This window comes from Herbaspirillum chlorophenolicum (assembly GCF_001189955.1).
Classification (GTDB): Bacteria; Pseudomonadota; Gammaproteobacteria; order Burkholderiales; family Burkholderiaceae_D; genus Herbaspirillum; species Herbaspirillum chlorophenolicum.
Window position 1 is genome coordinate 1 of the sequence record NZ_LFLT01000008.1, and the last position, 56,440, is coordinate 56,440.

Consider the following 56,440-nt stretch of genomic DNA (forward strand, 5'->3'; position numbering starts at 1 on the left):
GGCGAGATCGTGAACAGGTTCTTATGCGTCGCCCGGGAAGCTGCCGTCGACGTAGTACCAGCGCGGTGTGCCTTGCGCATCCGGCCGGCGCACGAAGTTGCTGATCTCGTGCATGCGATGGGCCTTGCCGCCGACCTTGAAGCGGGCCACGAATTCGACCGTGGCTTCGTCCGTGCCGGCGGTGTGTGTCTGTTTCTTGATATCCAGGCCGATCCAGTTGACGTCGGTTTCACTAGTCAGCTCTTCCTCCGGCAAGGTGTCGGGGAACCAGGTCGTGCGCAGGTAGGCTTCATTGCGCAGCGCATAGGCGCTGTAGCGCGAGCGCATGAGCAGTTCGGCCGTGGCGGGGATCTCCGCGCCCGAGATGAAGCGGCCGCAGCAGGTGGCGAAGGCGCCTTTGCCGCAGGGGCAGGGGCCGCCTGCGGCCTTGTCGTTCTTGCCGCCCATCAGATCTTCCCGTTTTTCAGGAAGGCTTCCAGTTGCGTGAAGCGGTCGAAGCCCCAGAACGGTTCGCCGTCCACGATCACGAAGGGCGAGCCGAATACGCCCTTCTGCATGGCGTCTTCGGTGGCCTGGCGCAGCTTGTCCTTGATTTCCTGCGTACCGAGCGCGGCTTCCAGCGCGGCATGGTCGATGCCGAGGTCGCCGGCGATGCGCAGCACGCTGGCAGGTACGCTGATGTCGATGTCTTCGGTGAAGTAGGCGCTGTAGATGGTCTGGATGAAATCGACGGCCTTTGCCGGCTGCTGCTCCTGCACCCACAGCGCGGCGCGCGCGGCGACCTGGGTGCCGATGGGGAAGTTGCCCGGTTCCTTGAAGAAGATGTTGTGGAAGCGGGCGGTGCGTCCCATGTCGTGGCGCGAGTACTCGCCCTTGACCGGAATGGTGACCAGCGAGTTGGTGCCGATGTTCTTGAAGATCGGTCCCAGCAGGATGGGATGCCAGTTGACCTGGCGGCCGTATTTCGCCGCCAGCTTGCCGATCTCGACGGCGCCGAAGTAGCCGTAGGGCGAGCTGAAGTCGAAGTAGAAGTCGATGGGGTTGCTCATGATGTGGGTATCGGGAAAAGGGTTAGAGGGTATCGGCAAACAGTTCGCGGCCGATCAGCATGCGGCGGATTTCGCTGGTGCCGGCGCCGATTTCGTAGAGCTTGGCGTCGCGCCACAGGCGGCCCACCGGGTATTCGTTGATGTAGCCGTTGCCGCCCAGCGCCTGGATCGCCTCGCCGGCCATCCAGGTGGCCTTTTCGGCCGAGTACAGGATGGCGCCGGCGGCGTCCTTGCGCAGCGCGCGCACCTGCTCCGGCGAGGCGGCGCGGTCGCAGGCTTGGCCCACTGCATAGACGTAGGCCTTGCAGGCCATCATGGTGGAATACATGTCGGCCAGCTTGCCCTGCATCAGCTGGAATTCGCCGATGGCCTGGCCGAACTGCTTGCGGTCGTGCACGTAAGGTACCACCGCGTCCATGCAAGCCTGCATGATGCCCAGCGGACCGCCGGAAAGCACGGTGCGTTCGAAGTCCAGGCCCGACATCAATACGTTGACGCCACGGCCGATGCCGCCCAGCACGTTTTCTTCCGGCACTTCGCAATCCTGGAACACCAGTTCGCCGGTGTGCGAGCCGCGCATGCCCAGCTTGTCGAGCTTTTGCGCGACCGAGAATCCCTTGAAGCCCTTTTCCACCAGGAAGGCCGTCATGCCGCGCGCGCCGGCTTCCAGGTCGGTCTTGGCGTACACCACCATGACGTCGGCGTCCGGCCCGTTGGTGATCCACATCTTGCTGCCGTTGAGCACGTAGCGGTCCCCCTTCTTGTCGGCGCGCAGCTTCATGCTGACCACATCCGATCCGGCATTGGGTTCCGACATCGCCAGCGCGCCGATGAAATCGCCGGAGATCAGCTTGGGCAAGTATTTCCGTTTCTGCGCATCGTTGCCGTTGCGCTTGATCTGGTTCACGCACAGGTTGGAGTGGGCACCGTACGACAGGCCGATCGAGGCCGATGCGCGCGAGATTTCTTCCATCGCGACGATGTGCGCCAGGTAGCCCATGTTGGCGCCGCCGTATTCTTCGCTGGCGGTGATGCCGAGCACACCCAGGTCGCCCAGCTTCTTCCACAGGTCCATCGGGAACTGGTCGCTGCGGTCGACCTCGGCGGCGCGCGGGGCGATTTCGGCGGCGGCAAAGGTGGCTACGGCTGCGCGCAGCGCATCGATGTCTTCGCCGTGGTTGAAGCTTAGTCCTGGCAGGTCGGGCATGCTTGTCTCCTCATTATCGGTAGTCGTTTTCAATGCCGGATCTGTGCCGGCCTGGTTGACGTTAACGTCAATTTTTCTGTGTTCCGGTGCGCTTCGATATATTCAGGCGGCCTTGCGGCGGGATTTCGGCGTACCAGTTCTTTTACTCTCGTCTTCCAGCAGCGCACGGCATTCATCTTCATGCGCGGCGATTTCGGCCAGCGTCAGTTCCAGGTCCTCGCGCTGGCGTTCCAGCTTGTCGCGGTGCTGTTGCAGCACGCCCAGGAAACGCTGCAATTGCGGCTCGGTATCCTTGGGCGACTCGTACATGTCGATCAGGTCCTTGATCTCCGAGAGCGTGAAGCCGAGGCGCTTGCCGCGCAGCGTCAGCTTGAGCCGCGTGCGTTCGCGCGCCGGGTAGACGCGGTTGCGGCCGCCTGCGCCTTCGCGTTTGGGATTGAGGATTCCATGATCCTCGTAGAAACGGATTGCCCTCGGGGTGATCCCGAATTCTTCCGCCAGTTCGCTGATGGTGTAGGTGGGCATGGTGGCTCGGTCTGCGTCGAACGGGAATATTGGTTAAGCTGGTTGGGGCATATTCGTTTGCCTCAATTCCGTCTCTTTGCACGGAACGGATACGGCATCGACATTCCCGGAACTGGAACTTTACGTTAACGTAAAGTATATTGTGCTCCGTCGTCCAGCGGAAAATGCAGGGGATATGACGGCAGGGCTGTTTCGTTGTCAGTACGGCAATGGCTTGCCGTCCCATGTTCCACTTTCTTTTGTTTCATCTTGTCAGGTATTTCATGAATGCTCTTGAATCCCAGCTCGACTACGCCTTCGGCGACGCCATGCCGGAAACCGGCCGCACCATGGAGGTTGCGCCGGGTGTGCGCTGGTTGCGCATGGGTTTGCCCTTTGCGCTGAACCACATCAACCTGTGGCTGCTGGAGGATGAAGTCGAAACGCCGCAGGGCCTGCAGCGCGGCTGGACCGTGGTCGATTGCGGCATCGCCACCGATTCGACGAAGCAAGCATGGGAAACCATCTTCGCCGACGAACTGAATGGCTTGCCGATCCTGCGCGTGCTGGTCACGCATTGCCACCCGGACCATGTCGGCCTGGCCGATTGGCTGTGCCGGCGCTGGCAGGCGCCGCTGCTGATGAGCGCGGGCGATTATGCGTTTGCGCGTGTCATGTCGGCGGCCTTGCCGGGCGCCGAAGGTACGGCGGCGACGCCGCATTTCCAGCGCCACGGCCTGGCCGATCCGGAGACGATCGCAACGCTGCAGGGGCGCAACAATTACTATTCGGAACTGGTGCCGGTAGTGCCATACGCCTATGTGCGGCTGCAGGACGGACACACCGTGCGCATCGGCGGGCGCGATTGGGAGATCATCACCGGCTTCGGCCATTCGCCGGAACATGTATCGCTGTACTGCGGTGAACTGAATGCGCTGATTTCCGGCGACATGGTGCTGCCGCGCATCTCGACCAATGTCTCGGTGTTTGCGATCGAACCCGAATCCAATCCGGTGCAGCAATTCCTCGACTCACTGAAGAAGTATGCGCATTTGCCGGCCGATGCCTTGGTGCTTCCTTCGCACGGCAAGCCGTTTCGCGGCTTGCACACTCGCATCGCCCAGCTTGACGAGCACCATCGCCTGCGGCTGGCCGAAGTCCTGGAAGCCTGCGCCACGCCCCAGACCGGCGTGGATATCCTGCCGGTACTGTTCAAGCGCGCGCTGGATACGCACCAGCTTTCGTTCGCATTGGGCGAGGCGGTGGCCCATTTGCACAAGCTCTGGTACGACGGCGCACTGAAGCGGCAACTGGGCGAGGACGGGGTCTACCGTTTCGTCGCCGTATAGCCCGCATCGAATGCGCAGGCAATAAAAAACGCCGGACATGTCCGGCGTTTTTGCGTGAAGCGGAAACGGGCGCCTGGTCTTAACCGTTGGCCGCGCTTTTCTTCATTTCGCGCTCTTCCTTCTGCAGCTTGGTCTTGATGCGGTTGCGCTTGAGCGGCGACAGGTATTCGACGAAGACCTTGCCCTTGAGGTGGTCCATCTCATGCTGGATGCACACGGCCAGCAAGTCGTCGGCTTCCACTTCGAACGGCTTGCCGTCGGCGTCGAAGGCTCGCACTTTCACGCGCGCCGGACGTTCAACGCCGTCATAGATGCCGGGCACCGACAGGCAGCCTTCATCGTAGACGCGCTTTTCCTCGCTGGCCCATAGCACTTCCGGATTGATGAATACGCGCAGTTCATGGCCATCGTCGGAAACGTCGATGGTGATCACTTGTTCGTGCACGTCGACCTGTGTCGCGGCCAGGCCGACGCCCGGCGCGGCGTACATGGTTTCGGCCATGTCGGCGACCAGCTTCTTGATGCGCTCGTCGAATACGGTGACGGGGCTGGCTACCTTATGCAGGCGCGGATCGGGGTAACGGAGGATATTGAGCAGGGCCATACGCGGAAATCTCGGCAATCGACTTGTACATCGTTGCTCGCCATTTTGCGAGCAACGGGAAAATTTTTATCGGGAATATCTTTTAAATAAGGCCGGATTACGCCGCTTCAAGCGCGGCAGCGGCAGAATCCCAGCCTTCTTCGGCGGGATTGGCATCCGGCAAATCCGGGCGGCATGCCGGTTCCGGCTGTTATCGCCGCATGCCTTGCAGGCAACGGCCAGCTTTATTTTGATCTTCCCGAAACGATGAAAAAGTTTAGCACAGGCCCGCTGTTTTCCGGCGGATGGGCACTTGGAGGCGCTGTTTTGGCACTGGCGCCGTCGCTGTCTGTTGCTTCTTCGCTGCTGCCGGAATACGTCTTGCCGCCGCGGCCCCGCGTGCTGGCGCCGTTGCCACAGGCTCAACGGGTGGGGGATGACAGCAGGCGGCCGCTGGCGATGGTGCTGGATCCTGATGCCGGCCCGTTTGCCAAGGTAACAGGGCCTGCGGCAGCGCGCGATGCCACGCAGTTATTCGTGGCCGGCCAGGCCGTGCGCATTGCCCTTGTTGGCGCGTCCCATGAAGGGTTCGTTTCGATCTACCGTCTTGGCCCGGTGCTTCGCTCTTCCGATGGCGGCACGGCACTGGGACGAATGGCCTTCCGGATCGGCGGCGCTCGCATCGTCCGTCGCGATACGAATGGCAAAGGGGGCGAAGCGGTCATTACCAGCAGCAGCCGGGAGATCGTCGCGGGGGACATTGTCCTGGATGCGCAGACATGGCCGCAGGAGAAGCAAGGGGCCGTGCAGGCTGTTGCCGCACGCGTAGTCATGCAGTCCGGTGCGGAGCGCATGCGCTTGGCGGCCGTAGACCAGGTCGTGGGGCTGGACCGTGGCGCGGCGGATGGCGTGCATGCCGGCATGTGCTTGCGCGTGGCGGGATGCGGGCGCCGCGGCGATATCGCCGGTCGCGTCCTGCACGCCGGCGGCCGGGCGTCGGTGGCGCAGCTTGTACGCGGTACCGCTCCGCTGGAAGGGGGCGATGAAGTTTGCATCGCGGCCTGTCCCGATTGATTTCCGATTCAACGTCTGTGTGAACGATATGCATGATTTTCCTCTTCCCCCGCATCCTCCCGAGGTTGGGAATCCGGCCAGTCTGGACGCATGGTTGCGGCTGACGCTGACCGACGGCGTCGGCAGCGAAACCGGCCGACGGCTGCTGGGTGCTTTCGGCCTGCCGGGCCTTGTGCTGCGTGCCGAGCGGGCGGCATTGGATACACTGGTCACGCCGCGTATTGCCAATGCGTTGTGCAAGCCGCTCACCGCAGCCGCGCGCGCCCACATCGACGCCACGCTCGCCTGGGCCGAGGCGCCGGGCAATGCGATCGTGACGCTGGCCGATGCGCACTATCCGCGCGCCTTGCTCAATATTCCCGATCCGCCGCTGCTGCTTTACGTGAAGGGCAACATCGCGCTGCTGGAGGCCAACGCGCTGGCGGTGGTCGGCAGCCGCAATGCCACCGTGCAGGGGCTGGCGCATGCCGAGCGTTTCTCGGAACAATTGAGCCATGCGGGACTGGCCATCGTCTCCGGCCTGGCGCTGGGTATCGACGCCGCAGCGCATACCGGTGGCTTGCGCGGGCCGGGTTCGACGGTGGCGGTGATTGGCACCGGCATCGACATCGACTATCCGCAACGTAACCGCGCATTGGCGCAACGCATTGCGCAAGAGGGCTGTATCGTCAGCGAGTATCCGCTCGACATGCCGCCATTGGCGGCCAACTTCCCGCGCCGCAACCGCCTGATTTCAGGCCTGGCGCGGGCTGTACTGGTGGTGGAAGCGGCAGCGCAGTCGGGTTCGTTGATCACCGCGCGCATGGCAGCCGAGCAGGGGCGCGATGTGTTCGCGATTCCGGGCTCGATCCATTCGCCGTTGGCCAAGGGGTGCCATCAACTCATCCGCTAGGGTGCCAAGCTGGTCGAGACCACGCAAGATATCCTGGAGGAGATGCCACCCTTGTTCGCAGCACAAGGAAATGTTTCGCAAGGGCGGCAACATGCCGGATCGGAGAGCTTGCGCGGCGCCGGGGATGACGATGCGCCAGCAGCCATTGTCATGCAGGCAATGGGCCACGATCCGGTCGATACGGATACCCTCGGAGCGCGCTGCAAACTGGATGCGGCGCGGCTCTCGGGCATCTTGCTGGAGCTTGAGCTGGCGGGGCGTATCGAGGTATTGCCGGGCGCGCGCTATCGTCGTCTTGAGTGAGCAAATTTATGCAGCAGGGTCAGAAAAATCCTGCCATACTGGGGATGCCGACTTGTGTATTCACACCCTTCGCGATAGAGTAGACCTATGTTCGATGTCCTTGTTTACTTGTACGAAACCTACTATCGCCCCGATGCCTGCCCCGAACCGGAGGCGCTGGTGAAGAAGTTGTCCGCGATAGGTTTTGAAGAAGATGAAATTTCCCAGGCGCTCGGCTGGCTGACCGACCTTGAAGTCGCCAACCACGAGTTCGCCGATTCCTACCCCCGGCAAACCTCCTTTTCCTTCGGCACGCGCATCTACGCACGCCAGGAGACCGACGTCCTCGGCACCGATGCTGTTGGTTTTATCCAGTTCCTGGAGTCGGCCAAGATGCTCGACGGCATGCAACGCGAGATTGTCATCGAACGCGCGCTGGCAGCCGGCGAAGTGCCGATCACGCTGGAAAAGCTCAAGGTCATCGTGCTCATGGTGCTCTGGAGTCAGGGCAAGGAACCGGATGGCCTGATGTTCGAAGAGCTTTTCCTCGACGAGGAAGACAGCGAACCGCGCCTGTTGCATTGATGCATTGCGTTGGCGGCAAGGCAATATTGCAGGCCGCCCGCAAGACTCCCCTATTCAAAACCTTGCAAATCCGCTCTCGTGCAAGTCATTCAGGCAAGCCATCAGGCTTGCCGTTTTATTTGCATCACGCTTATCATTCCCCCGCATCAGGCCAATATTGGCTACTATATAAATATTCGTTGTCCAAAAGCAATCAAAGGAGCGGCGCGCAGACTGCGCCGCTCACACGAACAAGATTTCCTGTGCTTTGGGCAACATGGCGTTGTTTAAGGAACATCCGGCCCCAGATTGGCGTCGTCATTCCTGATAATGCCAGCAACCGACCTCTCTTTTGAGACCCATACCTATGAGCAAGACCCTCATCATTGCCGAGAAGCCCTCTGTCGCGAACGACATCGCGAAGACGCTCGGTGGCTTTACCAAGCACGATGAGTATTTCGAATCCGATGAATACGTCCTGTCGTCGGCAGTCGGCCACCTGCTTGAAATCGCGGTGCCCGAAGAGTACGACGTCAAGCGCGGCAAATGGAGCTTCGCCCACCTGCCGATGATCCCGCCGCACTTTGCGCTCAACCCGATCGCCAAGACCGAGTCGCGCCTGAAGGTGCTGTCCAAGCTGATCAAGCGCAAGGATGTGACCACCCTGATCAACGCATGTGACGCGGGCCGCGAGGGTGAGCTGATCTTCCGCCTGATTGCGCAATACACCAAGGCCAAGCAGCCGGTGAAGCGCCTGTGGCTGCAGTCGATGACGCCGGGCGCAATCCGCGACGGCTTCAAGCAGTTGCGCGACGATGAAGAAATGATGCCGCTGGCCAACGCCGCCCGCTGCCGCAGCGAGGCCGACTGGCTGATCGGCATCAACGGCACGCGCGCCATGACCGCCTTCAACTCCAAGGAAGGCGGCTTCTACCTGACCACCGTGGGCCGCGTGCAGACGCCGACCCTGTCGATCGTGGTCGAGCGCGAAGAGAAGATCAAGAAATTCGTTTCGCGCGACTATTGGGAAGTGCACGCCGAATTCGTCTGCGCCGCCGGCATCTACAAGGGCCGCTGGCTGGACAAGGCGCACAAGAAGGACGAAGCCGATCCCGAGAAGCGGCCGGAACGCCTGTGGGCGAAGGCGGCGGCGGATTCCATCGTGGCGGCCTGCCGCGACAAGGTCGGCACGGTCACCGAGGAATCCAAGCCGACCACGCAAATGGCCCCCGGCCTGTTCGACCTGACCAGCCTGCAGCGCGAGGCCAACTCGCGCTTCGGCTTCTCGGCCAAGAACACGCTGGGCCTGGCGCAGGCGCTGTATGAAAAGCACAAGGTGCTGACCTATCCGCGTACCGATTCGCGCCACCTGCCGGAAGATTACCTCGCCACCGTCAAGGACACGATGGAGGCGCTCTCGGAGAATAACAATTACCACCAGTTCTCCAAGCAGATCCTCAAGCAAGGCTGGGTCAAGCCCAACAAGCGCATCTTCGACAACACCAAGATCAGCGACCACTTCGCCATCATCCCGACCACCCAGGTGCCCAAGAACCTGTCGGAGCCGGAACAGAAACTGTATGACCTGGTGACGCGCCGCTTCATGGCGGTGTTCTTCCCGGCGGCAGAGTTCCAGGTGACCACGCGCTTCACCGAAGTGTCGGGCCACCAGTTCAAGAGCGAAGGCAAGGTCATGATCAATCCCGGCTGGCTGGCCATCTACGGCAAGCAAGTCGAGGAAGACGACAAGGACAAGGACGGCAGCGGCAACCTGGTTGCCGTGGCGCCGGGCGAGAAGGTCAAGACCGACAAGGTGGTGGCCAACGGTTTGGCGACCAAGCCGCCCGCGCGCTACACCGAAGCCACGCTGCTGTCGGCCATGGAAGGCGCCGGCAAGCTGGTCGATTCCGACGAGCTGCGCGAAGCGATGGCAGGCAAGGGGCTGGGCACGCCAGCCACGCGCGCGGCCATCATCGAAGGCCTGCTGAACGAAAAGTACCTGCTGCGCGAAGGCCGCGAAATGATGCCGACCGCCAAGGCCTTCCAACTGATGACGCTGTTGCACGGCCTGGGTGTGGATGAACTGACCGAACCCGAACTGACCGGCGAGTGGGAACACAAGCTGGCGCAGATGGAGCGCGGCAAGATCAGCCGCGAGGAATTCATGCGCGAGATCGCGCAGATGACCCAGATCATCGTCAAGCGCGCCAAGGAATACGACAACGACACCATTCCGGGCGACTATGCGACGCTGCAGACGCCTTGCCCGAATTGCGGCGGCGTGGTCAAGGAAAACTACCGGCGTTTTGCCTGCACCAAGTGCGAGTTCTCGATGACCAAGGTACCCGGCGGGCGCCAGTTCGAAATCGCCGAAGTGGAAGAGCTGCTGAAGAACCGCACCATCGGTCCGCTGCAAGGCTTCCGTTCCAAGATGGGCCGGCCGTTCGCCGCCATCCTGAAGATTTCGCGCGACGAGGAAATCAAGAACTACAAGCTGGAGTTCGACTTCGGCCAGAATGACGGCGAAGGCGAGGGCGGCGAGCCGGTCGATTTCAGCGAGCAGACGCCGCTGGGCGCTTGCCCCAAGTGCGCGTCCGGCGTCTACGAAATGGGCCTGGCCTACGTCTGCGAAAAGACCGTGGCCAAGCCCAAGGCCTGCGACTTCCGCAGCAGCCGCATCATCCTGCAGCAGGAGATCCTGCCCGAGCAGATGGCCAAGCTCCTGAACGAAGGCAAGACCGACCTGCTGCCGGGCTTCATCTCGCAGCGTACGCGCCGGCCGTTCAAGGCCTTCCTGGTGCGCGGCAAGGACGGCAAGATCAGCTTCGAGTTCGAGGAGCGCAAGGCCAAGGCCCCCGCCAAGGGCAAGGCGGCTGCAGCAGAAGCAGACGATGGCGCCGATGAGGCAACGGCCAAGCCGGTGAAGAAGGCTGTGGCTACCAAGGCTACGGCTGCGAAGAAGCCCGCTGCGGCGAAGAAACCGCCTCTGAAGAAGGCGACGCCGAAGAAAGCCGCCAGCGCGTAATCGTCAGGCTGTTCAAAGAGAAAACCCTCGCGATGTGAATGGCGAGGGTTTTTTCTTTTGTGGTGCAAACGATGCCGGGTTCCTGCGTCGTTATAGGCCGTAGCGCATCCGCTTACTTGTACACCACCGTCAACGGCGCATGGTCGGAGAAGCGCTGTTCCTTGTAGATCGCGGCGCTCTTTGCCGTGGAGGCGATGCCCTTGGTCGCCACGTGATAGTCGATGCGCCACCCCACGTTATTGGCCCAGGCCTGGCCACGGTTGCTCCACCAGGTGTAGGCGTCGCCGGTGGTTTCCGGATGCAGCAGGCGGTAGACATCGACCAGCCCCAGCTTGTCGAAGATGTGGGTCATCCAGGCGCGTTCTTCCGGCAGGAAGCCCGAATTCTTCTGGTTGTTCTTCCAGTTCTTCAGGTCGATTTCCTTGTGGGCGATGTTCCAGTCCCCGCAGATGACGATCTCGCGGCCACTCTTTTCCAGCGCCATCAGGTGCGGCAGGAACACTTCCATGAAGCGGAACTTGGCCTGCTGGCGTTCATCGCTGGATGAGCCGGACGGGGCGTACAGCGAAATCACGGTGAGGTCGCCGAAGTCGCATTCGACATAGCGTCCTTCGTCGTCGAATTCGGTATTGCCGAAGCCGATGCGCACCGAGTCCGGCTCGCGCTTGCTGTAGACGCCCACGCCCGAATAGCCCTTTTTCTGGGCATAGTGGAAATGGCCGACATAGCCTTCGGGGGCCAGGAACTGTTCGGTCATGTCGGCTGCCTGGGCCTTCAATTCCTGGACGCAGACGAAATCGGGCGACTCCTTCTGCAGCCATTCGAAGAAACCCTTCTTGGCCGCGGAGCGGATGCCGTTGAGGTTGGCGGAGACGATTGTTGGCATGTTCTGATCCTGCAAAGTAAGGTCGGTAGCATAACCGATAGGGCGTTTCATTTAAAATGTCGGTCAGATTTTGCTGCGCGCCGGAATTGCCAATTGGAAAACATCAGGCGCGCCAGCCTTCGACTTCACTTTTCCCCGGGAATGTATTTTGAGCAATTTGAGACAGGAATTCATTGAATTCGCCGTGTCGGCCGGCGTGCTGCGCTTTGGCGAATTCGTCACCAAGGCAGGCCGTACCTCGCCTTATTTCTTCAACGCCGGCCTGTTTTCCGAAGGCGCGACCCTGGCCCAGGTGGCGCGCTTCTATGCGCAGACCCTGGCCGACGCCGGCATCGAATACGACATGCTGTTCGGCCCCGCCTACAAGGGCATCACCCTGGCCTCGGCGACTGCGGTCGCACTGGCCGGCATGGGCCGCAATGTGCCGTTCGCCTTCAACCGCAAGGAAGCCAAGGACCACGGCGAAGGCGGCACCATCGTCGGCGCCAAGCTGCAGGGCAAGGTCGTGATCATCGACGACGTGATTTCTGCCGGTACCTCGGTGCGCGAGTCGGTGGACATGATTCGCGCTGCAGGCGCCACGCCGTGCGCAGTGCTGATCGCACTCGACCGTATGGAACGTTCCGGCAAGGATGACGCACTGTCCGAGCTCTCGGCGGTGCAGGAAGTGGCGCGGGAATACGGCATGCCGGTCATCTCCATCGGCAACTTGAACGACCTGTTCGAGTACATCTCCAACGGTGGCGATGCGCGGTTGACGCAGCACAAGGATGCTGTGGCGGCGTATCGCACGCGCTACGGCGTCTGACCGGATCGGCCTGGCGGGTTCAGGCAAGCGCTCCAAATGGAAACGGCTGCATCGGATGATGCAGCCGTTTTTTCTTGGGCGTGCCGCTGGCGGCGGAATTTTAGAGCGGGCGGATGGCGCCGCCCACGTTATGCCGCTGCAGCCGGTCATCCAGCTCGCCGAGCTGGGCCGCCACCGCGTTCTCGGTCTGCTCCACGCGCAGGCCGATGTCCTTTTGCAGGGTCTCCAGCCGCTGCGCCAGCAAAGCCTGTTGCTCGGTCTGGCGCTGGTTCAGTTGCTCCAGTTCGCTCTTCAGATAGCCGCGCAGGTCGGTGAAGCGCGAATGCTCGGCCTGGTCAGCCAGGTCGCGTTGCGTTTCCAGTTGCTTGGTCAGGCGCCGGCTCTCCAGCAATATGCTGGTTTGCAGCGCCAGGATGTAGAGCAGGAAAAAGGCCGTCAGCACCACCGTCACGCCCAGCATGACCAGGCCCAGCGGCGCCTGGAAATCGGTGTAGATCAGCGACAGCGTGGTCGGCGCCACGAAGGCGGTCCAGTTGACGGCGGCGAAGATGGCGACCAGCGCCAGCAGAACGATGAGGAAAATAGTCCGGAATCTCATTGCAGCCTCCTGTTTTGGGTTTGTTTGCAGGCACGCAATTGCGAGTGTAGCAGGCGGAATTGCGATCGCGACCAACCTTGCCAGACAGGCAAGATGAACCGATTGGACTGCGAGGGGAGGAGGGATGTTCCTTCGGAGGCAACGAATGTTGCCAATCCGAACATATTTTTAGTTGCCGGTCATCCCGGAGAAAGCCGGGATCAGCGGTTTTCTCCGGAATGACGGGAATGGATGACCGGACCGGCAATATCAGCGCGGCACGTCGCCTTCCACCGTGGTGCGGTACAACGTGCGGCGCAAGTGCTGGGGCGTGATGGCGGCGTAATGCTGGGTGCTGCGGTTGTCCCAGAACACCATGTCGTGCGGCTGCCAGCGATGGGTATAGACGTTCTCCGTCCGCGTGATGTGGGCATGCAGTTCCTTGAGCAGTGCGTCGCTCTCGTCGCGTGGAATGCCGACGATATGCGAAGTGAAGCCTTCGCTGACGAACAGGATCTTGCGCCCGCTTTCGGGATGCGTGGTAACCACCGGATGCTCGACCGGTGGCACTTCGTCTATCTGCTTTTGCGTCAGCTCGGCGCGCCACGGCGAGAGTTTGCGCAGACGCTCGTAGCGGTAGACGTAGGAGTGCACCGCGCGCTTTCCTTCCAGCAGCTTTTTGGTTGCGGCCGGCAGCGTATCCCAGGCGTCGGCGGTATTGGCGTACAGCGTGTCGCCGCGCTCGGCGGGCAGTTCCTGCGAATGCAGCAGCGCACCCAGGCTGGGTTTGGGCATGTAGGAAAGATCCGAATGCCAGTCGGCGCCGGCATCGACCAGGCCGATCGGTTTGCCGTCTTCCACCACGTTGGAGACGATCAGGATTTCGGGATGGTTCTTCAGGTGGAAGCGGTTGAGCACATGCACCTGCAGCGGGCCGAAGCGGCGGCTGAATTCAATATGCTGTTCGGGCGTGATGCGCTGGTCGCGGAAGACCACCACGCCATGTTCGACGAAGGCGCTGCGGATGCGCGCCAGTTCGGCGTCGGAGACGTCGTGGTTCAGATCCAGGCCGATGATCTCGGCCCCCAACGGTCCACCGAATGGACGAATCTCGACCTGCTGGTGCGCACGCGGCGCGCTTTCCAAAGTGGCAACTGACATGCCCGCTCCTCCATGATCGGCAATGGCTGCAGGCTGCGACATGATCGCTCAGGCAGCTCCGGCAGCAAAAAACACTTATTACAACGCCTGCCGGACGAGGGGACAAGGAACAAGAACGCATATCGATATGCGTGCAGCGTTGCCGGCGACAGCCGCTGTGGCCGGCGGCGCTACAATAGCGCCGATGAAACAGACCGCTTCCGACTCCTCTGCCGACGCCAGCCAGCGCCCCGCACGTCCGCTGCCGCCGCGCCCTGCGGTGGTGGCGCTGTTGCCCGAGGAGGCGGCGGCACGCAAGCAGGACAAGGAAAGGCGCGATGCGCAGGTTCGCGGCGTGGAGTCCATTGCCGCGATGCGCGCGGCCATCCGCCAGGCCAGCGCCCGTCTGCCGGTGCTGGCCGACATCCCGCGCCTGGGTCCGATGAAGACGGCGGCGTTCCGTCAGCGGGCCGCCGCTGGCCTACCCTTCATCATGACCGGCATGGCTACGAGCTGGCCGCTATCCACACTGACGGTGGCCACGCTGCGCGCCCGTTTCGGCGCACTGGCGGTACGGGCGCGCGTAGGTGACTACATCAATACCGCCTTCGCCCCGGACCGGGCCATGCAGGACATGCGGCTGCTGGACTACCTGGACCAGGTGGAGCGCGACCCCGGCGACCTGCCGCCCTACCTCGGCAACCTGGAATTGCGTGAACTCAATGCGCTGTGCCACTGGCCCAACTTCTTCGACAAGATGGGACCGCCGCGCTTCTGGATCGGCCCGGCCGGCACCGTGACGCCACTGCATTGCGACTATGACGACAATGTCTTCACGCAGATCTGGGGCAGTAAGCGCATCTGGCTGGCGCCGCCGCATCACGATCAATATCTCTATCCACGCGAGGCCAATGCCATCCTGTTCGGCTCGCCCTTCGATCCGGACCATCCCGACCTGGAACGCTTTCCGCTGGCGTGCCAGGCCGCGCTGGTGGACTGTGTGATGCAACCGGGCGAGATGCTGTACCTGCCGGCAGGCTGGTATCACCAGGTCAGCTCGCTGAGCTTCTCGCTGTCATGCAATCGCTGGGCGCGTGGGCGGCCGCTGGTGCTGGGGACGTGACAGTGCTAGCGGCGGCTGCGTAGCGATGCGCGCTGCAGCCGCGCCACCGCCCGCACCAGTTCATCGGGCGACATCGAGGCAAATCCCAGCCGCAATCCATTGATGGATTCTCCCTGCGGCGAGAACTGGCTGCCGCTGCGCACGAACAAGCCCTCGCCGATCGCCTGCCGGGCCAGGGCATCGACATCGATGTCGTCGCAGAAGGTCACCCACAGTGCCAGTCCGCCCTCGGGAACGCGGGTGGAGATGCGGTCGCCGAAGCTGCGTTGCAGGCAGTCCAGCAATACTTCCTGGCGCTGGCGATAGTGCTTGCTGCTGCGCCGGACATGACGTCGCAGTTCGCCATCGGCAATGAGCTCGGCCAGCATCTTCTGCAGGATGGCATCGCCGTGGGTGGCCAGCAGGTACTGGTTGCTCTCCAGGGTGGCAACCAGGTTCTCGGGGCCGACCACGAAGCCGCAGCGAAAGCTCGACCCCAGCAGCTTGGAGAGCGAACCGACATAGATCACATGGCGCTGCCGCGGATCGCTGGCAAGCGGCGCGTAGGGGCGCCCTGTGAAATGGTATTCGTGGTCATAGTCTTCCTCGATGATGGAAAAGCCATGCCGGGCCGCCAGGGCCAGCAGCTTTTCCCGGCGGTCGGCGCGCAGGCTCACCGTGCTGGGGAACTGGTGGTGCGGCGTGAGGTAGATGAAGCGGATGGGGCGATGCCGGCACAGGGTGTCGACCTGTTCCACCTGGCAGCCATGGGCATCGATATCCACCACTTCCACGCGCGCGCCCAGCGCCTGGAAGATGGCCCAGGCCGGCGGATAGCTGAGTCGCTCCACCACTACCGTATCGCCCGGCCGTATCAGTGCGGCGGCCGCCAGGTGCAGGGCCATCTGCGTGCCCTGGGTCAGGCAGATGTTGGAGGGCGACACCGCCAGCGCGCGCGTGGCGCCCAGCATCGCGGCCAGGGCCACGCGCAATTGACTGGCCGACTCCAGGTTGCCATAGCGCACGCGGCCATTGCGCAAGCCCTCGCGAAGGGCACGGCGATAGTGGCGGTGCAGGATGGCTTGAGGCAGCAGGCGGTGGTCCGGCGAGCCATTGTCGAAGTACATCATGCAATGGTCCCGCATTGCACCCTGCGGCGGCAGCTCGTTGAAATACGCCGGCAGGGACAGTGCCTGCAATGGTGGCGCAAACAGGCGATCCTGCCGCCCGGCGAGCGTGTCGCTTGCATGGACCGCGCCACGATCAAAGGCGCTGCTGACAAAGGTGCCGCTGCGCTCGCGGCTGACCAGCCAGCCTTTGATGGCTGCTTCCTCATAGGCCACGATGACGGTCTTGCGGTTTACGCCCAGCATGGCGGCCATCTCGCGGGTTCCCGGCAGTGCCGTGCCGGGATGCAGGCGGCCATCGCCGATGGCGCGCGCCAGGCCGGACACGATGTCGCGGTAAGAGATGCCCGCACCGGCATTGCCCAGGTCGAGCAGCAGGCGCCAGTGTCTGATCTGGACCATGTGAAATTCTCAAAACTGGAGGTATTGGAGGGTCCTATTCTAGCTGCACAATCCGTTCATCGGTGACAGGCCGTTGCGGCATATGGACAAGGGAGAAACGTATGCAGGAGCACTACAGGATAGCGATCGCCAATGATGTGCACGGCTTTACCAGCGGTGGCGGGCTGCTGCTCGACGCGGCGCTGGAACAGGGCATCTCTCTGCCCTTTTCCTGCCGGCGCGGCGAGTGCGGATGCTGTCGCGTGCGGGTGCTGGAAGGCCGCCATCGGCGCCAGCCCTACCAGGCCTTGGGCACGCCCTATCCGCTGGGCGAGGACGAGATGCTGCTGTGCCAGAGCCATGCCTGCAGCGATATGCGCATCGAGGTCCCTGGATGGCCGCTGCCGGCGCAGGCCTTGCGCTTCGAAGCCGAGGTGCTGGAGAAGCATCCCTTGAGCGCCAGCGTGACCTGTCTGGTGCTGCGTCCTTGCGGAGGCCAACAGCCATCGGTGCGACCGGGGCAGTACCTGCGCTTCTATCTCGACGATGGCAGCAGCCGCTGCTTCTCGGTGGCCAACCTGCCCGAGCTGGAGGATGGCCGGCTTGAATTCCATATCCGGCAGGTGCGTGACGGCCATTTTTCCGGGCGCATGCTCTCGCGCCTGCAGGCTGGCGACCGGCTGGCGCTGGAAGGCGGCTTCGGTGCCTGCACCTGGCAAGCCGCAGCAGCAGACAAAGCCCGGGAGTTGGTGTTGCTGGCCACCGGTACCGGCTATGCCGGCATCAAGCCTATCCTGCTGGCGGCACTGGCGGATGTACAAGCCGCGCCGGACCTGCGCGTGACGCTTTACTGGGGCAATGCCGAGGCGGACGATTTCTACGATGCCGCCTTCCTGGATGCACTGGCTGCCCGTGAGCCGCGCCTGCGCTGGATCGCCGCCAACGGCGCTTCGGGTGAACAGGTGCAGGAGCTGGCTGCTGCCGGTGGCCATCAGTGGCCCTCTACCCAACTGGTCGCCTGTGGCAATCCGGCAATGATCGCCGCGCTGCATGAGGCTTGCACGCATTGGGGCGTGTCGCCTCAACAGCTGGTGACCGAGGCCTTCGTCCCATCCGGCGCCAGCGTGGCGCCGATGGCGCTGGGCAGCCTGGACCCGGTATTCGAGCGGGTGGGGCCGCGCTATGCGCTGGAAGGCATGCTCACCGCGCGTGCCCAATCCATCCGCGCCGTGGCGCAGATCGCCGGCAAGCTCAGGGTCGGCATGTCTACCGCCGAGGCAGTGGAAATGGCAGACCGGCACCTGCACGACATGGGGGCGTCACACACCTGGCATCCGACCTACATCCGCTTCGGCGACGACACGGTGCGCACGCCGCGCCAGGGCGTGCAGCGCGATCGCACCCTGCGCGAGAGCGACATCGTGGTGGTCGACATCGGCCCGGTCTGGGACGGTTGCGAAGGTGACTTCGGGGACACCTTCGTCTTCGGCAACGAAGCCTTGCACCGTGCCTGCGCCCAGGCCGCGCGCGACGTTTTCGATGCCACCCGGGCTGCATGGGAAACCGGGCTGAGCGGTCGCCAGCTGTACGACTTTGCACAGGCCGAGGCCTTGCGCGGTGGCTGGCAGCTGGAACGCAACCTGGCCGGACATCGCGTCTCCGATTTCCCGCATGCGCTGTTCGGCCCGGCCAAGCTGGCCGAGATGGATATCACTCCGAGCCATGCGCTGTGGGTGCTGGAGATCCAGCTGCGTCATCCCAGCTATCCGGTGGGAGCCTTCTACGAAGACCTCCTGATCGGCTTGCCGGGGCAGTAGTCCTATACGGTTTGTCATAGCGAGAGACGAAAAAAAACCGCATCCACGGATGCGGTTTTCTTCTTGTCGCTGCGGCCCGATCCCGGGCAGCAGCGGCTACGATCAACCCGCCAGCTTCTTGCGCAGCAGTTCGGTCAGCTGCGCCGGGTTGGCCTTGCCGCGGGTGGCCTTCATGGCCTGGCCGATCAGGGCGTTGATGGCCTGCTCCTTGCCGGCGCGGAACTCGGCTACCGACTTCTCGTTGGCCGCCAGCACCTGGTCGACGATGGTTTCCAGCGCGCCGCTGTCGGAGATCTGCTTCAGGCCCTTGGCTTCGATGATGTCGTCGGCCAGGCTGTCCTTGCCGGACTTGGCTTCCCACATGCCGCCGAAGACTTCCTTGGCGATCTTGTTGGAGATGGTGCCATCGGCGATGCGCTTGAGCAGCAGCGCGAATTGCGTAGCGCTGACGGGCGCATCGACGATGTCGGTGTCTTCGCGGTTCAGTGTCGAGGCGACGTCGCCCATGAGCCAGTTGGCGGCAGGCTTGGCCTGATCCTTGCCGGCTGCGGCGACTACCGCTTCGAAATAAGCGGCCATCGCCTTCGATTGCGTCAGCACGGCGGCGTCGTATTCCGGCAGCGCGTAGTCGCTGACGAAACGTTCGCGCATCGCGGCGGGCAATTCCGGCATGGTAGCCCGGACGCGCTCAATCCACTCTTGTGCGATGGCCAGCGGCGGCAGGTCGGGGTCGGGGAAGTAGCGGTAGTCCTGCGCGTCTTCCTTGCTGCGCATGGAGCGGGTTTCCTTCTTGTCCGGATCGTAGAGGCGAGTCTCTTGAACGACAGTGCCGCCGTCTTCGATCAGTTCGATCTGGCGGCGCACTTCGTAGTTGATCGCGTCTTCCATGAAGCGGAACGAGTTCAGGTTCTTGATCTCGCAGCGGGTGCCGTATTCCTTCTGGCCGACCGGGCGCACCGAGACGTTGGCGTCGCAGCGGAACGAGCCTTCCTGCATGTTGCCGTCGCAGATGCCCAGCCACATCACCAGCGAGTGCAGCGCCTTGGCGTAGGCCACCGCTTCGGCAGCGCTGCGCATGTCGGGCTCGGTGACAATTTCCAGGAGCGGCGTGCCGGCACGGTTCAAGTCGATGCCGGACATGCCCTGGTAGTCTTCATGCAGCGATTTGCCGGCGTCTTCTTCCAGGTGCGCGCGCGTCAGTTGCAGGGTCTTGATCTCGCTCTTGCCGTCCTTCTCCAGCACATAGGAGATCTTGCCGCCTTGCACCACCGGGATTTCGTACTGGCTGATCTGGTAGCCCTTGGGCAGGTCGGGGTAGAAATAGTTTTTACGGGCGAACACCGAACGCGGCGCGATGGTGGCGCCGATGGCCAGGCCGAACTGGATGGCGCGCTCGACCGCGCCCTTGTTCAATACCGGCAGCACGCCCGGCAGCGCCAGGTCGACCGGGCTGGCCTGGGTGTTGGGTTCGGCGCCGAACTGGGTCGAGCTGCCGCTGAAGATCTTGGATTGGGTCGAAAGCTGCGTGTGCGTTTCGAGGCCGATGACGACTTCCCACTGCATGATGTTGTCCTTGCGAATTCTTTGTTGATGAGCGGCTTACGCGGGTTCGCGCAGGTGCCAGTCGGTCGCTTGCTGGAACTGGTGCGCTACGTTCAGCAGGCGGGCTTCGTCGAAATATTTGCCGATGATCTGCAGGCCGACCGGACGCTTGCCGTTCTTCTCGCCCTGGCCGAAACCGCAGGGGATCGACATGCCCGGCAAGCCGGCCAGGCTGGTCGACAGCGTGAAGATGTCGGCCAGGTAGTTGGCGACCGGGTCGTCGGTCTTGTCGCCCAGATCCCAGGCCACCGTCGGCGCGACCGGGCCCATGATCACGTCGCACTGGCGGTTATCTCCCTCTAGCGCGCTCTGGAAGTCCTGCGCGATCAGGCGGCGGATCTTCTGCGCCTGCAGGTAGTAGGCGTCGTAGTAGCCGTGCGACAGCACGTAGGAGCCGACCAGGATGCGGCGCTTGACTTCGTCGCCGAAGCCTTCCGCGCGCGACTTCTTGTACATGTCGGCCAGGTCCTTGTAGTCCGCGGCGCGGTGGCCGTAGCGCACGCCATCGAAGCGCGACAGGTTGGACGATGCCTCGGCCGGAGCGATCACGTAGTACACGGGAATCGACAGCTCGGTCTTGGGCAGCGAAATGTCCACCAGTGTGGCGCCCAGCTTCTCGAATTCGGCCAGCGCCGCCCGCACGGCCTGCTCAACATCGGCGGCCAGGCCGGCGCCGAAGAATTCCTTGGGCACGCCGATGCGCAGGCCCTTGAGCGTGTTGTTGAGCGCGCAATTGAAATTTTCCCGCGGCCGCTGCATGCTGGTCGAGTCGCGCTCGTCGAAGCCGGTCATGGCGTTGAGCAGCAGGCCGCAGTCTTCTGCAGTCTTGGCGATCGGGCCGCCCTGGTCGAGCGAGGAGGCGAAGGCGATCATGCCGAAGCGCGACACGCTGCCGTAGGTCGGCTTGATGCCGGTCACGCCGCACAGCGAAGCCGGTTGGCGGATCGAGCCGCCGGTGTCGGTGGCAGTGGCCGCCGGCGCCAGGCGCGCGGCGACTGCTGCGGCCGAGCCGCCAGAGGAGCCGCCCGGTACGGCAGTCTTGTCCCAGGGGTTCTTGACCGGGCCGTAGTGGGAGTTCTCATTGCCGGAACCCATCGCGAATTCGTCGCAGTTCAGCTTGCCCAGCGTGACCGTGCCGGCTGCGTTGAACTGTTCCACCACGGTTGCGTCGAAGGGGCTCACGTAGTTTTCCAGCATCTTCGAACCGGCGGTGGTGCGCCAGCCGCGGGTGACGAAGATGTCCTTGTGCGCGATCGGGATGCCGGTCAGGGGGCCGGCGTCATTGCCGGCCAGCCGTGCGTCGGCGGCCTTGGCCTGGGCCAGGGTCAGTTCGCGGTCGACGTGCAGGAAGGCGTTGAGGTCGCTGGCTTCGATGCGGTCGAGGAACAGCGTCGCCAGTTCGGCGGCGGAAATCTTGCGCGACTGTAGTTGCGCGGACAGTTCTTTGAGGGTGAGCTTGTGCATGTTTGATCGTTTCGCTGCGTATCTGCGTATTCGTATGGAGCGCCGCGCCCCTGGGGGCGCAAGTGGGCGGCGGCCTTATTCGATGACCTTGGGTACCAGGTAGAGGCCGTCCTGGGTAGCGGGGGCCGGCTGCTGGTAGTCTTCGCGGCGGTTGGGCTCGGTCACCTTATCCTCGCGCAGGCGCAGCGCCAGTGCCGGCTCGATGGCGGCGATCGGGTGCGAGAGCGGTTCCACGCCGCTGGTGTCGACGGCCTTCATTTGCTCCACCAGGGCAAAGATGCCGTTGAGCTTGTCCAGCGTTTGTTCGGCCTGGGCGTCGGTCAGCTCCAGGCGGGACAGGTTGGCGATGCGTTTGACGTCGGAAAGGGCTAGAGACATGGTCGAAAAGGCGCGCCGTCGCGCGTTGCATGATGTTGAGTTGGGGTTGGCACGAACTGGCGGCCGGCGGCGCGGACAGTAAGCTGGAAGGCAAGCGGTTTTCCGGTTCGCCGGTGCGATCGGAAAGCCTTCTTGCCGGGCGCGTCTCCGGCGGCAGCGGTTTTACAGTCGAAAAGACGGGAAATCCTTGCCAAATGCCCGCCAAATGGCCTTATCGGACTGGAATTTTTGGCGGTCGTGCCTGCTGGTTTCCAATGAATTATAAGGTAGAATGTCAGATTAATGCCTTGCCGGCGCCGGTTTTTCGTGTCGCCGCGGTCATGAACGGACACTCCCCTATCAAAAAAGTTAGGCGCCCCGCGCGGGCGCATCAGGACAATTCATGTTTGGATTTTTACGTAGTTATTTCTCGAACGACCTGGCGATCGACCTGGGCACCGCGAACACGCTGATTTACGTGCGCGGCCAGGGCATCGTGCTGGACGAGCCGTCGGTCGTGGCGATCCGCCAGCAGGGCGGCCCCAACGGCAAGAAGACGATCCAGGCAGTCGGCAAGGAAGCCAAGCAGATGCTGGGCAAGGTTCCCGGCAACATCGAGGCGATCCGCCCGATGAAGGACGGCGTGATCGCCGACTTCACCGTCACCGAGCAGATGCTGAAGCAATTCATCCGCATGGTGCACGACTCCAAGCTGTTCCGCCCCTCCCCGCGCATCATCATCTGCGTGCCCTGCGGCTCCACCCAGGTGGAACGCCGCGCCATCCGCGAATCGGCACTGGGCGCGGGCGCTTCGCAGGTCTACCTGATCGAGGAGCCGATGGCCGCCGCGATCGGTTCCGGCCTGCCGGTCTCCGACGCCACCGGTTCGATGGTGGTCGACATCGGCGGCGGCACCACCGAAGTGGGCATCATCTCGCTGGGCGGCATGGTCTACAAGGGTTCGGTGCGCGTGGGCGGTGACAAGTTCGATGAAGCCATCGTCAACTACATCCGCCGCAACTACGGCATGCTGATCGGCGAACAGACCGCCGAAGCGATCAAGAAAGCCATCGGTTCCGCCTTCCCGGGTTCCGAAGTCAAGGAAATGGAAGTCAAGGGCCGCAACCTGTCCGAAGGCATCCCGCGCTCCTTCACCATCTCCAGCAATGAAATCCTGGAAGCGCTGACCGACCCGCTGAACAACATCGTGTCGGCCGTCAAGAACGCGCTGGAACAGACCCCGCCGGAACTGGGCGCCGACATCGCCGAAAAGGGCATGATGCTGACCGGCGGCGGCGCGCTGCTGCGCGATCTGGACCGCCTGCTGATGGAAGAGACCGGCCTGCCGGTGATCGTCGCCGAAGACCCGCTGACCTGCGTGGTGCGCGGCTCCGGCATGGCACTGGACCGCATGGACAAGCTGGGTTCGATCTTCTCGTCCGAGTAAGTTCAGGCCACCGGCAGGTGGCATTGCCATCAGCCGGTGGTGCCATGCATGGCATTATTTGCTGACGGCTTTAGAAAATACGTTTCTGCTGATGGCGCCGGCGCAAGTATCGAAATCCATTGCCAGAAATTTCCCGTTCTTGTCGAAACCAAGTGCCAGAGGTTCCTTTTTGCCGAAAGTCACTTGGTACCGAAGGCATTCACCCTGGTTAGGCAGGGGTACGATTTCTTCCGGTTGTCCCAGTTTGGCCAGCGTATGGCTCTTGCTGGGAGCGTCACCCAGGAGAGCATGCAGTTTGTCGCCATCCTTCATCATGGCGTAAGACTCGTAGTAAGAGCATCCGCTAAGAGGGGCGATTGCAGTCAGGGCGACGCTCAAAAGAATTACTGTTTTTTTCACGAACTTCTCCTATGTTCCGGCAAATTGCACCAAAGCAGAATTGTTTTGGCGTCGCGTTTAGGGGGAAGGTCGGGCTGATTGTTCCTGCAGGTGGCTAATTTCGCGAGTATTTCGCTTGTAAGTAGAATTTGTTCGAGATTACGGAAATGAAGGGTTCGGATTACCCGCTTCAATCAAGAGGAGGGGCGGGCTCGACCTGACGCATTATGGAAATCCCACCACTCTTCAAGCAGGGCGCCTCCGCCCGCCTGCGCGTTACCGTGTTCGCGCTGCTGTCGCTCGTGATGCTGGTGGTCGATGCCCGCATGCATGTGCTGGGGACGATCCGCCAGGGCATCGGTACCGTGCTCTACCCTTTCCAAAGGGTGGCGATGATGCCGCGCGACGCCGCTGCCAGCGTGGCCGACTATTTTTCCGCCCTGACCGTCCTGGAGAAGGAAAACCGGGGCTTGCAGCAACAGCAGATCGTCAATTCCCAGTTGATGCAGCAGGCGCGCCAGCTGGCCGCCGAGAACGTGCAGCTGCGCAAGCTGCTCAATATGCAGCAGAAGGTGCCGGTCAAGTCGCTGGTGGGCGAGATCCTGTACGACGCCCGCGATCCCTTCACCCGCAAGATCATCCTCAACCGCGGCTCCCAGCAGGGCGTGGCGCCAGGCCAGCCGGTGATCGACGATGTCGGTATCGTCGGCCAGGTCACGCGCGTGTTTCCATTCACTTCCGAGGTCACGCTGCTGACCGACAAGGACCAGGCCATTCCCGTGCAGGTGCTGCGCAACGGCTTGCGCAGCGTGGCTTACGGGCGCGGCCAGACCGGCGTGCTGGACTTGCGCTTCATGCCGGCCAACGCCGATATCCAGAAGGGCGATACCTTGGTGACGTCCGGCATCGACGGCGTCTATCCGCCCGGCCTGTCGGTGGCCACCGTGGCGCTGGTGGAAACCCGCTCGGCCGACTCCTTCGCGCGTATCGTCTGCCAGCCGCTGGCCGGTATCGACCGCCATCGCCAGCTGCTGATCCTGCTGGTTGAACAGAATTTGCCGCCGCGCCCCGAGCCGGAAGCCGTCGATGAGAAATCCGCCAAGCTGTTCAAGCGCCGCTTGCGCGACAGCACGCGCGATTCCAGCGGCGACGACGCCAACGCCACGCCCAAGGAGAACGTCTCCGAAGAGCGCAAGGGCGCAGCCAACGTGATACCGCCGGCTGCCGCACCTGCTGCGGCCCCCGCTCCAGCCAAGCCTGCCGGCAAGGAAAACGCACGATGAACGATCCGCATTACATCCTGTTGCCGGCCAATCCGCTGTTCATTGCGTTCAGCCTGGTCGTGGCCTTTCTGCTTAACCTGATGCCCTGGGGGCAAATGGTCGGCGTGCCTGATTTCGTGGCGCTGGCGCTGGTGTTCTGGAATATCCACCAGCCGCGCAAGGTCGGCATCAGCGTGGCTTTCCTGATGGGCCTGCTGATGGATGTCAACCAGGCCACGCTGTTGGGTGAAAACGCCCTGGCCTACACGCTGCTGTCGTACTTCGCGATCATGATCCACCGCCGCGTGCTGTGGTTCCCGCTGCGCACCCAGGCGCTGCACGTGCTGCCGCTGCTGCTGCTGGCGCAGGCGGTGCAGCTGGTGATCCAGCTGCTGGTGACCGGCAAGTTTCCGCACTGGTTTTACTTCAGCGAGAGCTTTATCTCGGCCGTCTTGTGGCCGGTGGTGAGCTGGTTGCTGCTGGCGCCGCAGCGCCGCGCGATCAACCGCGACGAGAACCGTCCTATCTGACGGTCTGAAACAGATCATCACAGGCTCCAGGCAGCATGACCGAATTCAAGAACACCGCGCACGAACTGAAGCTGTTCAGGCTGCGCCTGCTCGCCGTGAGCGTGCTGGTGCTGATCTGCTTCAGCTTGCTGCTGGCGCGGTTCCTGTGGCTGCAGGTGGTGCGCCATGACGCCTACGCCGCGCAAGCCGAGGAAAACCGCATCTCGGTGGTGCCCATCGTCCCTAACCGCGGCCTGATCATGGACCGCAACGGCGTGGTGCTGGCGCGCAACTACTCCGCCTACACGCTGGAAATCACCCCTTCCAAGATCAAGACCAACATCGACGACCTGATCGACGAGCTGGGGACGCTGGTGGAAATCCAGCAGCGCGACCGGCGCCGCTTCCGCCGCCTGCAGGAAGAATCCAGGAACTTCGAGAGCGTCCCCATCCGCACCCGCCTCACCGACGAGGAGGTCGCGAAATTCACCGCCCAGCGTTATCGTTTCCCCGGCGTGGAAGTGCAGGCGCGCCTGTTCCGCCAATATCCCTACGGCAAGACCGCGGCCCACGTGATCGGCTACATCGGCCGCATCAGCCAACGCGACGCCGAGCGCATCGCCGACTCCGACGACGAGGCCAATTACAACGGCACCGACTACATCGGCAAGGAAGGCCTGGAAAAGAGCTACGAGAGCCAGCTGCACGGCACCACCGGCTATGAGGAGGTCGAGATTTCGGCCAGCGGCCGCGCGGTGCGCTCGCTCTCGCGCACGCCCGCCACGCCCGGCAAGAACCTGATCCTGTCGATCGACATCGAGCTGCAAAAGGTAGTAGAAGAAGCCTTTGGCGACCAGAAGGGCGCGCTGGTGGCGATCAATCCGGCCACCGGCGACATCCTGGCCTATGTCTCGCAGCCGTCTTACGACCCCAATCTGTTCGTTGAAGGCATCGACCAGCAAAGCTGGGACGAACTCAACAAGTCACCCGACCGGCCGCTGCTGAACCGGCCGCTGTCAGGTACCTATTCGCCCGGTTCGACCTACAAGCCGTTCATGGCGCTGGCCGCGCTGGAGCTGGGCAAGCGCCGTCCGCAGGACTCCATCCGCGACCCCGGCTTCTTCATCCTCGGCAACCACCGCTTCCGCGATGACAAGGAAGGCGGCCACGGCGTGGTCGACATGTACCGCTCCATCGCGATCTCCTGCGATACCTATTACTACATGCTGGCCAACGACATGGGCGTGAACGCGATCCATGACTTCATGAAGCCCTTCGGTTTCGGCCAGATTACCGGCATCGACCTGGAGCACGAGCGGCGCGGCATCCTGCCTTCCACCGAGTGGAAGCGCAACGCCTTCCGCAAGCCCGAGCAGAAACGCTGGATCGCCGGCGACACCGTCTCGCTGGGCATCGGCCAGGGCTACAACAGCTTTACCCCGCTGCAACTGGCGCAGGCCACCTCGATCCTGGCCAACAATGGCGTGGTGATGAAGCCCCACCTGGTGAAGATCATCGAGGATGGCGTCACCCACGAGCGCACCGAGACCGTACCCAAGGAAAGCTATCGCATCCCGCTGAAGCAGGAGAACATCGACTTCATCAAGCGCGCGATGGTCGGCGTGGTCAAGGAAGGGACGGGCCGGGCGGCGTTCCAGGGCGCGCCCTACGATTCCGGCGGCAAGACCGGTACCGCGCAGGTGGTCAACATCGCCAAGAACCAGAAGTACGATTCCCGGAAGCTCTCGCGGATCTACCACGACAACGGCCTGTACATCGGCTTCGCCCCGGCGGATGCGCCGCGCATCGCGATTGCCGCGGTGGTCGAGAACGGCGGCTGGGGGGCCGGTGTGGCGGCGCCGCTGGTGCGCAAGGCGATGGATTATTTCATCCTGGGCAAGCGCCCCAACGAGCCGATCAAGTCGGTGGCGCCGGCCGATATCCCGGCCGACACGCCGGTCGAGGACAGCGCCAATACGCCCATCGTACAGCCCCAGCCCGATGTGCCGCAGGACTGACATGCGCATCGTTTATCATTCCCGTGCGCGCCGCCTTCATGCCGGCGCGGGGGCTGACATAGTGCACCACCCGCTCCAGGAGCCAACATGAGCCTGCAACGCCCTCCATTGTGGCAAATCATCAAGCCGCACCTGACGGTGTTCGACGGCGCGCTGTCGCTGATCGTGTTCCTGATCCTGTCGGTAGGCATCGTCACCCTGTACTCGGCCGGCATGAACTTCCCCGGCCGCGTGGAAGACCAGCTGCGCAACATCCTGATCGCCTTCATCGTCATGTGGGCCGCCGCCAACGTGTCGCCGCAGCTGTTGCTGCGGCTGGCGGTGCCGGTCTATACGATAGGGGTGACGCTGCTGATCGCGGTGGCGCTGTTCGGCATCATCAAGAAGGGTTCGCGCCGCTGGCTCAACATCGGCATGGTGGTGCAGCCCTCCGAAATCATGAAGATCGCCATGCCGCTGATGCTGGCGTGGTACTTCCAGAAGCGCGAAGGCATGCTGCGCTGGGATGCCTTCCTGGTGGCGGCCGTGCTGCTGCTGATCCCCGGCTTCCTGATCATCCGCCAGCCCGACCTGGGCACGGGCCTGCTGGTGCTGGCGGCCGGCTTCTACGTGATCTTTTTCGCCGGCCTGCCGTGGAAGATCCTGGTGAGCCTGGTGATTGCCGGCGCGGCCAGCCTGCCGGTGGTGTGGTCCTTCATGCACGATTACCAGCGCCAGCGCGTCATGATGCTGATCGACCCGACATCCGATCCGCTGGGCAAGGGTTTCCACATCATCCAGTCGACCATCGCCATCGGTTCCGGCGGGGTTACCGGCAAGGGCTGGCTGATGGGCACGCAGACCCACCTTGAATTCATTCCCGAGCGCACGACCGACTTCATCTTCTCTGTCTATTCGGAAGAGTTCGGCCTGATCGGCAACATTGTCCTGCTGGTGCTTTACCTGCTGCTGATCGGCCGCGGCCTGATGATCACCGCCAATGCGCCGACGCTGTTCACGCGCCTGCTGGGCGGCGCCATCACGATGATTTTCTTCACCTACGCCTTCGTCAACATGGGCATGGTGAGCGGCATCCTGCCGGTGGTCGGCGTGCCGCTGCCGTTCATGAGCTACGGCGGCACGGCGCTGGTGACGCTGGGTTTGGGGGCGGGCATCCTCATGAGCATCCAGCGCCACCGCAAGCTGGTGCAGACTTGAGCGTTATCCGCGGCATCCAGCGCAGCCGTTTTGTTGTCGGCATGGCAATCGAATCGGCATGCGGATGAACTTGCGGCACTGACGCGTTGTCAGCCATGCGGTAACGCACTCTGGTATCGTTGCGAAAAATTCCAGCCGGATACACGCTCTTAGGGATGGGAATGCAGACAATATCATTCAACTATCACAGTAAGGTTTTGCGCGCGGCGGCGCTGGCCCTGCCGGTTCTGCTGGCGGCCTGCAGCACCACACCGCCGCCGGCGCGCCAGACCGCCCAGGCGCCGACCAAGGCCAGCGGCGCTGCGCGCCCGTCCAACGTGCCGTCCTTGCCGGCCGCAGGTTCCGGTCGCGGCGGCTACTACAAGGATGACGGTCCGGGCGACCATATCCCGGACGGCCTGCTCGACGTAGCCGATGCCGAACCGCAAGTGGAGCCCGTTTCCAAGGCCGCCAGCCGGCCTTACGTCGTGTTCGGCAAGACCTACGTGCCGATCACCGATAGCCAGCCCTTCATCCAGCGCGGCATCGGCAGCTGGTACGGCAAGAAATTCCACAACCAGAAGACCTCTTCCGGCGAGCTGTACGACATGTACAAGATGACGGCCGCGCACCCGACGCTGCCGATCCCGTCCTATGCCCGCGTCACCAACCTGAAGACCGGCAAGCAGGTGATCGTGCGCATCAATGACCGCGGGCCGTTCCATTCCAGCCGCATCATCGACCTTTCTTATACCGCGGCATTGAAGCTGGGTTATCTCAGCTCTGGCAGCAGCGAGCTGGAAGTCGAGCGCATCCTGCCCGATGAGGCGCAGCGCATGGCCGATGCCCGCCGCAACGGCATTGTGCCGGCGCCGGTCAATGCCGCCGCCGAGAGCGGCGCCGGTGTCAGCACCGGTGCGGTCGCCGTCAATTCAGTCACGGCGCAGAGTTTGCCGCCGCAACCCACGGTGGCCGCAGTGCAGCCGATCAACGCCACCACCTCGACCTCCGCCAACGGCGCCGGCATGGCTGGCGGCGGCGGCATCATCAATGCGGTGGCCAGCGGTTCGTCGCCATCGCCGGCCATGCCGCAGGCGGTGCCGTTGACCGCCGGTTATTACCTGCAGTTCGGCGCCTATTCCCAAGAAACCAATGCCTTGCAGGCGCGCGACAAGCTGATGCCGAGCCTGTCGGGCATCATCGATAACCTGCAGGCAGTACAAGTGAACGGCCTGTACCGTCTCTACGCCGGCCCCTACGCGACCCGCCCGGATGCGCAGAACGCAGCGTTGATGGTGCGCCAGCGCAGTGTCGGCGCGCCGTTCGTGGTCGAACGCTGACGCCGCACCGGAGCAGGCACATGCATCCTTACCTTGCACTCGGCATCGCCATCGTTTCCGAAGTCATCGCCACTTCCGCGCTGCGCGCTTCCGATGGTTTCTCAAGGCTGTGGCCTTCGCTGGTCGTGGTGGCAGGCTACGGCCTGGCGTTCTTCTTCCTGTCCGTCACGCTCAAGTCGATTCCGGTCGGGATTGCCTATGCAATCTGGTCCGGGTTGGGGGTCGTGCTGATCTCGGTGGCGGCCTGGGTGCTGTTCGGCCAGAAGCTGGATCTGGCGGCGATCATTGGCATGGGGCTGATCGTGGCGGGCGTGCTGGTGCTGAACCTGTTCTCGAAGTCCTCGGCGCACTAGCTCGTATCAAGGCTGGCTGCCGTATGCGTCAGCCAGCCTCGTTTTTCAGTTCCAGCGCGCGCTCATACAGCGCGTTTTTTTTCTGGCCTGTAATCTGCGCGGTGAGCGCGGCAGCTTGCTTGACCGGCAACTCTTCCAGCAGGATGCGCAGGATGCGCTCGGCATCGGCCTGATCGCCATCCGATGGCGGCGCACCTTGAATCAACACGACAAACTCGCCGCGCTGGCGGTTGGCATCTTCTTCCAGCCACGCCGGCGCATCGCCGAGCGGGCAGCGGTGGATGCTTTCGAACAGCTTGGTCAGTTCGCGCGCCAGCACGATCTGGCGTTGCGGCCCGAACACCTGCAGCATGGCTTGCACGGTGTCGACGATACGGTGCGGCGCTTCGTAAAATACCAATGCCGCCTGCATCGAGGCCAGTTCCTGCAATGCGGTCTCGCGCTGGCGTGCCTTGGATGGCAGGAAACCGACAAAATGGAAGCGCTGGTCGTCCAGTCCGGATGCCGACAGCGCCGCCACCGCCGCCGATGCGCCCGGCAGCGGCACCACCTGCAAGCCGGCCGCACGTACCGCGTCGACCACGCGTGCGCCGGGATCGGAAACAGCCGGCGTGCCGGCATCCGACACCAGCGCGATGCGTTCGCCCTGGCGCAGGCGTTCGACGATCTTCACGGCGGCTTCGCGCTCGTTGTGCTCGTGGGTTGCCATCAGTTGCTTGGACAGGCCGTAGCGCTGCAGCAGCTGGTTGGTGTTGCGGGTATCCTCGCACGCCACTGCATCGGCGATGGCCAGCACGTGCAGCGCGCGCAGGGTAATGTCGCAGGCATTCCCGATGGGCGTGGCCAGCACATATAATGCCGACACCGGATAGTTTTGCTGTGCGGCATCCGACAGGATGGAAGCGGCTGCGCTCGGGTTCTGGTTCATTGGAGGAGGCGGGATGTTCACTGGATTCAAAAAAATGGCCGCGCTGGCGGGGTTGGCCGGCGGCCTGGGCGGATTATGGATGCCGGTTTGGGCGGCATCCCCGACAGCCGACAGTGTACCCCTGCTGGCACAGGCTGAGGCGAGCTCGCAGCAGGTTCCATCCGCCGATCCGGCCGCACCCCAGTCAGGACCCGCTGCATTCCCGGCATCCGTCCCGGTGCGCATGGCCTTATTGCTGCCCAATCGCGGCGGCATGTTTGGCGCCGCCGCCGATGCCGTGCGTACGGGCTTCCTGGCGGCCTATGCGCGCCAGAAGGAAAACATCCAGTTGTCCGTCATCGAGACCGGCGACTCGGTGTCGGACATGCAGCGCGCCTATGACGATGCTTCAACCAGATTCGATATCCTCGTCGGACCACTCTCGCGTAGCGCCGTGACCTCGGTTGCCCAGAGCGGACATGTCATCAAGCCGACCATCGCACTGGCCCAGCCTGACTTGCCCGGCGAAGCCGAACCGCAATTGCCGCCGATGATGCTCACCGTCGGCTTGTCCATCGACGATGAGGCGCGCCAGGTGGCCAACTGGGTCGAGAAGGAAAAAGCGCCCGGCAAGATCTTTGCGGTTTCCACCGCGGTGACGTGGCAAAAACGCGCCGCCCGTTCCTTCCTGATCCGCGCGCGCCAGCTTGGGCTGCAGGTCGAGACCCTGGAGCTGAGTACGCCCGGCAACGTCCTCAGCGCGCCCGGCCTGGCCCAGCTGGCCAAGCGCATCGAGCAGGAAAAGCCGGCACTGGTCTTCGCCGCGCTTGACGCGAGCCAGACCGTGCAACTGCGCAGCGCGGTGGGCGCCGAACTGCCGCTTTATGGCACCTCGCAGATCAATCCCTTTACGCTCAACCGCGACAATCAAAACGACAAGATGCCGGAGCTGGATGGCGTCAAGCTGATCGATCTTCCCTGGCAATTGCAGCCCGACAACATTGCGGTCGCGCGCTATCCGCGGCCGACCGGCAATGAAAACGACCGGCCCAATCCCGATTTGGCGCGCCTGTATGCGCTGGGTATCGATGCCTACCGCATCGCTTATGAAATCGCCCAGCAGCGTTCCGGTTTCGACCTCGATGGCGTCACCGGACGTCTCAACGTCAACATGATCAGGGGCGGCGCCACCTACTTCCAGCGCCAGGAGACCCAGGCGATCTTCCAGGACGGTCTGCCGGTGCCGACCGCCGACCAGTATTGAGGGAACCCGCATGGGCATGTTCGACGGCTGGCGCCGTCCTGCAGGAGGCGCCCAACCGGACCGGCCGGATTCACGCACCGGCCGCCAGCGCACCGGCGACGCGGCCGAGGATGCGGCGCTGGCCTATTTGCGCCGCCACGGCCTGGAGTTGATCGAACGCAATTTCCGTTGCAAGGGCGGTGAGATCGACCTGGTCATGCGCGACGGCGCCGGACTGGTCTTCATCGAAGTACGGGCCCGCGCCAGCCGCTCGCACGGCGGCGCCGCCGCCAGCATCACACCCGCCAAACAGCGCCGCCTGATCGTGGCCGCCCAATTGTTCCTGCAGCGCTATGCCTCGCCGCCGCCATGCCGTTTCGACGTGGTGAGTTTCGATGGCGAGGATGTGGAATGGCTGCGTAATGCCATCGAGGAATAATGCGCAAGCCGAAGCGGCTCGCCTTTGATGGTTTCGCTGTCGTCCGGGACCTGACAGGCCTAGCCGCGGTGTGCCTTTGCGTGCCGTTTTTGCGGTATCCGGCCGCATCTGGCGGTATCATATGGGCCCGGACATCGAGAAACTTTTCTTTACGATTTGTGCCGGCTTGGCGCCGCGCAACTCAACTATAATCGCAAGCACTATGACAAATCCCCGCATCCTTGCCCACTTCCAGGAAAGCGCCGACCTGAAGATGAAGGCAGCCAATGTATTGGCGCAACCGATCGAACAGGCGATTGAACTTATGTTTACCGCGCTGTCGAATGGCAACAAGATTCTTGCCTGCGGCAACGGCGGATCCGCTGCCGATTGCCAGCATTTCGCGGCCGAACTGGTCGGACGTTTCGAACGTGAACGCCTGCCGTTGCCGGCCATGGCGCTGACCACCGACACGTCCATCCTGACCGCGGTCGGCAACGATTACAGCTACCAGGAAATTTTCTCGAAGCAAGTCCAGGCCTTCGGCCAGGCGGGCGACATCTTGCTGGCGTTTTCCACCTCGGGCAATTCGGGCAATGTCCTGGCCGCCATCGAAGTGGCCCACGAGCGCGACATGCGCGTCATTGCCCTGACCGGCAAGGGCGGCGGCACTATCGGCAAGACCTTGAACGACACCGATGTCCACATCTGTGTGCCGCATGACCGTACCGCGCGCATCCAGGAAGTCCATCTGGTGACTTTGCACTGCATTTGCGACGGTATCGACGTCGCGCTTTTTGGAGATGATGCGAATGAGTGATTCACGATCGTTGTTTGTCCGGATGCGCCGCCCGCTGGCGGCAGTGGCGCTGGGCGGCATGCTGGCCCTGAGCCTGCAAGGCTGCTTCGCGGTGTTTGCCGGCGGTGCGCTGGCCACCACCTTTGCTGCCACCGACCGCCGTACGCTGGGGGCGCAGACCGAAGACAAATCGATCGTGGTCAAGGGAGAGACTCGTATTCCCGACGTGGTGGCCGCCGGCTCGCACGTCAACGTGACGGCCTTCAACCGCAAGGTGCTGCTCAGCGGCGAAGTGCCTGATGAAGCATCCAAGGTTGCCGCCGAGCGCGAAGCCAAGGCCATCTCCAACGTCGACACCGTGTTCAACGAACTGGAAGTCGGTCCGGCATCCGGCTTCGGATCGCGCTCCAGCGACGCGCTCATCACCAGCAAGGTCCTGGCCAGCCTGGTGGATGACAAGACGCTGTATTCCAGCGCCTTCAAGGTCACCACCGAGCGTGGCATCGTGTACATGATGGGCCGCGTGACTCCGCGTGAAGGCCAGCTCGCCGCCAAGATCGCCAGCGGCGTCTCCGGTGTGCAGAAGGTCGTGACGCTGTACGAGTACATCACGGAAGAAGAATTGCAGGATTACCAGCGCAAGCCGGCTAGTGAAAACAAGTCTCCCGCCTGAGTCGGTTCCGGCTATTTGTTGATGCAAGTCAAAACCGCCGGATAAACCGGCGGTTTTCACGTCCGGGCCGCCTCCCGCAGGAATCGGCCGGCGCGATTATAATGGTCGGGTTTTCCTTCCCCTTTCTCTTTTTCGACGCGCGGCGCATGTTGTCGCCGCGATATTGCCGTCCAGGCAACGTCGCCGGGGAAAATCCGTCATCGGAGCAAGCTCATGCCAGCACAAGCAACAGCGTCACGCAACAGCCTTTGGATCAAGATCGCAGGCCTGGCCGTGGTCGCGGCCATTGCCGCCTTCGCCTATTTCAAGGTGAATGCCGGCAACGCAGCGCCTGACGTCACCTTTACCCGGCTCGATGGCCAGCAGGTTGCGTTGAAAGACCTGCGCGGCAAGGTCGTGATGGTCAACTTCTGGGCCACCAGTTGCACCACCTGCATCGGCGAGATGCCGCAGATGATCGAGACCTACAACAAATTCAAAGACAAGGGTTTGGACTTTGTCGCCGTGGCAATGAGCTACGATCCGCCGAACTATGTCCTGAACTACACCGAGACCCGCAAGCTTCCTTTCCAGGTTGCGCTGGATACGCAAGACAAGCTGGCCCAGGCCTTTGGCGACGTCAAGCTGACCCCGACTACTTTCGTCATCGGCAAGGATGGCAACATCATCAAGCGCTATGTCGGTGAACCGCAATTCTCCGAGCTGCACCAACTGCTGGAGAAGGCACTGGCCAAGGCTTGAGCCTGGGCTTGCTCCCATCCTGAAAAAAACGCCGGCAATTGCCGGCGTTTTTTATTGTTGCGATCCACCACACTCCGGTTTTATCGCAAGGGTGGAAATCAATGCGGCGGCAAGGCCGGTGTGCCACCTTCCAGGCGAAATACGCTCACTGCTTCAGACAGCGCGGTTGCCTGGTCCTGCATGGCCTTGGCGGCCGCTGCCGCTTGCTCCACCAGCGCGGCATTCTGCTGCGTGGCCTCGTCGATATGCGTGATAGCCAGGTTGACCTGTTCGATGCCGTCGCTTTGCTCCTGGCTGGCCGAAGTGATTTCGCGCACGATGTCGGTCACGCGCGCCACGCTGGCGACCACTTCGCTCATGGTGTTGCCGGCCTGCTCAACCAGGCGGCTGCCGTCATCCACCTGTTGCACCGAATCGTCGATCAACTGCTTGATTTCCTTGGCCGCCGCTGCGGCGCGTTGCGCCAGTGTGCGCACTTCCGATGCGACGACCGCAAAGCCGCGTCCTTGCTCCCCTGCGCGCGCTGCTTCCACTGCGGCATTCAGGGCCAGGATATTGGTCTGGAAGGCAATGCCGTCGATCACGCTGATGATGTCGGCAATCTTTTGCGATGACGCGTGGATCGAGCCCATGGTCGCCACCACGCGGCCCACCACATCGCCGCCCTGTTGCGCGACTTCCGACGCCGACGCCGCCAGCTGGTTGGCCTGGCGCGCGTTGTCGGCGTTCTGCTTGACGGTGGAAGTGAGTTCTTCCATGGCCGAAGCAGTTTCTTCCAGCGAGCCGGCCTGCTGTTCGGTGCGCGCCGACAGGTCCATGTTGCCGCTGGCGATCTCGCGCGAGGCGGTATTGATGGTTTCGGTACCCACGCGAACGCGGCCGACGATATCGAGCAGGTTGTTGTTCATGGTGCGCAGCGCCGCCAGCAGCTTGCCGGTCTCGTCGTGCGCATCGCTGGCGATATGGGAGGTGAGGTCGCCCGCGGCCACGGTCTGCGCGATGCTGACCGCCTGGTTCAGCGGCCGCGTGATGCTTTGCGTGAGCAGCCAGGCCAGCGCCGCACCCAGTACCAGTTCGATCAATCCCAGCCCCAGCAGCAGATTGCGGCCGGAACGGTAGTTGTTGTTGATCTCGGCGGCAGCTTCATCGATCAGCTGTTTCTGGAACTCCGCGTAGCGCAGCACGCTGTTGGCATAAGCATCCATCATCTTGACCAGTTCGCCGTCGGTCATGGCGCGCGCGCGTTCGGTGTCGCCTGCCGCCTTCATGTCGAAGATGCGCTGGCGCGTATCGCGGTAGGCGACGCGCAGTTTGCCGACTTCATCGAAAAGGCGTTTCTCGTCGGCGCTGACGATGGCCGACTCGACGCGCTTTTGCAGTTTGCTGATGTTGTTCGATTCGGTATCGATCTGGGCCTGGAAGAATTTTTGGAAAGCGGCATCCTCGCTTTTCATCACCGCAAAAGTACGCACGCCATTGGTCTTGATCGCTGCATGCCATTGCTCGGCATCGCGCTCCTTCTTCAGGGCAACGCTGACCATGTCCGCGGTTGCGTCACCGATGTTCTCCAGGCGCCACACCGCGATCCCCACCATCACCGCCATGAGCATCAGCAATGAAATGAAGCCGATGGCCAGACGTACGCCTATCTTGAGGTTTTTCATTCCTGTCTCCCTTGTGTTGCGACCCTTGTTCTTGTTGCTTGGAGTGGGTCGATGATGACGTCGGCACGGACTGTGCCGTACCAATCCAGCGTAACACAGGCATATGCCTGTGCGGCTGCAGCAAATGCAGGCGGCATGTGCCTGCGATGATGTCCGGCAATAACCGGGCCCGGAAGGAAGGGCGGCGATTGCCTCAGCGCGTGCGCGGCTGCGCCGCCGACCCGCGAGGCAGCAGCACGCACAGCGCCGCGCAAAAGATCAGCGCAAAGCCGGCCAGGTCGGAAGAGGTGGGGCGATCGCCCAGCAGTAGCACCGCGCCGGTGACGCCCACCACCGGCACCAGCAGCGTACCCAGGGCAGCGACGCCGGCCGGCATGCGCGCCACGATCGAGAACCAGATGATATGGGCCAGCGCCATGCCAAACAGGATGTGATAGCCCAGCGCCAGCATCACCTCGCCGCGCATCGCATGCCACGCCGGAAAATACGGTGCGCTTTCGAAACTGAACAGGCCCGTCAGCGCCACCAGCGCACCGGTCAGCAATTGCCAGCCGGCCATGGCCAGCGGCGCCGACGAAAGCCGCGCCCACTTGGTATAGACCGTACCGGCCGCCCATGACAACGCCGCACCCAGCGCCAGCAGCACCCCATGCGGAAGGCCGCCGCCGGCCAGCGGCCACAGCAGGGTCAGCAAGCCGCCAGCGCCCAGCAGCAAACCGCTGCTGCGCATTGCATCGAGCCGTTCTCCCAGCGCGAAGCGTGCGAACAGCGTGGCCCACAGCGGCATCGAATAAGTGATGATGGCCACCCGCGAAGTGGCCGCGCCCAGTTGCGCGAAGGTCAGCAGGATATTGAACAGCGCCACATTGAGCAGTCCCGCCACCACGATGTGCAAGCGCTCGCGTCCGGAGCGGATCGCCAGCGGGTGTCCGCGCAGCAGCCCCAGCGCGAACACCGTGCAGGCCGCCGCGCCCAGGCCGATGCTGCGCAGCGCCCAGGGCGACGCGCCCGTCAGCGATACTTTTACCGCCGGCCAGTTCAGGCCCCACAAGATGCCCAGCAGCACCAGCAACGCTCTGGATTGGCCGTGGCTGGCCGGTGCGGCGCCGTTCATGATGGTGGTCTCCTTGGAACCTGTTTATTGTGGCCGCAGCCGTTGGCGGCTGCGGCATGGTGCTTTACCAGGTGATGTCGGTATCGAGCGGATAGACCGGCCGGCGCACCTTCTTGATCGGGAACAGCTTGAAGTTGGCGCTGGTCGGGCCGCCGCTGTCCGAGTCGCATTCCACCAGGCCGCGGCTGATCGGCACGAACACCGGGCGGCAGTACATGCGCGACTTCAGGATCAGGAAGGACTGCGCCACCGGGTCCAGCCCGAAGCTGGTAAACACGCCCAGGTCGTAGGGTTCGACGCGTTCTTCCGTCACCACGATTTTCGCCGCGCCGATATCGAACAGCACGCTGCGGCCCATCTGTATCGTCGAGCCGGTATAGATCGGCCCGGTCACGGTGAACTTGCCGTCGGTGATGGCCGCCACCTTGCCGGTCAGCACCGGCGGCACCTTGGTGATGCCTTGCTGGAGCAGCGGCACCTTGTTGCCCACGGCCAGCGTGATGGTGGCGCCCACACCGGCTTCCACCATATGCGCCACCGCTTCCGGATCGCTGATCGGGCCCACCGCGATGCCCTCCAGGCCGGCCGCCAGCGCCGCTTCCAGGACATCCATGGTGTTGCAGGTGCCGCCCGACATCACATTGTCGCTATGGTCCAGAAGCAGCACCGGACCGCTGCCTGCGCCCTGGCTGCGTTCTTTCGCCTGCGCCAGCGATTGCATCAACGGCAGGCTGTCGTAGACGAAGTCGTCGCGTTCGGCCCACATCTGGCGGGCAATCTCTTCCGCCACGGCGTCGGCCAGGGCGCGGTCGTTCTCGGCGACCACCACCACCGACATCCCGGCATCGCGGAAGTCGGACAGCGGGAACCCCGCCAGCACCGACACCGCCAGCACGCCATCCCGTTTCTCGGCCTCCTTGGCCGCCTCCACCGCGCGTTGCATGGCCGATGCCGACGTGTTGCTGGTCAGCGTGGCCGACAGCAGCGGCAGCTGGCGCCAGCCGACCACGGGCCGGGATTTTTCATTGAGCAGGTCGACCAGCAGGCGGCCGGCATGCTCGCCGGTCTCGACCATGTCGATATGCGGATAGGTCTTGAAGCTGACGATGACGTCGGCGTGGTCCACCATTTTCTGTGTGACGTTGCCGTGCAGGTCCAGCGCTACCGCCATCGGCGTCTTGGGGGCAATCTTGCGGATGCGTTCGAGCAAGGCGCCTTCGCCGTCATCGGCGTTCTCGGCCACCATGGCGCCGTGCAGGTCGAGCATGATGGCGTCGCAGCCCTGCTCGATGGCGCGCACGATGCCGTCGCACATCACGGTGTAGGCATCGGCCGCAACGGCTGCGCTGGGATTGGCCCAGGCCGCCAGCGGCGTGACGATCTCGGCGCCGAGTTGTTCGGCGATGTCGAGGAACGCACCCATCGCGGTGCGCGCGCCTTTCTGGTCCTGATAAGCCGCCTCGTCCCACTGCGGGGAGAAGGCTTCAAGCGGGGTGGGAATCGGCGAGAACGTGTTGGTCTCGTGATTCATGCGGGCGATGACGATCTTGGGTTTCATTGCAGTCCTTATTCGGTGACTATGCCGGCGCTGGCCAGCATGGCCTGCAGCAGCACGTTGCAGCCGGCTTCCAGGTGTTCCGGCTTGGCGTCTTCAATCTCGTTGTGGGATACGCCGTCCTTGCACGGCACGAAGATCATTCCGGCCGGCGCCAGGCGCGCGGCGTAGATGGCGTCATGGCCGGCGCCGGAGACCACATCCATCGTCTTGTAGCCCAGGCCGCTGGCAGCATCGCGTACATTACCCACGCAATCCGGATGGAAGGGGCAGGGCGGGAAATAGGACACGCGCTCCAGATCGATCTTCAGTCCGGTCTTCCGGCGCGTCGCTTCGATATAGGCCAGCAGGTCATTGTGCATCTTGTTGAGCAGTTCGTCGCTGACGTTGCGCAGGTCGACCGAGAACTTCACCTGGCCCGGGATCACGTTGCGGCTGTTGGGTATCACCTGCACCGAACCTACCGTGCCGCGGCCATACGGTGGATAGCGGTTGGCGATGGCCACTACCTCCTGCATGATGTACGTGGAGACCTGCAGCGCATCCTTGCGAATCTCCATCGGCGTCGGACCGGCGTGCGATTCGAAACCGGTCACCGTGCAGTCGTACCACGACAGGCCCAGCACCGCCGGCACCACGCCGATCACGGTGTCGGCGTTTTCCAGCACCGGCCCCTGCTCGATGTGCGCCTCGTAGTAGGCGCCGATCGGATGGTCGCCGCACTTCTGCTCGCCGATGTAGCCGATGCGCGCCAGTTCATCCTTCACCTTCTTGCCGTCGACATCGGTGGCGTTGTACGCATGCTCCAGCGTGAAGGCGCCGCAGAACACGCCCGAACCCATCATCACCGGCACGAAGCGCGAACCTTCCTCGTTGGTCCATACCGCCACCTCGATCGGCGCCTCGGTCACGATCTTGTGCTGGTTCAGTGTGCGGATTACTTCGATGCCGGACAGCACGCCGTAATTGCCGTCGAACTTGCCGCCGGTCGGTTGGGTGTCGATGTGCGAGCCGGTCATCACCGGCGGCAGGGCGTTGTTGCGGCCGGGGCGGCGCATGAAGATGTTGCCGATCTGGTCGACCACCACACTCATGCCTTCGGCCTTGGCCCAGGATGTGACGAGGTCGCGTCCCTGCTTGTCGAGGTCGGTCAGCGCCAGCCGGCATACGCCGCCTTTGGCGGTGCCGCCGATCCGGCCCAGTTCCATCAGCGAATCCCATAGGCGCTTGCCATCGATGCGTAATGCGGCGGCCTTGGGATTGGGTTTGCTTTTCATATCCATGAATGACTCCTTGAATTCGTTTTGACTTTAGGCCGCCAGGTTCACACCCAGGTAACGATCCTTGACGCCGTCGTCGGCCAGGAACTCGGCATTGCTGCCGCTGTAGGCGATGCGTCCCTGTTCGACGATGTAATGGCGGTCAGCCAGTTGCGTACACACTTCCAGGTTCTGTTCCACCAGGATGATGGACATCCCGGTGGCCTTGATCAGCTTGATCTGCGCCACGATCTCGTCGACGATCACCGGCGCCAGGCCTTCCACCGGTTCATCCAGCATCAGCACCTTGGGATGCGTCATCAGCGCGCGTGCGATCGCCAGCATCTGCTGCTCGCCGCCGGAGAGCTGGCCGCCGCCGTTCTTGCGGCGCTCCTTCAGGCGGGGGAAGATCTTGTAGACGTCTTCCAGCCCCCAGGCCGATTCCTTGCGCGCCGCCATCTTGAGGTTTTCCTCGACGGTCAGCAGCTTGAAGATGCCGCGGTGCTCCGGCACCAGGCACACGCCGCGCGCGGCGATCTTGTAGGCCGGCAAGCCGCTGACCTGCTTGCCCTCGAACAGCACGCGTCCCTGCGCCGGCGGCACCACGCCGACGATGCTTTTGAGCGTGGTGGTCTTGCCGGCGCCGTTGCGCCCCAGCAGCGTCACTACCTCGCCGGCATCCACCTGCAGCGACACACCCTGCAGGATGTGGCTCTTGCCGTAGTAGCCATGTACGTCTTCCACTTGCAGGATCATGCTTTGCCTCCGGTAATCATGCTGCCCAGATAGGCGCGGCGCACGCGCTCGTCGCTGCGGATCTCGTCGGGTTTGCCCTGCGCCAGGATCTGCCCCAGCTGCATCACCGTGATGCGGTCGGAAATGTCCATCACGATATCCATGTTGTGCTCGATCAGCACCACGGTGTAATCGTCGCGCAGGCTGTGGATCAGCCGCTTCATCTCGGCGATGTCGTCGATGCCCATGCCCGAGGTCGGCTCGTCGAGGAAGATCACCTTGGGCTGGCCGGCCATCGCCATGCCCACTTCCAGCCGGCGCTGCTGGCCGTGCGACAGTTCCGCCGAAACGCGCCGCGCCACGCCTTGCAGCGACAAGCGCGCGATCAGTTTGTCGGCCAGCTCGCAGGCCGCATGCATCTGCTCGGCGCGCTTCCACGGATTCAGCGCCGCCAGCGGATGGCAGCCCTGCGCGGCCAGCCGCAGGTTTTCCCATACCGTCAGGTTGGGGAACAGGCTGGTGACCTGGAACGAACGCGTCAACCCTTTCCTGACCCGCTTGTAGCCGGGCAGGTGCGCCACTTCCTCGCCTTCGACGCGGATGCTGCCTTCGGTGATCGGCGTGGTTCCGGTCAGTGTGTGGAACAGCGTGGTCTTGCCGGCGCCGTTGGGGCCGATCACCGAATGCACGGTGCCCGGCATGATGTCCAGCGTGATGCTGTTGACTGCGGTGAACTTGCCGTAGCGCTTGGTGACGTTAACCGCTTGCAGGATGGGCGCGCTCATGAATGCTTCTCCTTGACGGCCACCTCGACAGCACTATCGCGCCTGGCGGGGCGCACCGCGTTAATCAGTTTCATCGCCAGGCCGAACAGTCCCTTCTGCATGTACAGGCTGACTGCGATCAGCAGGAAGCCCAGCAGCATCAGCCAGCGCGGCCACAAGGTGGAGAGCCAGTTGCCGGCCAGTACGTAGAACGAGGCGCCCAGCACCGAAGCGAACAGGTTGCCGGTGCCGCCGATGACGGTCATGATCAGGATCGACTCGCTGGTGTGGTACTCGATGTTGGACAGCGGCGCCACGCCGGTCATCATCGCGTGCAGGCCGCCGGCCAGGCCCGTCACCGCGCCCGAGATGACGAAGGCTGCGAGCTTGAGCAGGCGGATGTCGTAGCCCACCGCCGAAGCGCGCGCCTCGTTGTCGCGCACCGCCAGCAAGGTGCGGCCCAATACCGAATCGACCACCCGCTGCAGCAGCCAGAACACCAGCACGAACAGGATCGCCACCACCGTGTAGTACTGCCACGAGGAGGTGGTCGGCAGCAGCGTCTGGCCGAACAGGGCGAGCGGTGGGCGAGGGATGTCGAGCAGGCCGTTGTCGCCGCCGGTGACATCCTTCATCGTGTAGGCGAGGAAGTAGAACATCTGGGCGAAGGCCAGCGTCAGCATCACGAAGTAGGTGCCGCGCTGGCGGATCGAGAACCAGCCCACCAGCAGCGCCGCCATCGCGCCGCCCAGCGCCGCCATGGCCAGCGTCGCCAATAGCGGCGCTTTCAGCTGCAGCAGCACCACGCCGGCGGTATAGCTGCCCACACCGAAGAAGATGCCCTGGCCGAACGACATCAGGCCGGTATAACCCAGCAGCAAGTTGCAGCCGAGCGCTGCCAGCGCGAACACCAGCACTTCGGTGGCCAGCGTGCCCGAACTCAGGCACAGCGGCAGCAGCAGTGCAACGGCGGCGGCCAGCAGGGTATAGCGGAAATGCGCAAGTTGTTTCATCAGCCTTCCTTTCACGCCGCGCCGGGCCGGCCGAGCAGGCCATTGGGCCGCAGCAGCATGACCGCCGCCATGGCGACATAGATCATCAGGTGTGCACCCTCGGACCACACCGTGCTCATCACGCTTTGCACGATGCCGACCAGGATGCCGCCGATCAGCGCTCCCCAGAAACTGCCCAGGCCGCCAATCACCACCACCACGAAGGCAATGCCCAGCGCCTCCACTCCCATGAACGGGTCGGCGCCGCGGATCGGCGCGGCGAGCGCCCCGGCCAGACCGGCGGTAGCCGCACCCAGCGCGAACACCAGGCTGAAGATGCGGTTGATGTTCAGGCCCAGCAGCGACACCATCTCGGTCGATTCGCTGCCGGCGCGCACGATCGAACCCAGGCGCGTGCCTTCCAGCACCCACCACAAGAGGATGGCCATGACCGCGGTGACGGCAATCACGAACAGGCGGTACTTGGGATAGACGAAGCCGCCGGCCATCACCACGCCCTGCAATATGTCGGGCGGCGAGACGTTGTTGCCCAGCGGCCCCCAATACGAAATCACGGCTTCCTGCAGCACCAGCGCAAGACCTACCGTGAACAGGATATGGAAGTGATGCGGCAGTGCATACACATGCCGCAGCACGAAGCGCTCCACGATCCAGGCGAACAGGCCCACCACCAGCGGCGCCACCAGCAGCGACCACCAGAAGCCGATGCCCATGTCGGTGATCTGGAAGCACAGGTAGGCGCCCAGCAGGAAGAAGGCCCCGTGCGAGAAATTGACGAAGCGCAGCAGGCCGAACACGATGGACAGCCCTACCGCCAGCAGGAAGTAGAGCATGCCGATGCCTATGCCGTTGGCGATCTGCAGCAGATAGATATTCATGAGACCTCGATACGGAAATGCTTTGGTTCGCAGATGGCGGCCGCATGAAGAACGGCCGCCATCGCGATCACTTAACAGCCGGCGCCGACGGCGGTCACAGCTTGCATTGCGTCTTGTCCAGCGGCAGGAACGATTTGCCCGACGAGACGATGTCCGCATAGTCGTTCTTGTTGGCCATCTTCGACTTTGCCTTGCCCTTGAGCAGATAGTAGTTCTTGATGACCTGGTGGTCGCCCTTGCGGATTTCCTCGGTGCCGGTCAGGCCTTCGTACTTCATGCCTTCCATCGCCGCGATGACCGCCTTGGGATCGGTGCTGTTGGCCTTGATGATGGCGTCCAGCATGATCTTGGTGCAGATGTAGGAACCGGCCAGGCTGTAGTTCGGGTCGATCTTCAGGTTGTCGTTGACCAGCCTGACGAACTCCTTGTTGAACGGCGAGTCGATCGCGTGCCAGTACTGCGCGCCGAAGTAGACGCCGTCGCAGATGTCGGCGCCCAGCGTCTCGAACTGCTCCAGGCCCGAAGCCCAGGCCATCAGGATCGTACAGTTGTTCTTCATGCCGAAGCTGACCGCCTGGCGCAGCGTGTCCGACGATTGCGAACCGAAGTTCAGCAGCAGCAGCACATCCGGCTTGGCCGCCATCGCATTGGTCAGGTAGCCGGAGAATTCCTTCTCGGTCAGCGAGTGGTAGCTGTTGCCGACGTGCTCGATGCCCTTTTCCTTGAAGATGTTCTTGGCCGCCGTCAGCAGGCCGTCGCCGAATACGTATTGCGGCGTGATGGTGTACCAGCGCTTGGCATTGGGCAGCTTTTCCAGCAGCGGGCGCACGGTCTGCTCGATGGCGCCGAAGGTCGGCACCGACCAGCGGAAGGTGGAGCGGTTGCAGTCGCTGCCGGTGATTTCGTCGGCGCCTGCGGTGGTGATGAAGATACCGCCGGCCTTGTCGGCTTCCTTGCCCATGGCCAGCGCTTCACCGGAGAGGATGCCGCCGGCGAAGAAGCGCGTGCCCTTCTCGATGGTCTCCTGCATCTTGCGCACGGCGGTGGCCGGCTTGCCTTCGGTGTCGAGCGTGACGTAGCTGGTGTTCTTGCCGAGCACCTTGCCGTATTTCTGCAGCACCAGTTTCATGCCCATGTCGGCGAACTTGCCGTTGGCGGCGAAGGGGCCCGACATCGGCACCGGACAGCCGAAGGAAATCGCATCGGCTTGCGCGAAGACATCGTTGAAAGTAAGCGCGCCCGGCGCGGCAAGTGCGGACAGCTTCAGAAAATCGCGACGACTGATCATATTCACATCTCCCTCAGGATAAAAAACTCACAGGTGACATCCACGAAACTTCAACGATTTTTAACGCAAATTCCATGCCCAGCAAGAATGAAAATTCGAATGAAACGAGACGCCGCGCAAGGGCGGGACGAACGTATTCCTCCGTCTGGAAAACGCGGATAAGAAAGGTCGAACGGGCATGACATGATGCGAACGATCATGGCGGGCTCCTCCTGGCCGTGAAATGCGTTGTCTCTGTTTCGATGCTGCCATCCGTTATTCATGCCCTGCCGTATGTTCAGCAGTGGCGATGCGGATTTTCTTGTTTGCCGGAGAGGTTCATCTCCATCACGATTGTCGTCTTTTCCCTCCCTTTGTGCGCTTAATATTTTTCATCGATATTGCGGTGCATTTTGTGTTGCCGCCATCGCTTGCCTGCACCAACAACCGGCAGTTCCCGCGGCGTGGAAAAACAAAAAAACGGCATGAAGAATTCATGCCGTTTTCATTTTCGCTTTCTTATTTCATTTGCGGGAACGCAAACTCGGCGCCTGCGCTTGCGGTATTCGGCCAGCGCTGCATGACCGCCTTCGAACGTGTATAGAAACGCACACCTTCGGGGCCGTACATGTGATGGTCGCCAAACAAGCTGCGCTTCCATCCGCCGAAACTGGAGAACGCCATCGGCACCGGCAGCGGCACGTTCACGCCGACCATGCCGACTTCGATCTGGCGCACGAACTCGCGCGCCACGCCGCCATCGCGCGTGTACACCGCCACGCCGTTGCCGTATTCGTGCGCGTTGATCAGTTCCACCGCGCTGGCGATATCGGGCGCGCGCAACACGCACAGCACCGGGCCGAAGATCTCTTCCTTGTAGATGGTCATCTCGGGCGTGACGTGGTCGAACAGCGTGCCGCCGACGAAGAAGCCCTTCTCGAAACCGGCTACCTTGTGGCCGCGGCCGTCGACCACCAGCTTGGCGCCTTCTTCCACGCCGCGGCCGATCAGGCCTTCGATGCGTTCCTTCGCCGCCGCAGTGACCACCGGACCCATTTCGGCGCCGGGGGCCATGCCTTCGTTGATCTTCAGGCTGCGCGCGCGTTCGGCCAATGCATTGACCAGCTTGTCGCCGGCCGCGCCGACGGCTACTGCCACCGAGATCGCCATACAGCGTTCGCCTGCCGAACCGAAGGCCGCGCCCATCAGCGCGTCGACCGCCAGTTCCATGTCGGCGTCGGGCATGACCACCATGTGGTTCTTGGCGCCGCCCAGGGCTTGCACGCGCTTGCCTTTTGCACTGCCGCGCGCATAGATGTATTCGGCGATGGGGGTCGAGCCGACGAAGCTGATGGCCTTGACCTGCGGGTGATCGAGCAGCGCATCGACGGTGACCTTGTCGCCCTGCACGACGTTGAACACGCCGTCCGGCAAACCGGCTTCCTGCAGCAATTCGGCGATCAGCAGCGCCGCCGACGGATCGCGCTCGGAGGGCTTGAGGATGAAGCTGTTGCCGCAGGCAATCGCGATCGGGAACATCCACATCGGCACCATCGCCGGGAAGTTGAACGGCGTGATGCCGGCCACCACGCCCAGCGGCTGGCGCATCGACCAGGCGTCGATGCCGCGCGCGATCTGGTCGGTGTATTCGCCCTTGAGCATTTGCGGGATGCCGGCGGCGAACTCGACGATCTCGATGCCGCGCGCGACTTCGCCTTGTGCGTCGGAGAAGGTCTTGCCGTGTTCGCGCACGATGATGCGTGCGAAGTCGTCGGCGCGCTGCTGGATCAGGTGCAGGAAGCGGAACAGCACGCGCGCGCGGGTCAGCGGTGGCGTGTTGGACCAGGCGCCGAAGGCGGCGGCACCGGACTTGACGGCAGCGTCGACTTCATCGGCCGTGCCCAGCGCGACTTGCGCTACCGGCACGCCCAGCGCCGGGTTGAACACATCGGCGTAGCGGCCGCTGGTGGTGTCGACGCGCTTGCCGCCGATGTAGTGGGTGATCTTTTCCATTGTTGCCCGTTGCTCCGTTATTTGTGATCAGGCCAGCGTCTTGAGGATCGCGGCCAGCTTGCCGAACAGCTCGTCAATTTGCTGCTTGTTGATGACCAGCGGCGGCGACAGCGCGATGATGTCGCCGGTCACGCGGATCAGGATGCCGTCGTTGAAGGCGCGCACGAAGGCGTCGTAGGCGCGCGCACCCACCTTGCCCGGAATCGATGCCAGCTCGATGCCGGCGATCAGGCCGATGGTGCGCACGTCGATCACGTGCGGCAGGCCGCGCAGCGCGTGTGCGGCGTCCTGGAAGTAGTCAGATACTGCCTTGGCGTTTTCCAGCACCCCTTCCTGTTCGAACACGTCCAGCGAAGCCAGGCCGGCGGCGCAGGCCAATGGGTGGCCGGAATAGGTGTAGCCGTGGAACAGTTCGATGCCGTCGGGGCCGCTCATGAAAGCGTCGTGGATCTCCGGTTTGACGAACACCGCGCCCATCGGCACTACGCCGTTGGTCAGGCCCTTGGCGGTGGTGAAGATGTCCGGATCGACGTCGAAGTAATCGGAGGCGAACGGCGTGGTCAGGCGGCCGAAGCCGGTGATCACTTCATCGAAGATCAGCAGGATGCCGTGCTTGGTGCACAGCTCGCGCAGGCGCTTCAGGTAGCCCTTGGGCGGCACCAGCACGCCGGTCGAGCCGGCCACCGGCTCGACGATCACGGCGGCGATGTTTGAGGCGTCGTGCAGCGCGACCAGGCGCTCCAGCTCGTCGGCCAGGTGGGCGCCGTATTCCGGCTCGCCCTTGGTGAAGGCGTTCTTTTCCAGGTTATGGGTGTGCGGTAGGTGGTCAACGCCTTGCAGCAGCGCGGTGCTGAAGGTCTTGCGGTTGCCGCCGATGCCGCCCACCGACATGCCGCCGAAACCCACGCCGTGGTAACCGCGTTCGCGGCCGATCATGCGGGTACGGGTGCCGTTGCCGCGTGCACGGTGGTAGGCCAGCGCGATCTTGATCGCGGTGTCGACCGCTTCCGAACCGGAGCCGGTGTAGAACACGTTGGCGAAGCGGTTGCCGGTGTACGCCTTGAGGCGCTCGGCCAGTGCGAAGGCGCTCGGATGGCCGAGCTGGAAGGAGGGCGCGTAGTCCAGCGTTGCCACCGACTTCTGCACGGCCGACACGATCTTGGGATGGGCGTGGCCCAGCGGCACGCACCACAGGCCGGCGGTACCGTCGAGGATGGCGTTGCCGGCGTCGTCGCGGTAGTACATGCCTTCGGCCGAGACCAGCATGCGCGGGCTGGCCTTGAAGTTGCGGTTGGCGGTGAAGGGCATCCAGTAGGCCGACAGGCCGGATTTCTGTTCGGAAGTAGTCATGGGGCGCACCGTGGCAGGGTGAGAGTTGACGAAGTTGAGAATGGCTTGATTATTGCCAGACACTCGCAGTATTGTTAGCTACACTTTTCAATTTGATCTGAGACTGTATTGTTTGTTTGAGTGAACTGTATTGATTCATTTGACGGGAATGCCAACGTACGGATCGTCGAACCGTATCGTCGGCAAATGTCGAATAGTGACGATTTCAGCCATTCATGGCGGATAGAAGGACGGATCAGGCCACGGTAGGCCGGATCTGCTGGAAGCAATACACTTTTTTGAAAAACTCAAACACTCGAGTTGGGCGACCAATGAAGTCGCCCGGCAACACGCCGAAAGGATGCATATGGCCAAGCTTCAGCGCGAGCCGCTGCAACTGGATTTGCAAAGGAATACCGCCGCCCGGCTGGTGGAGCAGGTGGCCGATGGGTTGGCGCTGCTGATCGAGCGCGGCGAGCTGCGCTCCGGCGAGCGCCTGCCATCGGTGCGGCAACTGGCCGAGAGCCACGGCATCGGCGCTTCCACCGTGGTCGAGGCCTATGAGCAGTTGGTGGCGCGCGGCATGCTGCTGGCGCGGCGCGGTGCGGGTTTCTTCGTCGCCGCGCGCGCCGGGCAGTCCGGTGCGCGCGCGGTGTTCATGCCGCATGAGCCGGTGATCGATTCGGCCTGGCTGCTGTCGGAAATGTTCGCCGACGAGCGCGTGCCGATCAAGGCCGGCTGCGGCTGGTTGCCTGGCAAATGGCTGAACGACGAGGGCCTGCACCAGGCCGAGCGCCGCATCATCCGTTCGCCCGGCGCGCAGCAGGTCGGCTACGGCCATCCTTTCGGCTATGCGCCGCTGCGCCAGCTGATCGCGCAGTTCCTCGGCCATTGGTCGCTCGATGTCGCTATCGACCAGGTGCTGACCACGCACGGCGCGACGCAGGGGCTGGATCTGGTGATCCGCACCATGACCCAGCCCGGCGATACCGTGATGATCGACGACCCCGGCTACTGCAACCTGATCGCCATGCTGCGCCTGGCCGGACTGAACGTGATCGGCGTGTCGCGCACGCCCGGCGGCGTCGACACCGACATGCTGGAGACGCTGGCGCGCGCGCACCAGCCCAAGATGTTCTTCACCACCAGCGTGCTGCAGAACCCGACCGGCACGTCCTACACGCCGGCCTGCGCCATGCGCGTGCTGCAGGCGGCCGAGCGGCATGGCTTCTGGGTGGTGGAAGACGACATCTTCCGCGAACTGGGGCAGGCCACCGATCCCATGCTGGCCGCATTGGATGGCCTGCAGCGGGTGATCTACGTGGGCAGCTATTCCAAGACCATCGCGCCGTCGCTGCGCGTGGGCTACGTCGCCTGCCAGCGCGAGCTGGCGCGCCAGATCGTGCATACCAAGATGGTGCTCACGCTCACCAATTCCGAGATCAACGAACGCCTGGTGCACAACGTGCTGACCGAAGGCCATCATCGGCGCCATGTGCAGACGCTCAACGCCACACTGTTGAATGCCCAGTCCACGCTCAACGCCAAGCTGGCGGACGCGGGCCTGGCACCGTTCACCGCCGCCCGCGGCGGCATGTTCACCTGGGCCACGCTGGAAGGCAGCGGCCTGCCGGCGCGCGAGATCGCCGACCGCGCGCGGCAGAAAGGCATCTGGCTGGCGCCGGGCGATTTCTTCCACCTGGGGGCGCCGGAGAAGGCCAGCTTCCGTTTCAATGTGGGTTATGCGGACGTGCCTGAGCTGTTCGATTTCTTCCGCTCGCTGTAGTGGGGAAGTTACTTACACTTCTTCACGCAGGCGTCATGGCAGGACAGTAAAATGGCCGTTCCACATTCGCGAGGAACGCCACGCATGACCATCACCACACCGACTTCCGGCATCCGCGCCGTCGTGTTCGACTTTGGCGGCGTGCTGTTCGACTGGAGCCCGCTGCATGTCTACCAGCACCTGATCGCCAATGACGCAGAGCGCCTGCATTTCCTCACCAGGATCTGTTCGCCCGAATGGAATATCCAGCAGGACGGTGGGCGCTCGCTGGCGGAAGGCACCGAGTTGCTGGTGAAACAGCATCCGCAGCATGAAGGCCTGATCCGCGCCTTCTACGACCGCTGGAAGGAAATGCTGCGCGGTCCGCTCGATGATGGCGTGGCGCTGCTGAAGGAGCTGCATGCGAAGCAGGTGCCGCTGTTTGGCCTGACCAACTGGTCGGCAGAGACTTTTCCGTTCGCGCGCGACAACTATGATTTTCTTGGCGCGTTCCAGGACATCGTGGTGTCGGGTGAAGAGAAATGCATCAAGCCCGATGCGCGCATCTACGAGATCGCGCTGGCGCGCTACGGGCGCCGCCTGGCCGGCCTGAAACCGGGCGAGCTGGTGTTCATCGACGATGTGAAGAAGAATATCGAGGCGGCGCAGGCGCTGGGTTGGCATGGCATCCATCACGTGGATGCGGCGCAGACGCGTGAGCAGTTGAAGCTGTTGGGATTGCCGCTATAAAGGGAAGCAATTCCATCTTCGCCGTCGTCCCGGTTTTCGCCGGGATGACGGCGGTGGTGAACAAGGTCAGCTGCAATTGCCGCCATCGATGTCGCATTGCGCGACGGATGAATGACCGTCGGCCGAAACATTTCCACTGGTCTCCTGCCGCAGGAACTGCGCCCATTCATCGGGCCTTCCCAGCCACATCCCCGTATCCAGCACTTCCAGCGTATCCCCGCGTTGCAGCACGAAGGTGGGAAACCCGCGTCCGCCGACATGGTTCAGCAGTTCGCGGCTGGCTTCGATGTGGCGATCCAGTTCTTCTTTTTCGACCTTGCGCATGGCCTGCGCGAACGCATTGGCATCCACCCCCAGCTGCTGCGCCAGCGCAGCCAGCGTGCCGGCGTCGGAGACGCGCAGGCCATCCTGGTAATGCGCGCGCTGGATCGCGGCCAGCATGTCCAGTCCGGCATCATTTCCTTTGAGTGCCTGCATGGCCAGCACGGCAGCAATTGGCGGAGCCGAGTCGAACACCGCGCTGGTATCCGTCAGCAAGCCGTTGAAGTAACGTTCGCCAAAAAACTGCCCGGTCATTTGCGCGATGCGGCGGTCGTGCGGCATCACGTAGTTGCGCAATCCGGCATCGACCTGGCGCCGGTTGCGGCCCGCCATCATGCCGCCGCCGTGCGCCTGTACCGGCAGCACCTTGCGGGCTGCCGCCACCAGCGGCGCGGCGCCGTAGCACCAGCCGCACAACGGGTCGTGGATGTAGTGCAGCACATTGGCTTGCATCTCGGTCGTGTCGTTCATGTCGTTCAACCTTGCATTCTTTGTTCGATCCGTCCCGCGATGCGATGGCATCGCGGGATCAGTAGCCTACCGTGAAACGTGCGCGCACGTGCTTCGGCTGTTCCAGTTCGTCCAGCAGGGCGATGGCGAAGTCCTCATAGGAAATCGAACTCTTGCCGTCGGCTGCGACCAGCAGTTGATCCTGGCCCAGGCGGAACTTGCCGGTGCGCTCGCCCGGAACGAACAGTGCGGAGGGGGAGAGGAAGGTCCACGCGATGTCCTGCTCGTTGCGCAGGTCGTTCAGGAAGTCACGGCCGGCCGAGGCTTCCGGCTTGTATTCGGCGGGGAATTCCGGCGTGTCGATCAGTGCCTTGCCCGGTGCGATTTCCAGGCTGCCGGCGCCGCCGACGACAGCGATGCGCTTGACACCCGCTTGCTTGACCGCGGGCAGCAGGTCGGCTGCCTTGAAGTTGGCGAAACGGCCGCTGGAGACGACGACGTCGGCGCCCTTGATGGCGGCGGCCAATGTGGCGGTGTCCTTGACGTCGGCGCTGCGGGCGGTGATGTTGGCGCGCGCTGCGATGTTGGAGGCGTCGCGGGCGACGGCGATCACGCTGTGGCCGCGGCGCAGGGCTTCTTCGAGGATGCGGCTGCCGACGTTGCCGGTCGCGCCGATGATGGCGATGTTCATGGTGTTTCCTTTCGGTTCAGTGTCTGGATGAGTTGGGTGCTGCAGAGAAATCGGAGTCGGTTCAGGGCCACTTCATCTCACCCTTGATGACCTTGGCGGAGAGTTCCAGCGAGGCGCTGTCGCCCAGTTCAGGATAGCGCTGCTTCATGGCGGCCACCAGCGCGGCGGAATCGGCGGCCTTGGCAGCTTCTTCATCGAAGGCCTTCAGGTAGCCGCGGGTGAAGCGCACCGATTCGATGTCCAGCGGCGCGCCTTCCGAGAAGTGGCCGGGCACCACCACCGCCGGTTTCAGCTTCTCGATGCGGTCCAGCGTGGCCAGCCAATCCTTGCGCGATGCCAGGCTTTGCGTGTCGGCGGTCCAGACATGCAATTTGCCGTCCACCACGACGCCGCCGACCACCGCCTTGAGCGAGGGAATCCACACGAAGCTGCGTTCCGGTTGCGGGCCGTCGAGGCCCATGATGTCCAGCTTGCGGCCTTCCAGCGTCAGGCTGCGGCCCTTGAGCACGTCGGGGACGATGGTCGCGGCCGGGGCGTTGTCGCCCAGCTTGGGGCCCCAGTAGGCCAGCTTGCCCTGCACGGTTGCGCGGATGTGCGCCACGGTCTGCGGGGTGGCGACGATCTTCGCGTCCGGATAGGCGGCGTGGATGGTGTCCAGGCCGAAGTAGAAGTCCGGGTCGCCGTGGCTGATGTAGATGGTGGTGAGCTTCTTGCCGCTGGCGCGGATCTTCTCCACCACCTGTTGCGCTTCGCGCTTGCCGAACTGGGCGTCGACCAGGATGGCGTCGCGCTGGCCGGTCACCAGTACCGAGGAGACCGGGAAGATGGCTTGCTTGCCGGGGTTGTAGACGTCCAGCTTGAGCGCGTCGGCGGCTTGCGCGCCGGCGGCGATGAGGCCGGTGGCGGCCAGTGCCAGCGCGCGGCGCAGCAGGCGGGTGGGGAAGTTCATGAAGGGCTCCGTGTCGGTGGTAGGAGTGCCCATCATAGATTCGCTTTTGTTTTTGAAAAACCGCATAATCGATTACAGTTTGTTTCTAAAAACGTTCAGATCGACAGGCGGGTACACGATGGACAGATTGACGGCGATGCAAGTATTCGTGGCGGTGGTGGATGGCGGGAGCCTCTCGGCTGCGGCGCAGCAGCTCGACCTGTCGCGGCCGGTGGTCTCGCGCTATGTGGCCGAACTGGAGGAGTGGGTCGGCGCGCGCCTGCTGCACCGGACCACGCGCCGGCTTTCGTTGACGCCCGCCGGCAACGAGATCTTGCCGCGCTGCCGGCAGATGCTGGAGTTTTCCGACGACATGCGCCACGCCGTCGACGCGCCCGGCGAGACGCCGCGCGGTTTGTTGCGCATCACTTCCAGCACGTCCTTCACGCAGAGCCAGCTGGTGCAGGCCGTGGTCGAGTATGGCCGCCGCTATCCGGAAGTCGCGGTCGACCTGGTGGCGCTGGACCGTACGGTGAACCTGGTGGAGGAACGTATCGACCTGGCTATCCGCATGACCACGCGGCTGGAGCCCAACCTGATCGCGCGCAAGCTGACCGTGTGCCGTTCGGTGATCTGCGCTTCACCCGACTACCTGGCGCGCCACGGCACACCGAAGAAGGTGGAAGACCTGGCCTTGCATAATTGCCTCACGCACTCCTACGTCGGCCGCAGCCTGTGGCAGTTCGAGGGTAAAGGGAAGGGCGCCAAGCCGGCCTCGGTGGCGGTAGGCGGCAGCATCAGCGCCAACGAGGTGACGGTGTTGCTGCAGGCGGTGCTGGCCGGCGTGGGCATCGGCCACATGCCGGCCTATTCGGCGGCGCCGCTGGTGGCTTCCGGGCAACTGGTGCAGTTGCTGCCGGAGTACGAACCGATCCAGCTCGGCATGTATGCCGTGTATGCCTCGCGCAAGCACATGCCGGCGACCTTGCGCACGATGCTCGATTTCCTGGCGGAACGTTTCGGCGGACAGCCGTTTTGAGAGATGGTCGGGCGGCTCAGGGTGTAATGCTGAGCAGCTTATGGACGAGCTCGGAAGAGGTGGATGCGGCGAACTTGCGCATTAGCCGGGCGCGGTGCATCTCGACCGTGCGCGGGCTCAGTTCCACCTGGCGCGCGATCAGCTTGCTGGTCTTGCCTTCCACCAGCAGCGCCGCGATCTCGCGCTCGCGCGGCGTCAGGCCGGGCGCGATGGGGCGCTTGGCGCTGACGTCTTCGAAGGTCCAGATGCCGGCCGCATGCGGATCGCCCAGCACCAGCGAATGGCCGGTGACGTGGCACCAGAACATCTCGTCGCTGGCGCGCTTCATGATGCGCTCGTCCGAATAAAACCCCTTTTCGTTGAGGAGGGGCACCAGGCGCAGGCCGGTGCGCTCGAACTCGTCGGCGGTCGGGTAGATTTCCTGGAAGGATTTCTGGCGCAGTTCCTCGACCGCATAGCCGAACATCGCCGCCATCGCCAGGTTGCCCTGCTGGATGATGCGGTTATGCGAGACGCACATGCCGATCGGGGCATGCATGAATACCTGTTCGAAATCGATAGCCGGTGGGGTGCTCATGATGTGCTGCGGATGTCCTGGGGTTCCCTCGAGCCTGGCGCTGCAGCTCGGTGTATGCTGCATTGCGCCAGGTATTTTTACCGTATTGTATGGCCTATTTCGCTGACCTATGATGATTGGCGCTTTTTAATGGCATTTAAGCTCGAAAACAAGAGCCGAAAGGAGACTCGTGAACAAAGTGTATCCAGACGCGGCCACCGCGTTGAAAGACATCGTCAAGGACGGCCAGACCATTGCGGTCGGCGGCTTTGGCCTGTGTGGCATCCCTGAGGCGCTGATCGCCGCCCTGCGTGATTCGGGCGTGCAGAACCTGACCGCCATCTCCAACAACGCCGGTGTCGACGGCTTTGGCCTGGGCCAGCTGCTCTCCACCCGCCAGATCAAGAAAATGATCGCCTCCTACGTGGGCGAGAACAAGGAGTTCGAGCGCCAGTACCTGGCCGGCGAACTGGAACTGGAATTCACCCCGCAAGGCACGCTGGCCGAGAAGCTGCGCGCCGGCGGCGCCGGCATCCCGGCGTTCTTCACCAAGACCGGCGTGGGCACGCTGGTGGCCGAAGGCAAGGAAATCCGCGAATTCGATGGCGCCAAGTACGTCATGGAACGCTCGCTGGTGGCCGACATCTCGCTGGTCAAGGCGCAGAAGGCCGATAAGGCCGGCAACCTGGTGTTCAACAAGACCGCGCGCAACTTCAATCCCAACGTCGCCATGGCCGGCAAGATCACCGTGGTCGAGGTGGAAGAACTGGTCGAGGTCGGCCAGCTCGATCCGGACCAGATCCACACCGCCGGCATTTTCGTGCACCGCATCGTGGTCAACGCCACGCCGGAAAAGCGCATCGAACAACGCACCGTCAGCGCGGCGAAATAAGGAGACAGCAATGGCTTGGACCAGAGATGAAATGGCTGCGCGCGCAGCGAAGGAATTGCAGGACGGCTTCTACGTCAACCTCGGCATCGGCTTGCCGACCCTGGTGGCGAACCACGTTCCCGGCAACATCGAAGTGTGGCTGCAGTCCGAAAACGGACTGCTGGGCATTGGCCCCTTCCCGACCGAAGATAAAGTCGACCCCGACCTGATCAACGCCGGCAAGCAGACTGTGACTACCATTCCCGGCTCGTCCTTTTTCAGCTCGGCGGATTCGTTCGGGATGATCCGCGGCGGCAAGATCAACATCGCCATCCTGGGCGCGATGCAGGTCTCGGGCAAGGGCGACCTGGCCAACTGGATGATCCCCGGCAAGATGGTCAAGGGCATGGGCGGCGCGATGGAC

Annotated in this window: 53 protein-coding genes and 1 pseudogene (1 of these 54 cut by a window edge); 25 read left to right on the plus strand and 29 right to left on the minus strand. The window is 63.2% G+C overall.

The genetic code is table 11. The features are described 5' to 3' along the window. Positions 1-21: 21 nt before the first annotated feature. The 4 genes from AKL28_RS07120 to AKL28_RS07135 all read right to left on the minus strand — a co-directional run bounded on the left by AKL28_RS07120 (position 22) and on the right by AKL28_RS07135 (position 2,781). Positions 22-447 (minus strand): YchJ family protein, encoded by a 426-nt coding sequence (locus AKL28_RS07120; protein WP_050467416.1) that lies wholly within the window; start codon positions 445-447, stop codon positions 22-24. Next, positions 447-1,049 carry a 2-hydroxychromene-2-carboxylate isomerase gene (locus AKL28_RS07125; protein ID WP_050467417.1) on the minus strand — a complete coding sequence of 201 codons (603 nt, stop codon included), beginning with the start codon at positions 1,047-1,049 and terminating at the stop codon, positions 447-449. The genes AKL28_RS07120 and AKL28_RS07125 overlap by 1 nt, the downstream gene beginning before the upstream one ends. 22 nt (positions 1,050-1,071) lie before the next feature. Continuing rightward, positions 1,072-2,256 (minus strand): isovaleryl-CoA dehydrogenase, encoded by a 1,185-nt coding sequence (locus AKL28_RS07130; RefSeq protein ID WP_050467418.1) that lies wholly within the window; start codon positions 2,254-2,256, stop codon positions 1,072-1,074. A 102-nt stretch (positions 2,257-2,358) separates the two neighbouring features. Continuing rightward, a complete protein-coding gene (locus AKL28_RS07135; RefSeq protein WP_050467419.1) occupies positions 2,359-2,781 on the minus strand; it encodes a MerR family transcriptional regulator in 423 nt (140 codons plus the stop codon). Positions 2,782-3,044: 263 nt separating this feature from the next. On the opposite strand from AKL28_RS07135, the gene AKL28_RS07140 reads away from it, so the two are divergent. Beyond that, positions 3,045-4,109, plus strand: coding sequence for an MBL fold metallo-hydrolase (locus AKL28_RS07140; RefSeq protein ID WP_050467421.1), 1,065 nt, complete (start codon positions 3,045-3,047; stop codon positions 4,107-4,109). Between the two features lie 79 nt (positions 4,110-4,188). Here AKL28_RS07140 and def read toward each other — a convergent pair whose 3' ends face one another. Next, on the minus strand, positions 4,189-4,713 hold the full coding sequence (gene def, locus AKL28_RS07145) for a peptide deformylase (protein ID WP_050467422.1): 525 nt from the start codon (positions 4,711-4,713) through the stop codon (positions 4,189-4,191). 174 nt (positions 4,714-4,887) lie between these two features. Between def and AKL28_RS07150 the strand changes: the two genes are divergently transcribed. From AKL28_RS07150 to AKL28_RS07165, 4 genes and pseudogenes are all read left to right on the plus strand, one after another. Continuing rightward, a complete protein-coding gene (locus AKL28_RS07150) occupies positions 4,888-5,766 on the plus strand; it encodes a hypothetical protein (protein ID WP_156226256.1) in 879 nt (292 codons plus the stop codon). Between the two features lie 28 nt (positions 5,767-5,794). Further along, positions 5,795-6,961 (plus strand): annotated as a pseudogene (gene dprA / locus AKL28_RS07155) (DNA-processing protein DprA). An 87-nt stretch (positions 6,962-7,048) separates the two neighbouring features. Then, complete coding sequence (locus AKL28_RS07160) at positions 7,049-7,525, plus strand: Smg family protein (RefSeq protein ID WP_050467425.1); 477 nt, start codon at positions 7,049-7,051, stop codon at positions 7,523-7,525. Positions 7,526-7,871: 346 nt separating this feature from the next. After that, on the plus strand, positions 7,872-10,529 hold the full coding sequence (locus AKL28_RS07165; protein ID WP_050467426.1) for a DNA topoisomerase III: 2,658 nt from the start codon (positions 7,872-7,874) through the stop codon (positions 10,527-10,529). 112 nt (positions 10,530-10,641) lie between these two features. Here AKL28_RS07165 and AKL28_RS07170 read toward each other — a convergent pair whose 3' ends face one another. After that, positions 10,642-11,415, minus strand: a complete 774-nt coding sequence (locus AKL28_RS07170; RefSeq protein WP_050467546.1) for an exodeoxyribonuclease III — start codon at positions 11,413-11,415, stop codon at positions 10,642-10,644. Positions 11,416-11,563: 148 nt separating this feature from the next. Here AKL28_RS07170 and pyrE point away from each other — a divergent pair, with 148 nt between their 5' ends. Further along, on the plus strand, positions 11,564-12,223 hold the full coding sequence (gene pyrE, locus AKL28_RS07175; RefSeq protein ID WP_050467427.1) for an orotate phosphoribosyltransferase: 660 nt from the start codon (positions 11,564-11,566) through the stop codon (positions 12,221-12,223). A 100-nt stretch (positions 12,224-12,323) separates the two neighbouring features. On the opposite strand, the gene AKL28_RS07180 is transcribed toward pyrE, so the two are convergent. Further along, the gene (locus AKL28_RS07180) at positions 12,324-12,821 is read right to left on the minus strand and encodes a LapA family protein (protein ID WP_050467428.1); all 498 of its coding nucleotides are present in this window, start codon (positions 12,819-12,821) and stop codon (positions 12,324-12,326) included. Between the two features lie 249 nt (positions 12,822-13,070). Next, entirely contained in the window at positions 13,071-13,961 is an 891-nt protein-coding gene (locus tag AKL28_RS07185; protein WP_050467429.1) for a TauD/TfdA dioxygenase family protein, read from the minus strand. A gap of 184 nt (positions 13,962-14,145) precedes the next feature. Between AKL28_RS07185 and AKL28_RS07190 the strand changes: the two genes are divergently transcribed. Then, positions 14,146-15,063 carry a cupin-like domain-containing protein gene (locus AKL28_RS07190; protein WP_050467430.1) on the plus strand — a complete coding sequence of 306 codons (918 nt, stop codon included), beginning with the start codon at positions 14,146-14,148 and terminating at the stop codon, positions 15,061-15,063. Between the two features lie 5 nt (positions 15,064-15,068). On the opposite strand, the gene AKL28_RS07195 is transcribed toward AKL28_RS07190, so the two are convergent. Continuing rightward, on the minus strand, positions 15,069-16,571 hold the full coding sequence (locus AKL28_RS07195) for an aminotransferase-like domain-containing protein (RefSeq protein WP_050467431.1): 1,503 nt from the start codon (positions 16,569-16,571) through the stop codon (positions 15,069-15,071). Between the two features lie 101 nt (positions 16,572-16,672). Here AKL28_RS07195 and AKL28_RS07200 point away from each other — a divergent pair, with 101 nt between their 5' ends. Beyond that, a complete protein-coding gene (locus tag AKL28_RS07200) occupies positions 16,673-18,367 on the plus strand; it encodes an NAD(P)H dependent flavin oxidoreductase family protein (RefSeq protein ID WP_050467432.1) in 1,695 nt (564 codons plus the stop codon). Positions 18,368-18,469: 102 nt separating this feature from the next. On the opposite strand, the gene gatB is transcribed toward AKL28_RS07200, so the two are convergent. The 3 genes from gatB to gatC all read right to left on the minus strand — a co-directional run bounded on the left by gatB (position 18,470) and on the right by gatC (position 21,811). Further along, on the minus strand, positions 18,470-19,948 hold the full coding sequence (gatB, locus tag AKL28_RS07205; protein ID WP_369691613.1) for an Asp-tRNA(Asn)/Glu-tRNA(Gln) amidotransferase subunit GatB: 1,479 nt from the start codon (positions 19,946-19,948) through the stop codon (positions 18,470-18,472). Positions 19,949-19,966: 18 nt separating this feature from the next. Beyond that, complete coding sequence (gatA, locus tag AKL28_RS07210; RefSeq protein ID WP_050467434.1) at positions 19,967-21,433, minus strand: Asp-tRNA(Asn)/Glu-tRNA(Gln) amidotransferase subunit GatA; 1,467 nt, start codon at positions 21,431-21,433, stop codon at positions 19,967-19,969. Between the two features lie 75 nt (positions 21,434-21,508). Next, positions 21,509-21,811, minus strand: a complete 303-nt coding sequence (gene gatC / locus AKL28_RS07215; protein ID WP_050467436.1) for an Asp-tRNA(Asn)/Glu-tRNA(Gln) amidotransferase subunit GatC — start codon at positions 21,809-21,811, stop codon at positions 21,509-21,511. Positions 21,812-22,193: 382 nt separating this feature from the next. Here gatC and AKL28_RS07220 point away from each other — a divergent pair, with 382 nt between their 5' ends. Further along, positions 22,194-23,237: a rod shape-determining protein gene (locus AKL28_RS07220; protein ID WP_050467437.1), complete on the plus strand. Its 1,044-nt coding sequence runs from the start codon at positions 22,194-22,196 to the stop codon at positions 23,235-23,237. Positions 23,238-23,291: 54 nt separating this feature from the next. Here the strand turns inward: AKL28_RS07220 and AKL28_RS07225 are convergent, their stop codons facing one another. Further along, the gene (locus AKL28_RS07225; protein ID WP_050467438.1) at positions 23,292-23,636 is read right to left on the minus strand and encodes a hypothetical protein; all 345 of its coding nucleotides are present in this window, start codon (positions 23,634-23,636) and stop codon (positions 23,292-23,294) included. A gap of 206 nt (positions 23,637-23,842) precedes the next feature. Here AKL28_RS07225 and mreC point away from each other — a divergent pair, with 206 nt between their 5' ends. The 6 genes from mreC (at position 23,843) to AKL28_RS07255 (ending at position 30,273) form a co-directional block, all read left to right on the plus strand. Continuing rightward, the gene (gene mreC / locus AKL28_RS07230) at positions 23,843-24,898 is read left to right on the plus strand and encodes a rod shape-determining protein MreC (protein ID WP_050467440.1); all 1,056 of its coding nucleotides are present in this window, start codon (positions 23,843-23,845) and stop codon (positions 24,896-24,898) included. Beyond that, positions 24,895-25,407 carry a rod shape-determining protein MreD gene (gene mreD / locus AKL28_RS07235; RefSeq protein WP_050467441.1) on the plus strand — a complete coding sequence of 171 codons (513 nt, stop codon included), beginning with the start codon at positions 24,895-24,897 and terminating at the stop codon, positions 25,405-25,407. The genes mreC and mreD overlap by 4 nt, the downstream gene beginning before the upstream one ends. Before the next feature lie 35 nt (positions 25,408-25,442). Continuing rightward, positions 25,443-27,404: a penicillin-binding protein 2 gene (gene mrdA, locus AKL28_RS07240; protein WP_050467442.1), complete on the plus strand. Its 1,962-nt coding sequence runs from the start codon at positions 25,443-25,445 to the stop codon at positions 27,402-27,404. Between the two features lie 87 nt (positions 27,405-27,491). Further along, positions 27,492-28,601, plus strand: coding sequence for a rod shape-determining protein RodA (gene rodA, locus AKL28_RS07245; protein WP_050467443.1), 1,110 nt, complete (start codon positions 27,492-27,494; stop codon positions 28,599-28,601). Positions 28,602-28,762: 161 nt separating this feature from the next. Then, positions 28,763-29,920, plus strand: coding sequence for a septal ring lytic transglycosylase RlpA family protein (locus AKL28_RS07250; RefSeq protein ID WP_156226257.1), 1,158 nt, complete (start codon positions 28,763-28,765; stop codon positions 29,918-29,920). Positions 29,921-29,940: 20 nt separating this feature from the next. Further along, positions 29,941-30,273 carry an SMR family transporter gene (locus AKL28_RS07255; RefSeq protein ID WP_050467445.1) on the plus strand — a complete coding sequence of 111 codons (333 nt, stop codon included), beginning with the start codon at positions 29,941-29,943 and terminating at the stop codon, positions 30,271-30,273. Between the two features lie 28 nt (positions 30,274-30,301). Here AKL28_RS07255 and rsmI read toward each other — a convergent pair whose 3' ends face one another. After that, complete coding sequence (gene rsmI, locus AKL28_RS07260) at positions 30,302-31,201, minus strand: 16S rRNA (cytidine(1402)-2'-O)-methyltransferase (protein ID WP_050467446.1); 900 nt, start codon at positions 31,199-31,201, stop codon at positions 30,302-30,304. Positions 31,202-31,214: 13 nt separating this feature from the next. Here rsmI and AKL28_RS07265 point away from each other — a divergent pair, with 13 nt between their 5' ends. From AKL28_RS07265 to AKL28_RS07285, 5 genes are all read left to right on the plus strand, one after another. Next, positions 31,215-32,444 carry a penicillin-binding protein activator gene (locus AKL28_RS07265; protein ID WP_050467447.1) on the plus strand — a complete coding sequence of 410 codons (1,230 nt, stop codon included), beginning with the start codon at positions 31,215-31,217 and terminating at the stop codon, positions 32,442-32,444. A gap of 16 nt (positions 32,445-32,460) precedes the next feature. Beyond that, positions 32,461-32,862 carry a YraN family protein gene (locus AKL28_RS07270; RefSeq protein ID WP_050467547.1) on the plus strand — a complete coding sequence of 134 codons (402 nt, stop codon included), beginning with the start codon at positions 32,461-32,463 and terminating at the stop codon, positions 32,860-32,862. Positions 32,863-33,064: 202 nt separating this feature from the next. Then, entirely contained in the window at positions 33,065-33,661 is a 597-nt protein-coding gene (locus tag AKL28_RS07275) for a phosphoheptose isomerase (protein ID WP_050467448.1), read from the plus strand. Further along, on the plus strand, positions 33,654-34,313 hold the full coding sequence (locus AKL28_RS07280) for a BON domain-containing protein (protein ID WP_050467449.1): 660 nt from the start codon (positions 33,654-33,656) through the stop codon (positions 34,311-34,313). Before AKL28_RS07275 ends, AKL28_RS07280 begins: the two co-directional genes overlap by 8 nt. Positions 34,314-34,526: 213 nt before the next feature. Beyond that, positions 34,527-35,054 carry a peroxiredoxin family protein gene (locus AKL28_RS07285; protein WP_050467450.1) on the plus strand — a complete coding sequence of 176 codons (528 nt, stop codon included), beginning with the start codon at positions 34,527-34,529 and terminating at the stop codon, positions 35,052-35,054. A 98-nt stretch (positions 35,055-35,152) separates the two neighbouring features. Here the strand turns inward: AKL28_RS07285 and AKL28_RS07290 are convergent, their stop codons facing one another. The 11 genes from AKL28_RS07290 to aptA all read right to left on the minus strand — a co-directional run bounded on the left by AKL28_RS07290 (position 35,153) and on the right by aptA (position 48,666). Beyond that, positions 35,153-36,718: a methyl-accepting chemotaxis protein gene (locus AKL28_RS07290; protein WP_050467451.1), complete on the minus strand. Its 1,566-nt coding sequence runs from the start codon at positions 36,716-36,718 to the stop codon at positions 35,153-35,155. Positions 36,719-36,911: 193 nt separating this feature from the next. Beyond that, entirely contained in the window at positions 36,912-37,832 is a 921-nt protein-coding gene (locus tag AKL28_RS07295) for a DMT family transporter (protein WP_050467453.1), read from the minus strand. Between the two features lie 64 nt (positions 37,833-37,896). Beyond that, positions 37,897-39,390 carry a M81 family metallopeptidase gene (locus AKL28_RS07300; protein ID WP_050467454.1) on the minus strand — a complete coding sequence of 498 codons (1,494 nt, stop codon included), beginning with the start codon at positions 39,388-39,390 and terminating at the stop codon, positions 37,897-37,899. Between the two features lie 8 nt (positions 39,391-39,398). Continuing rightward, positions 39,399-40,670, minus strand: a complete 1,272-nt coding sequence (locus AKL28_RS07305; RefSeq protein ID WP_050467456.1) for a Zn-dependent hydrolase — start codon at positions 40,668-40,670, stop codon at positions 39,399-39,401. A gap of 27 nt (positions 40,671-40,697) precedes the next feature. Further along, positions 40,698-41,402, minus strand: a complete 705-nt coding sequence (locus AKL28_RS07310) for an ABC transporter ATP-binding protein (protein WP_050467457.1) — start codon at positions 41,400-41,402, stop codon at positions 40,698-40,700. Beyond that, positions 41,399-42,166: an ABC transporter ATP-binding protein gene (locus AKL28_RS07315; RefSeq protein ID WP_050467458.1), complete on the minus strand. Its 768-nt coding sequence runs from the start codon at positions 42,164-42,166 to the stop codon at positions 41,399-41,401. The genes AKL28_RS07310 and AKL28_RS07315 overlap by 4 nt, the downstream gene beginning before the upstream one ends. Next, the gene (locus tag AKL28_RS07320; RefSeq protein ID WP_050467459.1) at positions 42,163-43,158 is read right to left on the minus strand and encodes a branched-chain amino acid ABC transporter permease; all 996 of its coding nucleotides are present in this window, start codon (positions 43,156-43,158) and stop codon (positions 42,163-42,165) included. Before AKL28_RS07320 ends, AKL28_RS07315 begins: the two co-directional genes overlap by 4 nt. Before the next feature lie 11 nt (positions 43,159-43,169). Continuing rightward, positions 43,170-44,036: a branched-chain amino acid ABC transporter permease gene (locus tag AKL28_RS07325; protein ID WP_050467460.1), complete on the minus strand. Its 867-nt coding sequence runs from the start codon at positions 44,034-44,036 to the stop codon at positions 43,170-43,172. Between the two features lie 94 nt (positions 44,037-44,130). After that, the gene (locus AKL28_RS07330) at positions 44,131-45,324 is read right to left on the minus strand and encodes an ABC transporter substrate-binding protein (protein ID WP_082221401.1); all 1,194 of its coding nucleotides are present in this window, start codon (positions 45,322-45,324) and stop codon (positions 44,131-44,133) included. A gap of 498 nt (positions 45,325-45,822) precedes the next feature. Beyond that, entirely contained in the window at positions 45,823-47,316 is a 1,494-nt protein-coding gene (locus tag AKL28_RS07335; protein ID WP_050467461.1) for a CoA-acylating methylmalonate-semialdehyde dehydrogenase, read from the minus strand. A gap of 27 nt (positions 47,317-47,343) precedes the next feature. After that, complete coding sequence (gene aptA, locus AKL28_RS07340) at positions 47,344-48,666, minus strand: omega-aminotransferase AptA (RefSeq protein WP_050467462.1); 1,323 nt, start codon at positions 48,664-48,666, stop codon at positions 47,344-47,346. Positions 48,667-49,012: 346 nt separating this feature from the next. On the opposite strand from aptA, the gene AKL28_RS07345 reads away from it, so the two are divergent. After that, on the plus strand, positions 49,013-50,431 hold the full coding sequence (locus tag AKL28_RS07345; RefSeq protein WP_050467463.1) for an aminotransferase-like domain-containing protein: 1,419 nt from the start codon (positions 49,013-49,015) through the stop codon (positions 50,429-50,431). An 84-nt stretch (positions 50,432-50,515) separates the two neighbouring features. Then, entirely contained in the window at positions 50,516-51,160 is a 645-nt protein-coding gene (locus AKL28_RS07350) for an HAD family hydrolase (protein ID WP_050467464.1), read from the plus strand. 66 nt (positions 51,161-51,226) lie between these two features. Here the strand turns inward: AKL28_RS07350 and AKL28_RS07355 are convergent, their stop codons facing one another. From AKL28_RS07355 to AKL28_RS07365, 3 genes are all read right to left on the minus strand, one after another. Next, positions 51,227-51,952, minus strand: coding sequence for a DsbA family protein (locus tag AKL28_RS07355; RefSeq protein WP_082221402.1), 726 nt, complete (start codon positions 51,950-51,952; stop codon positions 51,227-51,229). A 58-nt stretch (positions 51,953-52,010) separates the two neighbouring features. Further along, positions 52,011-52,622 carry an NAD(P)-dependent oxidoreductase gene (locus AKL28_RS07360; protein WP_050467465.1) on the minus strand — a complete coding sequence of 204 codons (612 nt, stop codon included), beginning with the start codon at positions 52,620-52,622 and terminating at the stop codon, positions 52,011-52,013. A 61-nt stretch (positions 52,623-52,683) separates the two neighbouring features. Further along, a complete protein-coding gene (locus AKL28_RS07365) occupies positions 52,684-53,571 on the minus strand; it encodes an MBL fold metallo-hydrolase (protein ID WP_082221406.1) in 888 nt (295 codons plus the stop codon). A 118-nt stretch (positions 53,572-53,689) separates the two neighbouring features. On the opposite strand from AKL28_RS07365, the gene AKL28_RS07370 reads away from it, so the two are divergent. Next, positions 53,690-54,589, plus strand: a complete 900-nt coding sequence (locus AKL28_RS07370; RefSeq protein WP_050467466.1) for a LysR family transcriptional regulator — start codon at positions 53,690-53,692, stop codon at positions 54,587-54,589. A 16-nt stretch (positions 54,590-54,605) separates the two neighbouring features. Here AKL28_RS07370 and AKL28_RS07375 read toward each other — a convergent pair whose 3' ends face one another. Beyond that, positions 54,606-55,166, minus strand: coding sequence for a PAS and helix-turn-helix domain-containing protein (locus AKL28_RS07375; RefSeq protein ID WP_050467467.1), 561 nt, complete (start codon positions 55,164-55,166; stop codon positions 54,606-54,608). Between the two features lie 169 nt (positions 55,167-55,335). On the opposite strand from AKL28_RS07375, the gene AKL28_RS07380 reads away from it, so the two are divergent. Beyond that, positions 55,336-56,037, plus strand: coding sequence for a CoA transferase subunit A (locus tag AKL28_RS07380; protein ID WP_050467468.1), 702 nt, complete (start codon positions 55,336-55,338; stop codon positions 56,035-56,037). A gap of 10 nt (positions 56,038-56,047) precedes the next feature. Next, positions 56,048-56,440, plus strand: partial view of a 3-oxoacid CoA-transferase subunit B gene (locus AKL28_RS07385; RefSeq protein WP_050467469.1) — the 5' portion only. The gene runs 258 nt beyond the window's last position; only the first 393 of its 651 coding nucleotides appear in the window; its start codon is at positions 56,048-56,050; its stop codon lies off the right edge, out of view.

Coding starts and splice junctions, on each gene's coding strand:
- AKL28_RS07220 (WP_050467437.1), top strand. CDS start 22,194: ATGTTTGGATTTTTACGTAGTTATTTCTCGAACGACCTGGCGATCGAC.
- AKL28_RS07125 (WP_050467417.1), bottom strand. CDS start 1,049: ATGAGCAACCCCATCGACTTCTACTTCGACTTCAGCTCGCCCTACGGC.
- AKL28_RS07325 (WP_050467460.1), bottom strand. CDS start 44,036: ATGAATATCTATCTGCTGCAGATCGCCAACGGCATAGGCATCGGCATG.
- AKL28_RS07295 (WP_050467453.1), bottom strand. CDS start 37,832: ATGAACGGCGCCGCACCGGCCAGCCACGGCCAATCCAGAGCGTTGCTG.
- AKL28_RS07290 (WP_050467451.1), bottom strand. CDS start 36,718: ATGAAAAACCTCAAGATAGGCGTACGTCTGGCCATCGGCTTCATTTCA.
- gatC (WP_050467436.1), bottom strand. CDS start 21,811: ATGTCTCTAGCCCTTTCCGACGTCAAACGCATCGCCAACCTGTCCCGC.
- AKL28_RS07315 (WP_050467458.1), bottom strand. CDS start 42,166: ATGAGCGCGCCCATCCTGCAAGCGGTTAACGTCACCAAGCGCTACGGC.
- AKL28_RS07140 (WP_050467421.1), top strand. CDS start 3,045: ATGAATGCTCTTGAATCCCAGCTCGACTACGCCTTCGGCGACGCCATG.
- AKL28_RS07300 (WP_050467454.1), bottom strand. CDS start 39,390: ATGAAACCCAAGATCGTCATCGCCCGCATGAATCACGAGACCAACACG.
- AKL28_RS07370 (WP_050467466.1), top strand. CDS start 53,690: ATGGACAGATTGACGGCGATGCAAGTATTCGTGGCGGTGGTGGATGGC.
- AKL28_RS07365 (WP_082221406.1), bottom strand. CDS start 53,571: ATGAACTTCCCCACCCGCCTGCTGCGCCGCGCGCTGGCACTGGCCGCC.
- AKL28_RS07185 (WP_050467429.1), bottom strand. CDS start 13,961: ATGTCAGTTGCCACTTTGGAAAGCGCGCCGCGTGCGCACCAGCAGGTC.
- AKL28_RS07345 (WP_050467463.1), top strand. CDS start 49,013: ATGGCCAAGCTTCAGCGCGAGCCGCTGCAACTGGATTTGCAAAGGAAT.
- AKL28_RS07200 (WP_050467432.1), top strand. CDS start 16,673: ATGCAGGAGCACTACAGGATAGCGATCGCCAATGATGTGCACGGCTTT.
- rsmI (WP_050467446.1), bottom strand. CDS start 31,201: ATGAACCAGAACCCGAGCGCAGCCGCTTCCATCCTGTCGGATGCCGCA.
- AKL28_RS07165 (WP_050467426.1), top strand. CDS start 7,872: ATGAGCAAGACCCTCATCATTGCCGAGAAGCCCTCTGTCGCGAACGAC.
- AKL28_RS07120 (WP_050467416.1), bottom strand. CDS start 447: ATGGGCGGCAAGAACGACAAGGCCGCAGGCGGCCCCTGCCCCTGCGGC.
- AKL28_RS07255 (WP_050467445.1), top strand. CDS start 29,941: ATGCATCCTTACCTTGCACTCGGCATCGCCATCGTTTCCGAAGTCATC.
- AKL28_RS07285 (WP_050467450.1), top strand. CDS start 34,527: ATGCCAGCACAAGCAACAGCGTCACGCAACAGCCTTTGGATCAAGATC.
- AKL28_RS07250 (WP_156226257.1), top strand. CDS start 28,763: ATGCAGACAATATCATTCAACTATCACAGTAAGGTTTTGCGCGCGGCG.
- AKL28_RS07355 (WP_082221402.1), bottom strand. CDS start 51,952: ATGAACGACACGACCGAGATGCAAGCCAATGTGCTGCACTACATCCAC.
- AKL28_RS07350 (WP_050467464.1), top strand. CDS start 50,516: ATGACCATCACCACACCGACTTCCGGCATCCGCGCCGTCGTGTTCGAC.
- AKL28_RS07150 (WP_156226256.1), top strand. CDS start 4,888: ATGCCGGTTCCGGCTGTTATCGCCGCATGCCTTGCAGGCAACGGCCAG.
- AKL28_RS07265 (WP_050467447.1), top strand. CDS start 31,215: ATGTTCACTGGATTCAAAAAAATGGCCGCGCTGGCGGGGTTGGCCGGC.
- aptA (WP_050467462.1), bottom strand. CDS start 48,666: ATGACTACTTCCGAACAGAAATCCGGCCTGTCGGCCTACTGGATGCCC.
- gatA (WP_050467434.1), bottom strand. CDS start 21,433: ATGCACAAGCTCACCCTCAAAGAACTGTCCGCGCAACTACAGTCGCGC.
- AKL28_RS07375 (WP_050467467.1), bottom strand. CDS start 55,166: ATGAGCACCCCACCGGCTATCGATTTCGAACAGGTATTCATGCATGCC.
- AKL28_RS07330 (WP_082221401.1), bottom strand. CDS start 45,324: ATGATCAGTCGTCGCGATTTTCTGAAGCTGTCCGCACTTGCCGCGCCG.
- AKL28_RS07320 (WP_050467459.1), bottom strand. CDS start 43,158: ATGAAACAACTTGCGCATTTCCGCTATACCCTGCTGGCCGCCGCCGTT.
- AKL28_RS07195 (WP_050467431.1), bottom strand. CDS start 16,571: ATGGTCCAGATCAGACACTGGCGCCTGCTGCTCGACCTGGGCAATGCC.
- AKL28_RS07170 (WP_050467546.1), bottom strand. CDS start 11,415: ATGCCAACAATCGTCTCCGCCAACCTCAACGGCATCCGCTCCGCGGCC.
- AKL28_RS07360 (WP_050467465.1), bottom strand. CDS start 52,622: ATGAACATCGCCATCATCGGCGCGACCGGCAACGTCGGCAGCCGCATC.
- AKL28_RS07160 (WP_050467425.1), top strand. CDS start 7,049: ATGTTCGATGTCCTTGTTTACTTGTACGAAACCTACTATCGCCCCGAT.
- mrdA (WP_050467442.1), top strand. CDS start 25,443: ATGACCGAATTCAAGAACACCGCGCACGAACTGAAGCTGTTCAGGCTG.
- AKL28_RS07310 (WP_050467457.1), bottom strand. CDS start 41,402: ATGATCCTGCAAGTGGAAGACGTACATGGCTACTACGGCAAGAGCCAC.
- AKL28_RS07190 (WP_050467430.1), top strand. CDS start 14,146: ATGAAACAGACCGCTTCCGACTCCTCTGCCGACGCCAGCCAGCGCCCC.
- AKL28_RS07180 (WP_050467428.1), bottom strand. CDS start 12,821: ATGAGATTCCGGACTATTTTCCTCATCGTTCTGCTGGCGCTGGTCGCC.
- mreC (WP_050467440.1), top strand. CDS start 23,843: ATGGAAATCCCACCACTCTTCAAGCAGGGCGCCTCCGCCCGCCTGCGC.
- def (WP_050467422.1), bottom strand. CDS start 4,713: ATGGCCCTGCTCAATATCCTCCGTTACCCCGATCCGCGCCTGCATAAG.
- AKL28_RS07275 (WP_050467448.1), top strand. CDS start 33,065: ATGACAAATCCCCGCATCCTTGCCCACTTCCAGGAAAGCGCCGACCTG.
- AKL28_RS07335 (WP_050467461.1), bottom strand. CDS start 47,316: ATGGAAAAGATCACCCACTACATCGGCGGCAAGCGCGTCGACACCACC.
- AKL28_RS07130 (WP_050467418.1), bottom strand. CDS start 2,256: ATGCCCGACCTGCCAGGACTAAGCTTCAACCACGGCGAAGACATCGAT.
- AKL28_RS07270 (WP_050467547.1), top strand. CDS start 32,461: ATGTTCGACGGCTGGCGCCGTCCTGCAGGAGGCGCCCAACCGGACCGG.
- AKL28_RS07280 (WP_050467449.1), top strand. CDS start 33,654: ATGAGTGATTCACGATCGTTGTTTGTCCGGATGCGCCGCCCGCTGGCG.
- AKL28_RS07135 (WP_050467419.1), bottom strand. CDS start 2,781: ATGCCCACCTACACCATCAGCGAACTGGCGGAAGAATTCGGGATCACC.
- mreD (WP_050467441.1), top strand. CDS start 24,895: ATGAACGATCCGCATTACATCCTGTTGCCGGCCAATCCGCTGTTCATT.
- rodA (WP_050467443.1), top strand. CDS start 27,492: ATGAGCCTGCAACGCCCTCCATTGTGGCAAATCATCAAGCCGCACCTG.
- AKL28_RS07305 (WP_050467456.1), bottom strand. CDS start 40,670: ATGGATATGAAAAGCAAACCCAATCCCAAGGCCGCCGCATTACGCATC.